General features: G+C 66.5%; 29 protein-coding genes (1 of these 29 running past the window's edge). 26 read left to right on the top strand and 3 right to left on the bottom strand.

All coding sequences use genetic code 11. The features are described 5' to 3' along the window. Positions 1–3: 3 nt before the first annotated feature. The 15 genes from CXQ88_RS04155 (at position 4) to CXQ88_RS04085 (ending at position 26,313) form a co-directional block, all read left to right on the top strand. Positions 4–5,079: an Ig-like domain-containing protein gene (locus CXQ88_RS04155; RefSeq protein ID WP_373637691.1), complete on the top strand. Its 5,076-nt coding sequence runs from the start codon at positions 4–6 to the stop codon at positions 5,077–5,079. Positions 5,080–5,126: 47 nt separating this feature from the next. After that, complete coding sequence (locus CXQ88_RS04150; protein WP_104042900.1) at positions 5,127–6,098, top strand: AAA family ATPase; 972 nt, start codon at positions 5,127–5,129, stop codon at positions 6,096–6,098. A 59-nt stretch (positions 6,099–6,157) separates the two neighbouring features. Next, entirely contained in the window at positions 6,158–7,489 is a 1,332-nt protein-coding gene (locus tag CXQ88_RS04145; RefSeq protein WP_104042899.1) for a DUF58 domain-containing protein, read from the top strand. Continuing rightward, positions 7,486–10,050: a transglutaminase family protein gene (locus CXQ88_RS04140; RefSeq protein WP_104042898.1), complete on the top strand. Its 2,565-nt coding sequence runs from the start codon at positions 7,486–7,488 to the stop codon at positions 10,048–10,050. The genes CXQ88_RS04145 and CXQ88_RS04140 overlap by 4 nt, the downstream gene beginning before the upstream one ends. Then, positions 10,047–11,546 carry an RDD family protein gene (locus CXQ88_RS04135; protein ID WP_219816299.1) on the top strand — a complete coding sequence of 500 codons (1,500 nt, stop codon included), beginning with the start codon at positions 10,047–10,049 and terminating at the stop codon, positions 11,544–11,546. Before CXQ88_RS04140 ends, CXQ88_RS04135 begins: the two co-directional genes overlap by 4 nt. Beyond that, positions 11,543–12,568, top strand: coding sequence for a PP2C family protein-serine/threonine phosphatase (locus tag CXQ88_RS04130; protein ID WP_104042896.1), 1,026 nt, complete (start codon positions 11,543–11,545; stop codon positions 12,566–12,568). Before CXQ88_RS04135 ends, CXQ88_RS04130 begins: the two co-directional genes overlap by 4 nt. After that, positions 12,555–14,426, top strand: a complete 1,872-nt coding sequence (locus CXQ88_RS04125; protein WP_104042895.1) for an FHA domain-containing protein — start codon at positions 12,555–12,557, stop codon at positions 14,424–14,426. Before CXQ88_RS04130 ends, CXQ88_RS04125 begins: the two co-directional genes overlap by 14 nt. After that, positions 14,423–16,138 (top strand): serine/threonine-protein kinase, encoded by a 1,716-nt coding sequence (locus CXQ88_RS04120; protein ID WP_104042894.1) that lies wholly within the window; start codon positions 14,423–14,425, stop codon positions 16,136–16,138. Before CXQ88_RS04125 ends, CXQ88_RS04120 begins: the two co-directional genes overlap by 4 nt. Positions 16,139–16,223: 85 nt before the next feature. Next, positions 16,224–16,928 carry a hypothetical protein gene (locus tag CXQ88_RS04115; RefSeq protein ID WP_104042893.1) on the top strand — a complete coding sequence of 235 codons (705 nt, stop codon included), beginning with the start codon at positions 16,224–16,226 and terminating at the stop codon, positions 16,926–16,928. After that, on the top strand, positions 16,925–21,370 hold the full coding sequence (locus tag CXQ88_RS04110; RefSeq protein WP_104042892.1) for an FtsK/SpoIIIE domain-containing protein: 4,446 nt from the start codon (positions 16,925–16,927) through the stop codon (positions 21,368–21,370). Before CXQ88_RS04115 ends, CXQ88_RS04110 begins: the two co-directional genes overlap by 4 nt. Positions 21,371–21,489: 119 nt before the next feature. Continuing rightward, positions 21,490–22,119, top strand: a complete 630-nt coding sequence (locus tag CXQ88_RS04105) for a hypothetical protein (protein WP_104042891.1) — start codon at positions 21,490–21,492, stop codon at positions 22,117–22,119. Between the two features lie 83 nt (positions 22,120–22,202). Continuing rightward, on the top strand, positions 22,203–24,440 hold the full coding sequence (gene ligA, locus CXQ88_RS04100; RefSeq protein WP_104042890.1) for an NAD-dependent DNA ligase LigA: 2,238 nt from the start codon (positions 22,203–22,205) through the stop codon (positions 24,438–24,440). Continuing rightward, positions 24,437–25,270: an inositol monophosphatase family protein gene (locus CXQ88_RS04095; protein WP_104042889.1), complete on the top strand. Its 834-nt coding sequence runs from the start codon at positions 24,437–24,439 to the stop codon at positions 25,268–25,270. The genes ligA and CXQ88_RS04095 overlap by 4 nt, the downstream gene beginning before the upstream one ends. A gap of 109 nt (positions 25,271–25,379) precedes the next feature. Then, positions 25,380–25,883 carry a GNAT family N-acetyltransferase gene (locus CXQ88_RS04090; RefSeq protein ID WP_104042888.1) on the top strand — a complete coding sequence of 168 codons (504 nt, stop codon included), beginning with the start codon at positions 25,380–25,382 and terminating at the stop codon, positions 25,881–25,883. Positions 25,884–25,929: 46 nt separating this feature from the next. After that, positions 25,930–26,313, top strand: coding sequence for a RidA family protein (locus CXQ88_RS04085; RefSeq protein WP_104042887.1), 384 nt, complete (start codon positions 25,930–25,932; stop codon positions 26,311–26,313). 14 nt (positions 26,314–26,327) lie between these two features. Here CXQ88_RS04085 and CXQ88_RS04080 read toward each other — a convergent pair whose 3' ends face one another. Beyond that, positions 26,328–26,993: a response regulator gene (locus CXQ88_RS04080; RefSeq protein ID WP_104042886.1), complete on the bottom strand. Its 666-nt coding sequence runs from the start codon at positions 26,991–26,993 to the stop codon at positions 26,328–26,330. Beyond that, positions 26,986–28,722, bottom strand: coding sequence for a sensor histidine kinase (locus CXQ88_RS04075; RefSeq protein ID WP_181037406.1), 1,737 nt, complete (start codon positions 28,720–28,722; stop codon positions 26,986–26,988). The genes CXQ88_RS04080 and CXQ88_RS04075 overlap by 8 nt, the downstream gene beginning before the upstream one ends. A gap of 183 nt (positions 28,723–28,905) precedes the next feature. Between CXQ88_RS04075 and CXQ88_RS04070 the strand changes: the two genes are divergently transcribed. The 5 genes from CXQ88_RS04070 (at position 28,906) to CXQ88_RS04050 (ending at position 34,707) form a co-directional block, all read left to right on the top strand. Beyond that, positions 28,906–30,390 (top strand): CitMHS family transporter, encoded by a 1,485-nt coding sequence (locus CXQ88_RS04070; RefSeq protein WP_104042885.1) that lies wholly within the window; start codon positions 28,906–28,908, stop codon positions 30,388–30,390. Positions 30,391–30,537: 147 nt separating this feature from the next. Further along, the gene (gatC, locus tag CXQ88_RS04065) at positions 30,538–30,834 is read left to right on the top strand and encodes an Asp-tRNA(Asn)/Glu-tRNA(Gln) amidotransferase subunit GatC (protein WP_104042884.1); all 297 of its coding nucleotides are present in this window, start codon (positions 30,538–30,540) and stop codon (positions 30,832–30,834) included. Between the two features lie 2 nt (positions 30,835–30,836). Continuing rightward, a complete protein-coding gene (gatA, locus tag CXQ88_RS04060; RefSeq protein ID WP_104042883.1) occupies positions 30,837–32,393 on the top strand; it encodes an Asp-tRNA(Asn)/Glu-tRNA(Gln) amidotransferase subunit GatA in 1,557 nt (518 codons plus the stop codon). Continuing rightward, a complete protein-coding gene (gatB, locus tag CXQ88_RS04055) occupies positions 32,393–33,901 on the top strand; it encodes an Asp-tRNA(Asn)/Glu-tRNA(Gln) amidotransferase subunit GatB (protein ID WP_104042882.1) in 1,509 nt (502 codons plus the stop codon). Before gatA ends, gatB begins: the two co-directional genes overlap by 1 nt. A 209-nt stretch (positions 33,902–34,110) precedes the next feature. Then, positions 34,111–34,707, top strand: coding sequence for a DUF5666 domain-containing protein (locus CXQ88_RS04050; RefSeq protein ID WP_104042881.1), 597 nt, complete (start codon positions 34,111–34,113; stop codon positions 34,705–34,707). A 59-nt stretch (positions 34,708–34,766) separates the two neighbouring features. Here CXQ88_RS04050 and CXQ88_RS04045 read toward each other — a convergent pair whose 3' ends face one another. Continuing rightward, positions 34,767–35,678 carry a LysR family transcriptional regulator gene (locus tag CXQ88_RS04045; RefSeq protein WP_104042880.1) on the bottom strand — a complete coding sequence of 304 codons (912 nt, stop codon included), beginning with the start codon at positions 35,676–35,678 and terminating at the stop codon, positions 34,767–34,769. A 131-nt stretch (positions 35,679–35,809) separates the two neighbouring features. Here CXQ88_RS04045 and tdh point away from each other — a divergent pair, with 131 nt between their 5' ends. From tdh to CXQ88_RS04015, 6 genes are all read left to right on the top strand, one after another. Beyond that, positions 35,810–36,856 (top strand): L-threonine 3-dehydrogenase, encoded by a 1,047-nt coding sequence (gene tdh, locus CXQ88_RS04040; protein ID WP_104042879.1) that lies wholly within the window; start codon positions 35,810–35,812, stop codon positions 36,854–36,856. Between the two features lie 8 nt (positions 36,857–36,864). Further along, positions 36,865–38,061: a glycine C-acetyltransferase gene (locus CXQ88_RS04035; RefSeq protein ID WP_104042878.1), complete on the top strand. Its 1,197-nt coding sequence runs from the start codon at positions 36,865–36,867 to the stop codon at positions 38,059–38,061. Positions 38,062–38,102: 41 nt separating this feature from the next. Beyond that, positions 38,103–39,224 carry an NAD(P)/FAD-dependent oxidoreductase gene (locus CXQ88_RS04030; RefSeq protein WP_104042877.1) on the top strand — a complete coding sequence of 374 codons (1,122 nt, stop codon included), beginning with the start codon at positions 38,103–38,105 and terminating at the stop codon, positions 39,222–39,224. 11 nt (positions 39,225–39,235) lie between these two features. Beyond that, positions 39,236–40,447, top strand: a complete 1,212-nt coding sequence (gene hutI, locus CXQ88_RS04025) for an imidazolonepropionase (RefSeq protein WP_104042876.1) — start codon at positions 39,236–39,238, stop codon at positions 40,445–40,447. A gap of 97 nt (positions 40,448–40,544) precedes the next feature. After that, positions 40,545–41,333, top strand: a complete 789-nt coding sequence (locus tag CXQ88_RS04020) for a DeoR/GlpR family DNA-binding transcription regulator (RefSeq protein WP_104042875.1) — start codon at positions 40,545–40,547, stop codon at positions 41,331–41,333. Positions 41,334–41,412: 79 nt separating this feature from the next. Beyond that, positions 41,413–42,097 carry the 5' portion of a CPBP family intramembrane glutamic endopeptidase gene (locus CXQ88_RS04015; protein ID WP_104042874.1) on the top strand. 95 nt of this gene lie beyond the right edge of the window, so the window shows 685 of its 780 coding nt (coding positions 1–685); it begins with the start codon at positions 41,413–41,415; its stop codon lies off the right edge, out of view.

Here is a 42,097-nt window from a genome sequence, read left to right as displayed (position 1 = left end):
GACGTGAACTCCGGCAACGTGTGGCTGGTCAACCAGAACATGCAGCTCGTGAACAACTGGGACGACGTCATCCCGCCCAAGAACGAATCGGACGAGCAGGACCAGGAATCGGCGGACAACAACACCGTCAACGTCCTCCCGGACCGCACCAAACCCAACCGTCCGCCGGAAACGAAGCCCGACGCCGTCGGCGTACGCCCGGGCCGGACCACCATCCTCAGCGTCCTGGACAACGATTCGGACCCCGACGGCGACGTGCTCACCGCAGCCGTTGCTGCCTCCGGCCCCCAGGCCGGCGCGCTGGAGAATATCTACGGCGGCACCGCCTTCCAGGTCTCCGTCCCGGCGGATGCGAAACCGGGCACCGAGAGGTTCAGCTACAACGCCTCCGACGGCCGCGGCCTCTCCGCCGCCGGCCAGGTCACCCTCAGCGTGGTGGGCCCGGAGGAGAACAAGCCGCCGCAGTTCAAGCGCGGCGAGAACACCACCATGCTGGTGGAACAGGGCAAAACCGTCAGCCAGAACATCCTCACGGACTGGATCGACCCCGACGGAGACGACCTGGTCCTCCTGGACGCCAAAGCCGACAACGACCAGGACCAGGTGAAGGTCCGGCGCGACGGACTGCTGACCTACCAGGACTCCGGCGCGACTGCCGGCAAGAAGAACGTGGAAGTCACTATTTGGGATGGCCGCGACACCGTCACCGGCAAAGTGGTGGTGAACGTCCAGCCGCCGGGTGCCTTGGCGCCGGTGGTCAACGCCGACCATGTCACAGCCGTGGTGGGCCAGGACCTGGTCATCTCCCCGTTGAAGAACGACGTCGATCCCAACGGAGGTGCCCTCCGGCTGGCCCAGGTGGAAGCCTCCGGTCCGGCCGAGCTGGGCCCTGTGACCGACGGCGGAACGTTTACGTTCCGCAGCACGACTCCCGGCCCGGTCTACCTCGCCTACATCGCCAGCAACGGGCCGCAAAGCAGCCAGGGCCTCATCCGGGTGGACGTGGAATCCGGCGACGACACCGGTAACCCGGTGGCGGTCCACGATGTCGCGCTCATGCCCACGGGCGGAAGCGTGCTGCTGGACCCGTTGGCCAACGACTCCGATCCGTCCGGCGGGGTGCTGGTGCTGCAGTCCGTCAAGCTCCCGGAAAACTCCACGGCTTCCGTCAGCGTGATCAACCACAGTGTCCTGCGCATCACCGACATCCTGGGGACCAAGGACCCCGTCCTCTTCGAATACACCATGTCCAACGGGAACAAGTCAGCCACCGGCAGCGTCTCAGTGGTCCCGGTCCCGGCACCCGCCGTGGTGGAGGCACCCCAGCCCAAGCCGGACGAAGTAAACGTCCGTGTGAATGACGTCGTCACCATCCCTGTGCTCGACAACGACACCCACCCGCAGGGCCAGGAACTGGCCGTTGACGCCGTACTGCCGCAGGGCGTGGATCCGCTGGACGGCAAGAGCTTCGTTTCCGAAAACACGCTGCGGTTTATCGCCGGCAGCCAGCCGAAGACAGTCCGGGCCATCTACAACGCCATGGACCCGCAGGGCCAAAAGAGCGCCGCCGCCGTGACCATCCACATCCTGCCGCTGGAAGGCGCCGAGAACTCGCGCCCCCAGCCGCGCAACCTCACCGCCCGTGTGGTGGCTGGCGGTACGGTGCGGATTCCCGTCCCGCTGGATGGCATCGACCCCGACGGCGACTCGGTCCAGCTGACTGGTATCGACAGCACCCCGGCCATGGGCACCGCAACCATAGGCAGCAACTTCATCGACTTCACAGGCGCCGGTGACGGCGCCGGCACCGACACGTTCCGCTACAAGGTGGTGGACCGCCAGGGTGCGGTCAACACGGGCACCGTCACGGTGGGCATTGCGCCGCGCGGTGAGGTCAACCAGAAACCCACCCCTGTGGACGACGAAGTCCGGGTTCGCCCCGGCCGGCAGATCGCCGTCGACGCCACGGGAAATGACACCGATCCGGACGGCGACCTCATCCGTATCATCACGGACGGCATCGAAGCTGAACCGGCACTGCAGGCCACTGTAAGCAAAACGAGCGGCCGGATCATCCTGCTAGCTCCCCGTGAAGCCGGAACTGTCAACGTGCGCTACACCATCGCCGACGACAGGGACGCCTCCGCGCAGGCCGCCATCGGTGTTGTAGTGGACAACGAAGTGCCCCTCAAGTCACCCATCGCGCGGGATGACAGGGTGACGTCGGCCCAGGCCATGGGAAAGGCGGCCGTTGACGTCCCGGTCCTGAAGAATGACGAGGACCCCGACGGGGTGGGCGAGAACCTCAAGATCAGCACCGAAGCCGCCACAGCCCGGCCCGGCGCCGAGGGCAACATGGTGGTGGACCTCACTGAGCAGCCGCAGCTCATCCCGTACACCGTGGAGGACATGGACGGCCAGCAGTCGACGGCGGTCATCTGGGTTCCGGGTCTCGGCCAGCAGGTTCCCACCCTGGCCAGGGACGAGGTCATTGAGGTGGTCGCCGGCCAGTCCGTGGATGTTGACCTCGACGAGTGGGTGAAGGTCCGGGAGGGCCGCTCGCCGCGGCTGACCCAGGCCGACCGGATCAAACTCATCGGTGCTGACGGAAGCGACCCCGTGACCGGTGACGGCACCGGCCTAAAGTACCTCGCCGGGACGGATTATGTAGGTCCCGGCTCACTGACCTTTGAAGTGACAGATGGAACAGGCCCGGATGATCCTGCCGGCCTGAAGTCCACCCTCAGCATCCGCACCAAGGTGCTGCCCGATCCCAACAGGAACAACCCGCCAGAGCTCCTGGGCGCAAGCGTGGAAGTCCCCAAGGGTGACTCTGCCAGCACCGAACTGGGGAAGCTGACCTCGGACCCGGACCGGGACGACGTCGAGAAGATGAAGTACGAACTGGTGGGCGGTTCGCCCGCCGGGTTCAACGCGAGCATCGACGGTAAAACCTTGAAGGTCTCGGCCGCTGACTCGAGCGGCACCGGAACCACGGCCGCCGTCCAGGTCAAGGCCAGGGACCCACGCGGCCTCGAAGCCACCGCGACGTACCAGCTGGCCGTGACCGCATCAAACCGGCCCAAGCCGGTGGCAAACGATGACCTGGAACCGGACGCTGCCGCGGGCAAGCCCGTGACCGTCAACGTCCTGGCCAACGACGCCAACCCGTTCCCGGAGACCGCGCTGAAGATCATTGCGGCCGCAACCGAAACCGGCAGCGGCAACGTGGAGGTCAGCGGAGATTCGGTGACGGTAACACCCGCCTCCAGTTTCACCGGAACCATGGTGGTGTCCTACACGGTGGCCGACAAGACGGAGGACCCGTCCCGGCAGGCCACCGCCCGCGTGCGGCTCACAGTTAAGGACAAGCCGCAGGCCCCGGCCACTGCGCAGGCGCAAAGCGTGGGCGACCGGACGGCGCTTCTCACCTGGACAGCGCCTCCGGACCGCGGTTCACCCATCACCAAGTACACGGTGTACGGCGAGGGTGGGTTCCAGCAGGATTGCCCGGCCAACACCTGCACCCTCAACGGTCTGGTGAACAACACCAAGTACCACTTCCAGGTGACGGCCACCAACGAGTTCGGTGAGTCGGACCGCTCGCCGGCATCTGCGGAGGTGCGTCCGGACGTGAAGCCCGATACCCCGCTGGCGCCGTCGCTGAAGTTCGGCGACAAGGACCTGGCCATCAACTGGACCGCACCGGCCAGCAAGGGATCGCCGGTGAAGTCCTACGACCTGGAGATTTCACCGCCCCCGGCAGGGCAGAACGCCCAGATCCAGAACCTGGCAGCTGTCAGCTACGTTTGGAAGGGCCTGCAGAACGGCGTCTCCTACAAGGTCAGGGTCCTGGCACGCAACGATGCCAAGGAACCGTCGGAGTGGAGCCCGTACTCGGCCGCCGAAGTGCCGGCCGGAGTGCCGGCCACGCCTGCGGCGCCCATGGCGGCCGAGGCCGGGTCCCTGGGCGCGCAGAGCCAGCTGAAGGTGACCTGGACAGCGCCCGACAACAATGGCGACGGCGTCTCGGCCTACACCCTGACCACCCTTCGGGGCGGCGCAGCGGTTTCCAGCCAGCAGGTTACCGGGACCTCGCAGAACGTGACCGTGGACAACTCGGAGACCAACTACACGTTCACGGTTTCGGCCACCAACAAGGCCGGAACCAGCGGGACCAGCGCCGAGTCGGCCGCCATCCGTGCTGTGGGCAAGCCGGGAACGGTGGCGGCACCAAGGGCGGCCCTGGTGGAGACTGACGGCAACGGCGGCAAGATCGACGTTCAATTCACCGTGCTGACGGATGCGCAGCGGAATGGCTCCACCGCCGCGGAAATCACCTACCAATACAGCCTTACCTCAGGGGGCGGGAGCGGCAGCATCCCTGCGGGTGGAGGCATCGTGCCAGCCCAAAATGGAACCAGTACAGGCGTTGTCGTCTGGGCCGTATCGTCCCGCGGCACGGCTGCAGGTGACGCCAGTGCTGCCTCGAACTCCGTCAATCCGTACGGACTGGCCTTTGCTCCGAACGTAACGGGCAGCAAAAGCAGCGGAGTCGGAGACAAAACTGTCTCTTGGACGTGGAACCAACCGGACGGGAACGGTCGGGCGGTAACGGGCTACCAGTACAGCCTTGACGGCGGTGGGTGGCAGGACACCCAGCAACGGTCCTTCTCCACGGGCGTAGGGTTCGGCGAAACCCACAAGCTTGAAGTTCGGGCCGTCAGCGGGGGCCAGCCGGGCCGGATCGGCAGCGACACGTCCCGCAGCGGGGCGGAACCGCCACCGCCGGTCCCGACGTCGTGGAGTGTCAGCGCACCCGTTCGCACGTGCACCGAGCCGCGCTACGGTACCGACAGCTACAGGAACACCAATCCGGACCAGTGCATCCGTCCGGGCATCTGGTTCAATTCGGGCACCACGGAGCAGACCGATTTCTACGTCGTCTGGTACAGGACCTCCAACAATCCGTCGGGAATCTGGTACCACCTGACCACCGGCGGTGCAGCAGGAAACTACGCCAGGTGCGACACAGTTTCACTTGGCTGCAACCCGCCCAATGGCATGCCGTCCCGGTAAGCCACCTCAAGCCTTCCAGCACCACCACACCGAAAAGGATTCACTTCATGACTATGACCACCGAGCAGGCCGAATGGTTTGCAGGCACCTTCGAGAAACTCGTTGCCAACGTGGGGCAAGCTGTGCTGGGCAAGGAGCACGTCATCCGGCTGACCTTCACGGCCATGCTCGCCGAGGGCCACGTGCTGTTCGAAGACGCCCCCGGCACAGGCAAGACCTCCCTCGCCCGTGCCCTGGCTGCCACGGTGCAGGGTTCCAACAACCGCATCCAGTTCACCCCGGACCTGCTGCCCTCGGACGTGACCGGCGTGACGATCTATGACCAAAAGACCCAGAAGTTCGAGTTCCACAAGGGCCCGATCTTCAACAACATCGTCCTCGCCGACGAAATCAACCGCGCCTCGCCGAAAACCCAGTCCGCGTTGCTGGAAGTGATGGAGGAATCCCGGGTGACTGTTGACGGCGTCACCTACTCGGCCGGCCGCCCGTTTATGGTGATGGCCACCCAGAACCCCATCGAACAGGCCGGCACCTACCGGCTGCCGGAGGCACAGCTGGACCGCTTCCTGATCAAAACCTCCATCGGCTACCCGGACCACGCCTCCACCGTCCGGCTCCTGGGCGGGTCCAACCTCAAGGACCGGTCGCAGGAACTCTCCGCCGTCATCACCACCCAGGCCGTAGCGGACATGGCTGACCTGGCTGCTACTGCCCACGTGGACACGGCTGTCCTTGAATACATCTCCAGGCTGTGCGAAGAGACCCGCAGCGCGCCGGAAACCCGGCTCGGAGTCTCTGTGCGCGGCGCCCTGGCCATGGTCCGCGCCGCAAAGGTGTGGGCAGCAGCCCAGGGCCGGAACTTCGTCCTTCCTGACGACGTCAAGGAACTCGCCCCCGTGGTGTGGACGCACCGTTTCGTGATGGACCCCGAAGCGGAGTTCTCGGGCGCCACCCCCGAAGCTGTGCTGACGCGGATACTGGCGGACGTCGCCGCGCCGCAGCAGCGCACCAACGCCTGACCGCCCGGACTTCATCCTCGGCACCACCCACCCAGCGCAACAACAACGAAGGCACACATATGTCCAGCGGCACCCCGTTGACCCGGCTCACGGAGCGTCTGAAGCCCCCTTTTTCCAGGAACGGCCGGCCCACACGCCTGCACCCGTCCGCCCTCTGGGCAGAGGCCAGCAGCACTGCCGGGCTTGCCCTGGCCCCGGCCCGGCGCGCCGCGAAGGAGGCATGGCTGAAGTACGCCTGGCCCGTGCTCTCGGTGGTCAGCGTGCTGGGCTGGTCGGTGCTTGCGGCAGCCGTCCTGCTGTGGACCGCCGGCCAAGCCTACGGCTGGCAGGAAGCAAAGGCAGCAGCGGTGGCGGCCTTTGTAATGTTCGTGGTCGCCGCAGGCTTCATCCTGGGCAGATCCATCTACGGGGTTGTGCTGGACCTTGCCCGGACCCGCGTTGCGGTAGGGGACAGCGCGGTAGGCAGCATCGCCGTCACCAACACGTCCAACCGCCCACTGCTGCCCGCGGCAGTGGAGCTGCCGGTGGGCGGCGTCACGGCTGTCTTCCACCTGCCCCGGATGAAGCCGCAGCAGGTCCACGAGGACCTCTTCACCATTCCCACGGCACGCCGGGCCGTGATCGTCGTCGGCCCCGTCCGGTCGGTCCGCGCCGACCCGTTGCACCTGTTGCGCCGGCAGGTCCTGTGGACCGAGCCCCAGGACCTCTTCGTCCATCCCCGCACCGTAGCAATCGCAGGATCGGCTGCCGGCTTCATCCGGGACCTCGAAGGCATGCCCACCACCGAACTCTCCAGCGCGGACGTGTCGTTCCACGCCCTGCGGGACTATGTCCCGGGGGATGACAGAAGGCACATCCACTGGAAAACTACTGCGCGGACCAACAAGCTGATGGTGCGCCAGTTCGAAGAGACCCGCCGCGCCCACCTCGCCGTGTCGCTATCCATCAACACGGACGAGTATGCGTCGGAGGCGGAGTTCGAGATGGCAATTTCCGCGGCCGCCTCCATTGGCCGGCAGGCCATCCGCGAGCAGCGCGAGCTGGACGTCCTCACACAGAAGGGCCCGCTGCGCTGTGAAACCGGCCGGAACATGCTGGACGACATGACCAGGATCGTGGGGGCACCCATGCGCCGCACCGCCGTCGACCTCGCCCGTACGCTCGCCGACACTGTCCCCAACGCCTCTGTGGTCTTCTTTGTGGTGGGCAGCAACGTGACAGCCACCCAGCTCCGGACCGCCGCCGCCTCCGTTCCGCCCGGGGTCCGCAGCCTCGCCGTGCGCGTGGAGGCCGGCGCAGCGTCCAGCAGGGCGAACATCGCGGACCTGACCGTGCTCACCCTTGGCGACATCGCCGACCTCGGCATCGTTCTCCGGAAGGCGGCAGCATGACCTCCGCACCAGGTATGCGCCCGCGCACCTCATCCGCGCGGCAAGCATTCCGGAACGCCGGCGGGTCGGCCTTCGCCGACGGCCAGCCGCTCTGGCATTTCCTGCTCGACACCGGCGCCCTGACAGTACTCCTGGGGCTGGGCCTGCTTGGCTTCGGGCTCAGCTTCGGCGGCGATCCGTACTACCTCGTGTCCGGCTTCGGCGGGATCGTGTTGGGCCTGGCCATCGGCGTCCTCAACGCGCACCTTCGCCTGGGGCTGCTCATCACCTCTGCCCTGGCACTGGGCGCTTACCTGGTGTTCGGAACGCTGCTTGCGGTGCCGGACTCGGCCATCGCCGGCTTCGTGCCCACCCTGGACTCGCTCCGGATCCTCCTCCTGGGCATCGTGTTCGCCTGGAAAGACATGCTGACCGTCGGCGTCCCGGTGGGAACTGCCGGCGGCGTACTCATCGTCCCGTTCCTGAGCTCCATGGTCGCGGCATTGGTGGCAGCGGTCCTGACCTGGCGGGCCAGGAGCCCCTACCTTCCGCTGATCCCGGTACTGGTCCTCTTTGTCACCGGCATCGCGTTCAGCACCAACGCCGCCTTCCTTACCGTGGAGCGCGGCATCGGCCTGACGGTGCTTGGCATCGCCTGGGCAACCTTCCGCCGGGACGCGCTCAGAAGGAACATCAACCGCAAGATCTCCGTCAACAACCCCCAAACGGATTCCGCCACGGCCCAGCGGGCCAGGCTCCGGAGGCTGGGCATGGCAGCGGGAGTCATTGCCGTCAGCGTGGCCGTCACTGCCCTGACCGCCCCGCTGGTGACGGCCGGAGGCGACCGGAAGGTCCTCCGCAACGTTGTGGTCCCGCCTTTCGATCCCAAGGACTACATCACACCGCTCGCGAGTTTCCGCACGTTCGTCAAGGACAAAAAAGACGACACCCTGTTCGTTGTCAAAGGACTCCCGCGCGACGGGCGGGTGCGGCTGGGTGCACTGGACGCCTTCAACGGCACCAACTACACCATGGATCCCAACGGCTCGGGCAACTTCAGCAAGGTGGGCGACACCACGTCCATCAACACCCTCGCTGACGCGTCCGGAACGGTTCCCACCAACGACTACTCCATCGGCATCACCATCGAGGACTACCAGGGCTTCTTCGTTCCCGGCGGCCGCAAGACCACCGGCATCAGCTTTGACCAGAGCGCCTCCACGGCGGCTTCGGGCCTCTACTTCAACTCCGGCACCGATACCGCAGTCACCACCAACGGACTGTCCAAAGGCGACTCCTACAGCGTCCAGGTGTCCGACCCCGTCAAACTCGAACACGGCCAGCTGACGCAGTACGACTTCGCCCCAGTGTCCCTGCCGGACCCGGTCGAGGTGCCGCCCGTGGTGGGATCGCAGGCAAACGACCTCTCGGCGGATGCGCCAACGGCCATTGACCGGGTGCGCCAGATCGAAGCCCACTTCCAGAAGACGGGGGCCTTCAGCAACGGCCTGGTCAGCGAAGGGCAGCTGCCCAGCGTCTCCGGCCACGGGTCCGCACGCATCAGGAACCTGCTGACGGCAAAGCAGATGCTGGGTGACGACGAACAGTACGCCGTGGCGATGTCCCTCATGCTGCGCCACCTCGGCATCCCGTCCCGCGTGGTGATGGGCTTCTACCCCGAGCCGACGAGCCCGGAAAACGGCGCCGGGGAAGTAAAGATCACCGGCAAGGACGTCCACGCCTGGGTGGAGGTCGCTTTCGAGCGGGTGGGCTGGGTCAGCTTCGACCCCACCCCGCCCAAGGACAACATCCCCATCCCGCCGGATCCCGAGAACAAGTCCAAGCCCAAGCCCCAAGTCCTGCAGCCGCCGCCTCCGCCGCAGGAACCCGCGGACCTGCCGCCGGACTCTTCGCCGGACGCCCTGGACGCGGACCAGAAGAAGAACAACCCCTGGCTGTTCTGGGGAGCGCTGCTGGGCTCCCTGGGCGTCGCCCTGATTCCGCTGTCCATCCTCGCGCTGCCGCTGTTGCTGATTGCGTTGCTGAAATCACGACGACGGAAGTCCCGCCACCGGGACGGCGACCCTGCCCAGCGGGTTGGCGGGGGTTGGAGCGAGGTGGTGAGCCTTGCCACCGACATGGGGGCCGCCGTCGACACCCGCTCCACCCGCCGCGAAAGCGCGGCAGTGCTGGCCGAGGCCTTCCCTGCCAGCGGCGGTACCACCACCATGCTGGCAAGGCGGGCAGACGCGTCGATCTTTGGTGCCGGCCAGCCCAGTGAGGACGAGGTCCGGGAGTACTGGACCATCGTTGACGGCTCGCTGAAGGAGCTGACCTCCACTGTGGGATTCTGGCGCCGGCAGCAGGCGCGGTTCTCGCCACGTTCGCTGCTCGCAGACGCCCGCACCCTCCTCAGCCGCCGCGGCGCCCGGCCGGCACTTCCCGGGCTGCCATCCCCCAAGGGGACCGGCCGCCGTCGTCCTGCCGCGCAGGCAGCGGCTGAAGGCTCAACCGCGCCGCGCTCCGGGACGCCTGAAGCAACAACGCCCGACACAACACAGCAAGGACCCAGTACCCAGTGACAGACGACGCCGGGCGTTGCCCCCACTGCCGGCAGCTGATCCGTGCCGGGGCTGCTTTTTGCACCGCCTGCGGGGCGCCACTGCCCAACCGGTCAGCACGCAGCATCCGCCAGCCGTACCCCGTTGCTGATCCCCGCCCGGGTTCCCCCGCCGCGCACCTGTCCGGGATTCCCGGTACTATCCCGGTAGTAGAAAGGCCCCACGCACTTCCGGCCGGGGGCAACAACGCGGGCACGGGCCGGGGGAGCGCCGGCGGGTCCACCGTGCAGGTGGGTGCCGGTCCAGGGGGAGGAACGGGAATGGCAGTGAATCTTCAGCTTGCTCCGGCCACGGCGGGCAAGAGGCTTGGTGCTGCCGTGATCGACTGGCTGCCGCCCCTGGCAGTACTCGTGGTGACGTTCGCGCTCGGGTTGGCCGGCATCACGCGAACGCGCAGCGGGGGGTTCATCATTTACGACACCGCCTCGTTGGTGCTGTTCGGCGGTATTGGCCTGGGACTGACCCTGGTGTACCTGTTCGTGGTGATGGGATGGGAAGCCAGGACGGGCAAGACCCTTGGCAATGTATTGATGGGGATCCGTAGTGCGGACAATGACGGCTACGCACCCGGTGCCGGGGCGGTCTTCCTGCGCGGCCTGATTGCGGGTGCCGGTGTCCTGCTGATGCTGCTGGCGGCAATCCTCGTAATGGTTTTCCAGTGGTTCGCAGCCGCACTCTTTGTCCTCGCCCCGCTGGCGCTGGCCGGCGCGGCGTGGGCCGTGCTGGTGGTGGTGTCCAACACCTGGGACAAGAACGGCCGGCTCCGGGGCTGGCACGATACTGCCGCGAAAACCCTCGCCTTCGACGTCAAGACAGGCCGCGATCCCATCACCACCGGCGGCATCCAGGGGCCCTACAGCTTCGCACCGATGAACCTGCCCCCGGTGCAGCAGGTGTTGTCCCCGGTGGCCGGCGCAGGCGCGCCGAAGGTGATTGATGCGCAGGCTGTCCTGAAGCCTGCGCAGCAGGTGCCGGCCCCGGTCGCCCCCGTCCAGACCGCGCAGTTCCACGCCCCCCAGCAGGCCACCGGCTTTTATGTCCCGGAGCCGAGGGCCCAGCAACAACATCCGGATGACGACGTGGACCGCACCCAGGTGCGCCCCGGGTCGGCCACGGCCACACCCGTCGCGGTCCTGCGGATCAGGCTCGACGACGGCCGCGACTTCCAGCTGGATCGCAGCGTGCTGGTCGGGCGCAACCCGGTGGGGCAGGCCGGCGAACAGCATGCCCAACTGCTCGCCGTCGACGACCCCGGCCGCTCCATCTCCAAGACCCATCTCCACCTGCTCACTGATGGGGCCGGCATCTGGGTTACGGACCGGAATTCAACCAACGGCAGCGCCGTGACCACCCCTGACGGCCGCCGTACGCCACTCCAGCCCGGAGTGCCCGCATTTGTCACCCCGGGATCCAGTGTCCACTTTGGAGACCGCACTTTTTACCTAGGACAGGCATGAATCAACAGCCCGCAAGCGTTCCGTCCAGCCTCGAACCGGGGTCAGGGCTCAGCCTCAGCGTCGGCTATGGGACAGACCGGGGACTCCGCAGGGAGCTGAACGAGGATTCCTACATCGCCGCTGATCCGGTATTCGCCGTAGCGGACGGGATGGGCGGCCACGAAGCCGGTGAAGTAGCCAGCGGAATGTGCGTTCGTGCCCTCGCCGCGATACCCCAGCTCACCACGGGGGAACGGAGCGTCACGGCTGCCGTCCTCCAGCAGTACCTGGTCCGGGCGGACAACTCCATCCGCGAGGCCACCGGTGCCCGTGCCGGCACCACGCTGGCGGGGGCGGTAATTGTTGAACAGATGGGCATGCCCTATTGGCTGGTCATGAATATTGGGGACTCCCGGACCTACCGTCTCAGCCATGGAAAGTTCGAACAGATCAGCGTTGACCACTCCGAGGTCCAGGAACTGGTTGACGCCGGAGAAATTACCGCTGAGCAGGCCACCATCCATCCGCGGCGGCACGTGGTCACGCGTGCACTGGGAACTGGCGACGAGACGGAGGCGGACTACTGGCTGCTGCCCGTGGAAGAAGGGGACCGCATCCTCATCTGCTCTGACGGTCTGACAGGCGAGTTGACGGATGATCACATCTTCCGGGTCCTCAGCACCGTGGGCCACCCGCAGGACGCCGTGGACGCCCTGATCCAGGCCTCGCTCCGCAGCGGCGGCCGGGACAACGTAACGGTGATCGTGGTTGACGCGCGGAACGTGCTGAACGACGCCGGTGCAGCCACCACAGCCCCGCGCCCGGAGGCAGCCGAGGACGAAGTGACGCTGCCCCGCTCCCGGCCGGGCCAGCAGGCAGACCAAGCACCAGCGGCCCCGGCGCCGTCAGCCACAGCAGCAGCGCCGGCCTCAGATTCCGCCTCTGCACACGAAGGCTCTGCACACGAAGGCACCGCACACGAAGACTCTGCACACGAAGACTCTGCACCCGAAAGCGGGGAGCCGGACGATGGCCGCCACTAGTTACAGCCCCGGGACCTGGTTTGGAATTGTCCGCTCCCGCACGGCTGTCCTCCTGGGACCGGCTACAGATCCCGCCCTGGTAGCCGCACTTTGGGACCTGCTGGAAGGCCGGCCGGAAGTACACGAGGTTCTCCACGCGGTGACCAGCAGCTCCGGGGGATCGCTGGCCAACATCCCTTCCTTCGGCATCCTCGACTTCGCGGGATCCCTTCGGGTCTTTCTGAGGGGGGACCTGGACGTTACGGTCGAATCACCCGAGGGCCCAGTGGAGCTGAACGGCCGGGACGTGACCACCTGGAACGAGCGGCGGCTCGCCCTGCCCGGACTGTGCCGGCTCACCATTCCCGCTGCTGCGGGCATCGCTTCAAACCACGGCCTGCCGGAGTTGCCGGTGGGGGAAGGCGTGGTGCTGCTGCAGTCCCTCGTGCTCGCACCTGAAGGTTCCATCCTGACTCAACAGGAACCCCATGCTCAACAGGAAGCCCTGCCTCAGCATGAAGTCCAGCCTGCCCCTGAGGCAGCGGTTCAAGCGGAAGCGGTAAATCTTCCCGAGATAACCGTCGCTCCCGAGCACGGGGCCTCCGCCGAAACCGTTTATGCGGTGATCGACGAGGACTTCGAAGTTGATCCCGGCGTCGACGTCGATGAAGACTCACTGCAGAAGCTGGAGCCCTTGGCCGACATCGACCCGGAGGGTGCGGGCCAATCAGTGACCAGCGCCCAGCCGGATGTCATCGGTGCCGCTGCGGGTGCATCCAACGCCGCGGCGGCAGGAGTGACCGGCTCGTCGGATCGGTCCGAGCAGGTCCCGGCAAGTGAGATGACGAGCTCCTACGACCACCTGTGGGAGCGGACCGTCGTCCGAAGGATCGAAGACGCTGCGGTGCGCGAAGACCCGGAGGCAGCCAGCCCGGACGCCGGCAGCCAGGAAGCACCAGACCAGGAAGCAACACACCAGGAAGCAGTCGACCAGCGGGAGGCAGTAGCTGCACCCGCGACGCCCGGCAGCCCGGGACACTCCCCGGCAGCGGCAGCGGCAGCGGCTGCGCCGGCGGACGGTGATGTGCTTGCGGCGGACGTACCGCCCGCCGTCGTACTGGGCGTGCCTCCCACCGGTGCGCCGGGGCCGGCACCCGTCCGGCCCGCAACCGGCAGCCTCATTGACTCCGTGCCCTGGCGGACAGCGGACGCGGGCAAAGAGCCGGGCCCGCCCCCTGCGGTGCTTTCACCCATGCTGTCGGCCGTACCCTCCGCACCCTCCGACGCTCCGCTTACGCCCGCACCTGAAACGGGTCACGCGGAATACGACGGCGACCACGACGGTCAGACAGTCATGAAGAGCAACCTGGGAAAGACGGCCATACACCCCGCCCCGGCAAAAAACGACGTTTCCGCAGCAGGACCGCTGGTGCTGGCCCGGCTCTGCCCCCAGGACCACGCCAACCCGCCCACCAGCGCCACCTGTGCAACCTGCGGCGCCGGACTGCTCCCGGACGCCGTCCAGGTTGCCCGTCCCCGCCTCGGCCGGATGCGCATCTCCACCGGTGAACTGGTGGACCTCGATGAGTCATTGATACTCGGACGGCAACCTTCGGTCTCCCGGGTCCAGGGCGGCGTGATGCCCCGGCTGGTCCAGGTGGCAAGCCCCGGGGGAGACATCTCCCGCTCCCACGTCGAAGTCCGGCTGGAGGGCTGGCACGTGATGCTCTGCGACCTCAAAGCCACCAACGGCACTGTCCTGGTGCGTGAGGGCCAGGCCCCGCGCCGCCTGGCCCAAAACGAGATGGCGATCCTGCTTGACGGTGACATCGCCGAACTGGGCGACAACATCTCGCTGCGTTTTGAGGAGATTCCTTGAGTTCCAAACGGCCGCCTGCGCCGCCGCCCTACATTCCGGGGTTCACTTACATCAGCCTGCTCGGATCCGGCGGGTTCTCGGACGTATACCTCTACGAACAGGACCGGCCCCGCCGCAAAGTGGCTGTCAAAGTGTTGCTCTCGGACCTGAAAACCGAAGGCGCCCGCCGCCGGTTCGAGTCCGAGGCCAACCTGATGGCCCAGCTGTCCTCCCACCCCTACATCGTCACCATCTTCGAGGCCGAGGTCACCGACGCCGGGCATTCCTACCTGGCCATGGAGTACTGCTCCCGGCCCAGCCTCGATGTCAGGTACCGGCGGCAGCGGTTCAGCGTGGACGAGGTCCTGGCCGTCGGCATCCAGGTGGCATCTGCCGTCGAGACAGCCCACCGCGCCGGCATCGCCCACCGCGACATCAAACCTGCCAACATCCTGGTCACGGATTACAACCGCCCGGCCCTAACGGATTTCGGCATCTCTGGAACCCTCGCGGGGGACGCCGACGAGGACTCCGGGATGTCCATCCCGTGGTCCCCGCCGGAACAGTTCACCGACGGCAGCGTGGACGGCGTGATGGTGGACGTGTGGGCGCTTGGTGCAACGCTCTACACGCTGCTGGCCGGCCGGTCGCCCTTTGTGATGCCGGGCGCCCACAACTCCCAGCGCGAGCTGATCAACCGGATCAGCAACATGCCGGTGCCGCGGCTCGGCCGCGCCGATGTCCCGGGATCCCTGGAACTGGCCCTGTCCACGGCCATGGCGAAGTCCCCGGAGTCCCGGTACTCCTCCGCCCACGCCTTCGCCCTTGCCCTGCAGCGGATCCAGGCTGAACTCAACCTGTCCGTCACGCCCTTCGAAGTCCTTGAGGAGCCACACCAGGAGGACAGCCCTCCGGATGACGGGGCCGAGGAAACCCGCGTGCGGAGCATTGCGGCCATTGACCCTGAGCGGACCGGCAGCGCGCCCACTTTCCCGGCACGCACCCGGCCTCAGGGCCCTGGGAAGGAGGCCCCGCCGTCGGGCTTTACCCCGCCGGCCGCCATGACTCCGGTGGCTCCCTTTACGCCGTCGGCGGCGGCGCCGCCGGGGCAGCCCCGGGAGTGGGCGCACGCCACGGTGCTGCGCGGCGCTGCCGGCAGCACCCCGGCAGCCCAAGATGACAGCGACGGCGCCAGGCTCCCGGCCGCCGGCACTTCCGACCGCGGCGACGCCGCGGACACCACCGTCCACCGGTCCGCCAGGGTAGAGGAACCCGCCGCTGCCACCACTTCCGGCGCCGACCATGGAAAACGCAACCTCTGGCTTGCCATCTCCGGCGGCACCCTTCTGGCCCTCGCGGGGGTGGTAGGCATTGTGATGGCCAATGCCGCGCCGGTCGCGCCCAAGGCGGTGCAGAGCCAGGAAGCCAGCAGGCCGCCTGCCGATGCCCTCGACAACGGCACGGTACCTGACGTCGAAGGCCTCACCGGGGCGATAACGGGCGACGGCGACGCCTCCTTTACCTGGGTGAATCCGCAGCCCAAAGACGGCGACACATACAAGTGGCGGGTTTACACCATCCGGGGCGGCGGGGAATACCAGTCCATCGGCCAGGCTCCCGTGCGGGTGAAGTCCAATCCGGCGGGGGAGACGTGCATCCAGGTGATGATCGTGCGCTCCGACGGCGCGTTCTCCCCCATGGAGGAAGGCTCCATCGGTTGCACCGGTCGATGAGCCACGGGCCTTCGGCGGCAACAGCACAACAAGCACCAGCATGACGACGTTACACAAAGTTTTGCCCGACGAGGAGGCACAGAAAATGGGGGATCTAGCAATAGATTTCTGTGGTGAGTGGTACGAGCCATCGGACGATGACATCTTCAACATCGGGCGTGAAGGCGACCTCGAAGTGGACGACAACCCTTACCTGCACCGGCAGTTCCTGCAGGTGGCCCGCTACGACGGGATCTGGTGGCTCAGCAACGTGGGCACCATGCTTTCGGCCACGGTCGCGGACGGTTCCGGCGGTATGCAGGCCTGGCTCTCGCCCGGCGCCCGGATCCCGCTGGTCTTCAGCCATACCAACATCATCTTCACGGCAGGACCCACCACCTACGAATTCGCCGTGCACCTGAAAACGCCGTCATTCCGGCAGGAGGCCCGCGAAGAGGACAGCAACGGCGACACCACCATCGGACCGGTGGTGTTCACCGACTCGCAGAAAGCACTCATCGTGGCCCTCGCCGAACCAATGCTCCGGCGCGAAGGGACCGGTTTCAGCGCCATCCCATCGTCCGCCGCTGCCGCCAGGACACTCGGCTGGGCGCTGACCCGCTTCAACCGGAAGCTGGACAATGTGTGCGACAAGCTGGACCGGGTGGGTGTTGTTGGCCTGCGCGGGGGCGTCGGAAAACTGGCCACCAACCGCCGCGCCCGGCTGGTGGAACACGCGGTGACCTCGCACCTTGTCACGGCCGATGACCTTTACCTGCTCGAGAAGATGAGGGGTGTGGACGAAGGATGAGGATCCGGCTGACGCTCCGCCGGGATCCCGCCGAGGCGAAGGATCTCGCCGTTACCGTGGACGGCCTGGCCACGGTGGCCGATGTGGCAACAGTGCTGTGGTCTGCGGACCCTGCCCGCAAGGGCACGCCGCCGCCGGAAAGCCTCTCGCTGCGGATCGAGGAGGCGTTCGTGGGCGGCGGTATGAGCGGCAACGTCCTTGCCCGGGAGGAGAACCTTCTGGAGTCCGGGCTGCGGCCCGGCTCCGTGGTGTCGCTGGCACAGGTCAGTCAGCAGTTCGGCACCCCCGGTGCCAGCCGTGGACCGGCCGCCGCCACCCTCCGCGTGCTGTCAGGGCCCGACGTCGGCCGCGAGTTTTCGCTGCCGTCCGGCACCAGCTACATCGGCCGGGACCGGGACGTTGACATCCGGCTCTCGGACCCGCTCACGTCCAAACGCCATGCCCGCATCACCGTGGCGGAGGGCGTGGAAATCGTGGACACCAACTCGGCCAACGGCCTCCTGATGGACGGCCTCCCGGTCACCCGGGCCACCCTCAACTCCTCGGACACCGTCACGCTGGGCGACACCACCATCACAGTGGTTCCGCTGGGCCATAACCAGGCGGCAGCGCCGACGTCGCCCCTGGTGGACTTCAACAGGTCACCGCGGGTTGTTCCCCGGTTCGAGGAGCCGAAGCGGGTCCTGCCCGCCGGGCCGAAGCGTCCCGAGGACAACCCGTTCCCGTTCATCATGCTGATTACTCCGCTGCTCATGGGCGCCGTGATCTTCGCGGTCACCAGCAACCCGCTCTCGATGCTGTTTATGTTGATGATGCCGCTGCTCGTTGTGGGGCACTACGTGGACCAGAAGATGCGGTCCAGGCGCCAGCAGAAGGAGCAGCTCAAGCACTTCCGTGCGTCCATGACAGCCTTCCGGGAGGACATCACCGAACTCCAGCAAGTGGAACGCGCTGTCCGGCTGCAGGAGGCGCCCTCGGTGAGCGACACGGTTGACGCCATCTACAAGCTGGGGCCGCTGCTCTGGACCCACCGGCCGGAACACAACGGTTTCCTGGGCCTGCGGTTCGGCCTGGGCACTGCACCGTCGCGGGTCCGTATGGAGGAACCGCCGAACAACGACACCGAGGTGGAGTACGCCCGCGAAATCCAGGACTGCCTCAAGCAGTTCCGGGACATCGAGGGCGTTCCCGTCGTGTCCCAGTTCCGGACGGCGGGGTCGCTGGGCATTGCCGGTGCCCGCGGGCTGGTGGACGACGTGGCACGCGGAATGGTGCTTCAGCTCGTGGGCCTTCACTCGCCGGCCGAAGTTGTCCTGACGGCCATCACCTCAGCCCAGTCCAGGGAACGGTGGAACTGGTTGCAGTGGCTCCCGCACGTCGGTTCCGGACACAGCCCGCTTTCCGGTGACCACCTTGCCGCCGGTTCTGCCGGCGGCGCGTCCCTGGTTGCCCGGCTCGAGGACCTGGTGGAGGCCAGGGAAGCAGCTGCGAAGCGTTCCGGCCCGGACCTTCGTGCCGGCGTGGATCCGGCCAAGCACGAAATTGAGGAACCCGTGGTTCCTTCGGTGCTTGTCATCGTGGAGGACGACGCGCCAGTGGACCGCGGCCGGCTCACCCGCCTCGCGGAACGCGGGCCCGACGCCGGCGTCCACGTATTGTGGGTGGCCATAGACGTCCAGGCGCTCCCAGCCGCCTGCCGTGACTTTATGGTGGTGGACGGCGAGCACGGCACCACCACCGGGCAGGTCCGCCTGGGCCGCCACACCTACCCCGTCAGCTGTGAAAGCGTAGACGCCGGGCTGGCTGCCCAGCTCGCCCGGATGCTCACCTCCGTGGTGGACGTGGGCAAACCCGTCACCGACGACTCCGACCTCCCGCGCGCCGTCTCCTATGCCGCCCTGATCGGCAACGACTTCCTGGACAACCCCCAGGCTGTGGCCGAACGCTGGACGGAAAACAACTCGGTGCATGCCAGCGCTGTGGCCAACCGCAAGGACAACGGCACCCTGCGCGCCCTCGTGGGCTCCAAGGGCATCGAACCCCTGTACCTGGACCTGAAGAACGAGGGACCGCACGCGCTGGTGGGCGGAACCACCGGTGCCGGCAAGTCCGAGTTCCTGCAGTCCTGGGTGATGGGCATGGCCGCGGCCTACAGCCCGGACAGGGTCAGTTTCCTGTTTGTTGACTACAAGGGCGGGGCCGCGTTCGCGGACTGCATCAACCTGCCCCACACCGTTGGCCTGGTGACGGACCTTTCACCGCACCTGGTCCGTCGCGCCCTCACGTCGCTCCGTGCCGAGCTCCATCACCGCGAGCAGCTGCTGAACCGCAAGAAGGCCAAGGATCTGCTGGCACTGCAGCGCGAGGCAGACCCGGAGGCTCCGCCGTACCTGATCATCATTGTGGACGAATTCGCGGCGCTCGCCAGTGAGGTCCCGGAGTTCGTTGACGGCGTGGTTGACGTTGCAGCCCGCGGCCGGTCCCTGGGCCTGCACCTCATCCTTGCCACCCAGCGCCCGGCAGGCGTGATCAAGGACAGCCTGCGGGCCAACACCAACCTTCGGGTGGCACTTCGCATGGCGGATGAGGACGACGCCACCGACATCCTCGGTGTCCCCGATGCCGCCTACTTCGACCCCTCAATCCCGGGCCGGGGGGCAGCGAAGACAGGACCTGGCAGGGTCCAGGGCTTCCAGACCGGCTACGCCGGCGGCTGGACCACGGAGAAACCCCAGCGGCCGCAGATCGACATCGTGGAAATGGCGTTCGGCTCCGGGCCCAGCTGGGAAGCGCCCGCCCCGGAAAAACCGGAAGTGGAGGCGCCGGCCGGGCCCAACGACATCGCCAGGATGACCGCCACCATAGTCCGCGCCGCAGGCTCGCTTGCCATCCGGCCGCCCCGGAAACCCTGGCTGGACGAGCTGGCCAAAACCTACGACTTCTCCAAGCTGCCCAATCCCCGGACGGACGAGCAACTGCTTCTCGGCGTGGCCGATGACCCCGTCCGCCAGGACCAGCCCACCGTCTTTTACGAACCGGACAAAGACGGCAACATGGCCATTTACGGGACGGGCGGATCAGGAAAATCGGCCGCCCTCCGCGGCATTGCGATTGCCGCCGCGGTAACCCCCCGGGGCGGGCCCGTCCACGTCTACGGGATCGACTGCGGCTCCTCCGGACTGCGGATGCTCGAGGAACTTCCCCACGTCGGGGAGATCATCAGTGGCGACGACGTCGAACGTGTCGGGCGGCTGCTGCGGCTGCTGCAGGACATCGCTGAGCAGCGGTCCGCGGCCTTCGCCGAAGTGCGCGCGTCCACCATCGTGGAGTACCGGAAGCTCGCCAACAAGCCCGGCGAGAAGCGGATCTTTGTCCTGGTGGATGGCATGTCCGCCTTCCGTGAAGCGTACGAACACAGCAAATTGTCCGCACTCTGGGACATCTTCCTCCAGCTGGCCACTGACGGCCGGGCCCTCGGCATTCACCTCGTGGTCACGGGGGACAGGCCCAACGCGGTGCCGGCCTCCCTGCTCGCCTCCATCCAGCGGCGCCTGGTGCTGCGCCTTTCCTCCGAGGATGACTACATATCAATGGACGTCCCCCGGGACGTGCTGGGTGCCACCTCCCCGCCAGGGCGAGGATTGCTGGACGGTCTGGAAGTCCAGCTCGCCGTCCTGGGCGGGAACTCCAACCTGGCACTGCAGGCCCGCGAGGTGCACAAGCTTCATGAGGCGATGCAGCGCCAGGGCCTCGATGCCGCACCAGGCATCGAGAGGCTGCCGGACCAGGTGGACCTGGATGTCCTTCCCGCCGGCGGTCCCCACCTGCCCGTCATCGGCGTCGACGACGAAACGCTTCAGCCCGCCGAGATCATGGCAAGGGGCCCGCTCCTTCTCGCCGGTCCTCCCGGCGCAGGCCGGACCGTCGCGCTGGTAACCCTTGCCTATGCCCTCCGCCGGTCCAACCCGGACACCGAGCTCATCTACATCGGGGCGCGGCGGTCCGCAGTCGCCTCCCTGCCCGTTTGGAACCGTTCGGTGGTGGGGGCCGACGACCTGGCCGAGATGGTGGAAGACCTGGTGGAGCATTCCTCCGGGAACCCGGGATCGCTGGGGATCTTTATCGAGGGGCTGACGGAATTCACTGACACCTTGGCTGAGCCGGGCGTCGGCCAACTGGTGACTGCCTCGATCAAGGCCGACCAGTGGGTCATCGGGGAATCCGAAACCTCCACCTGGTCCTCGGCCTGGTCCCTGGCACAGCCCTTCAAATCCGGCCGCCGCGGCCTGCTGCTCAACCCCGGCGACATCGAGGGCGACAGCCTGCTGAACACGTCACTGGGCCGGGTCAGCCCGGATTTCATCCCCGGAAGGGGTTACTTGGTGGGGCGTGGAAAGGCTCGCAAAATCCAGGTGGCGCTGCCCCCCGAGAACAGGGATTGACGCGCTTTCAATGGCAGGGCCGCGAATCCAGAAGATTTGCGGCCCTGCCGCGCGTTGTAGAAGACTACCCGGGACACCAGAAAGCCGCGGTGGGGGACTGCGCGCATCGAAAGGTAGCAATGACCCCGTCCTCACCGGTTCTCCGCGTTGTCTCGACGACGGCATCAGCAGCGGTCCTGGCACTCTCCGCAGGCCCTTTCTTTCCGGGCGGACAAGCGGCCGCCGATTCGCCCGAACCAACACCCGCCACAGCCTCCGCCTCGCAGGCTGCTGACAAGTGTCTGCTCCTATGCCTGCCTGTCCTGGGGGAAGATTCGGCGCCCACAGAGACAGTGCGGCCGTTGAAGGCGAAGGAACCGGCAGCCCCGCCCGCCCAGCCCGCAGCCCCGGCACCCGGGCCGCCGGATCCCTCCGCAGGGCCTGCTGAGCCTCCTGCCCAAACTGCTCCCGCTCCAGCGGCCCCTTCCGGCGCCCCCGAGCCGGAAGAAACGGACCCGGGCCAGGCTGCCCCCGAAGCAACCACACCGGGCGCCAGCCCCACGCCGTCGAACGGTCCCACCAGCACCTCCAACTGGGACACGCCCGTCACCAGGTCCGCCACGGCCACGCAGGTGGCCGCCGTTTCCGGGGCCGGTGATCCGGGCGCCGATGCTCCTGCCCTCCTGCCGATCATGGCCGGCGTCCTGCTGGTCGGGGCGGCAGGCGCCGCCTTCGCGTGGTGGGGCAGGAACCGGATCGGAGCCCACTGACCAGCCCTGACGCTTGGTAAGTGCCGCGCGGCAGGCGGGGCCACCGCCAGCGTCAGCCAGCCGAGGTAGGGCAAGATAGGTCTGTGAGCACAGGACCAGGCCCCGCAGAACAGACCGCCACCCGGACCACCGCCCCCGGTGGGCCGGAAGCGATCCCTTCCGACTCGGTGCGGGAGGAATACGAAAACCTCGTCGACCTCGTCCGGAAGTACAGGTTCGCGTATTACCAGGAAGACACACCCCTGGTCTCCGATGCCGAATTCGACCAACTCTTCCGTCGGCTGGAAGAAATCGAGGCACTCCATCCGGAGCTTGTGTCCAACGACTCGCCCACCCAGGAAGTGGGCGGGGAAGCCTCGGCCGCATTCGCCGCGGTGGAGCACCTGCAGCGGATGTACAGCCTCGAGGACGTGTTCTCCCTCGAGGAACTCGAAGCCTGGCTCACAAAAGCATCAGCGGGCATCGCAAAACTCGGTGACGGGTCGCACCAGCCGGCGTGGCTGACCGAACTGAAAATCGACGGCCTGGCAGTCAACCTGCTGTACCGCGACGGGAAACTCGTGCGCGCAGCCACCCGCGGCGACGGCACCACCGGCGAGGACATCACCCACAACGTCCTCACCATCAGGGAAATCCCGCAGGAGCTAAGCGGCGAAGGGTTTCCGGCAGAAGTTGAAATCCGGGGTGAGGTGTTTATCCCGTCGAAGGCTTTCGCCGAATTCAACGAAGCCCTGATCGAAGCCGGCAAGGCGCCCTTGGCCAACCCACGCAACGCAGCCGCCGGTTCGCTCCGCCAGAAGGACCCGGCGGAAACAGCCAAGCGCCCCCTGAAGATGTTCGTCCACGGCATCGGTGCCCGGGAAGGGCTCCAGGCGCGCAGCCAGTCCGAAACCTATGACCTGCTGAAGGACTGGGGCCTGCCCGTCAGCCCCTACTCCGAGGTGCTGGGGAGCCTGGAAGAGGTCCTGGACTTCATCAAGCGGTACGGGGACCAGCGCCACAAACTGCTCCACGAAATCGACGGCATCGTAGTCAAGGTTGATGACTTCGCCATCCAGCGGGCCCTCGGCTACACCACCCGCGTGCCACGGTGGGCAGTGGCCTACAAATACCCGCCCGAGGAAGTCCACACCAAGCTCCTGGACATCCTCGTCAACGTGGGCCGCACGGGGCGGGTGACACCCTTCGGCATGATGGAGCCGGTCAAGGTGGCCGGCTCTACAGTTGAGATGGCCACCCTGCACAACCAGGACGTGGTCAAGGCCAAAGGCGTGAAAATCGGCGACATTGTGGTGCTGCGCAAGGCGGGGGACGTCATCCCCGAAATCGTGGGACCTGTCCTGGCCCTGCGCGACCAGCAGGATCCGCCGGTCCGCGATTTTGAGATGCCCACCGCATGCCCCTCCTGCGGCACGCCCCTTGCCCCGGCCAAAGAAGGCGACGTGGACATCCGCTGTCCCAACGCAAGGTCCTGCCCGTCCCAGTTGCGTGAGCGGGTGTTCCACCTGGCCGGCCGCGGCGCATTCGACATCGAGGCGTTGGGCTGGGAAGCAGCCATTGCCCTCACCCAGCCGACGGAACCCGAAGTTCCGCCGCTCACCACCGAGGCGGCTTTGTTCGACCTCACGCCTGAGCTGCTGGCCGAGGTCCGGATCCGGCGTGAAAAGCGCTCCAAGGGTGTGGCCACCGGCGAATTTGAACTGGTGCCGTACTTCTACAGCAAGGGCACTGCGAAGGCGCCGTCAAAGCCCACCGCCACCACCGAAAAACTCTTTCGCGAACTCGAGAAGGCCAAAACCCAGCCGCTGTGGCGGGTGCTGGTGGCGCTGTCCATCCGGCACGTAGGACCGCGGGCCTCCCGCGCGCTGGCCACGGCCTTCGGCACCATGGACGCCATCCGGAAGGCCTCGGAGGACGAACTCGCCCACGTGGACGGCGTGGGACCCACCATTGCCGCCGCCCTGAAGGAATGGTTCGCCGAAGACTGGCATGTGGAAATCGTCGACCGGTGGGCTGCTGCGGGGGTCCGGATGGAGGACGAGCGGGATGAATCCATGCCCCGCACCCTGGAAGGGCTGACCGTGGTGGTCACAGGCTCGCTGCCAAACTTCAGCCGGGACGAGGCGAAGGAAGCCATCCTCCTGCGGGGTGGCAAAGCGGCAGGCTCCGTCTCGAAGAACACCAGCTACGTGGTGGCCGGCGAGAACGCCGGAACCAAGCTGGACAAGGCCGAACAGCTTGGAGTTCCCGTGCTGGATGAGGACGGCTTCCGGCAGCTTCTGGCCGAGGGCCCTGCCGCACCGGCGGAGGCAGCGCCGTGAGCGCCGCAGAAGGGGCCGGCCAGGTTCCTCCCGCCGAACTGCTGAAGGTGGCAAAACAGGCTGCCGCAGCCGGAGCCAGGGTCCTCGCCGGCAGGAACGCCGAGGCGCTTCAGGCCAGCAACAAGGGCGACGCCGGCGATTGGGTCACAGCGTTCGACGTCGCCGCGGAGCACGCGGTCCGCGACGTCATATCAGCGGCGCGGCCCAATGACAGCATCACCGGTGAGGAACACGGGACCACCAGGCCGGCGAAGCCCACCGGCTACCGCTGGTCCATTGATCCGCTGGACGGCACCACCAACTTCATCCGCAACATTGTTTACTACGGCACCTCCGTGGCTGTGGCCGGTGCCGACGGCGCGTGGCTTGCCGGCGTCGTCAACGCCCCTGCATTGGGCCGCGTCTACTACGCTGCCCGCGGCCTGGGTGCGTGGCTGGAGGAAAACGGCATCCTGACCCGGCTCGAAGGTCCGGTTCCTGGGCGCAAGGGGCAGATTCTGGCTACCGGGTTCAACTACGACCCCCAGGTCCGCTCCGAGCAGGCCGCCCAGTTTGCCGAACTGCTCAAGGATTTTGCGGATGTCCGAAGGCTTGGATCCGCTGCCCTGGACCTGTGCCTGGTGGCGGACGGCACGCACGACGCCTTTGGCGAGCGGGGGTTGAATGAGCACGACTTCTCGGCCGGTGCACTGATTGCGGAGGAAGCCGGCTGCTGGGTGCGCCGGCCGCGCCTGACCAGCCCGCTCGACGGCGGCCCAACAGACCAGGAAAGGCTGGACGCCTGGACCTGCGCAGCCAGCCTGGAGCTGTCCGGGAAATTCCCGCTCTGACCCCGGTTCCGGCTCTGTGCCACCCGGGTGCCGGGCAACGACTGATAGTTCAGTCACGGAAACCCCGGTTTTGCCCAGTGCTACCGGCTGGTAGCACTACCATTATTGGGTGGAATCGCCAATAACAGTCCGTCCCGCCGTCGAAACCGACTTCGACGCCGTTGCCCGCATCACCAGGGATTCCTACCTGGCGGCCGGGTACTTTGACGACGCGGACCACCCCTACATGCGCAAGGTCCAGGACGTTGCACAGCGGGCCGGCCAGGCCACCGTCTGGGTAGCTGAGCGGGCCGGTGATGTGGTCGGTTCGGTCACGCTGGCCCTCGCCGGTGAGCCCTACGCGGATATCGCCCTGCACGACGAGCTCGAGTTCCGCATGCTGGTGGTGGACCCGGTCGTGCAGCGCAGCGGGGCCGGCAAAGCAATGATGGCGGCGATCCTCGAACACGCCAAGGCCCTCGACGGCGTCAAAGCCGTGTCGCTGACCACCGGGAGCACGTGGGAAAGCGCCCGGGGACTGTACAACAAAACCGGCTTCGCCAGGGTCCCGGAAAGGGACTGGCTCGTGCCCGGAACTGACATAAAACTGCTGGTTTACCGGCTGGACCTGTAGCCGCCCTAAAGTGGTGCGGACTCACTCCAGTTTTGAAAGGCCCACCATGCGCAAAACCTTCGGCACCGGCTCCGTCTGGGAGCAGACCCTCGGCTACTCCCGGGCCGTCCAGGTGGACAACACCCTCTACATTTCCGCCACCGCCGCGAGCGGCGAGGACGGCATCGTAGGGAACGACTTCTACACCCAGACGCAGTTCATCCTCCAAAAGCTTGGCAAAGTCCTCGCGGACGCCGGCTTCAGCTTCGAGGACGTAGTCCAGTCCAAGCTGTACCTGACGGACATCAGCAAATGGGAAGAAGCCGGCCGCGCCCACGGCGAAGTGTTCGGCGAAATCCGGCCCACCCTGTCACTGGTGCACGTCCTGCCCTTCCTGGATCCGGCAATGCTGGTCGAGATCGAGCTCGTGGCCCAGAAGAGCGCCAGCTAAGCTCTCTGGCCGCCTTAGGGGGTAGCCGGCAGGCCGTAGCGGTGCTCCGGCCTGCCGGTGGTTCCGTAGCGCAGCTGGATGTCCACGGCGCCGTCGTCGGCCAAGGAGGACAGGTACCGCTGCGCAGTCGCCCGGGACACGCCTACCCGGCCGGCCACCTCCGCCGCCGAGTACTGCTCGCCCGGAACCAGCGATTCAAGCACGGCTGCTTCCGTTGCCGAGCGGGGCTTTGATGACGGCGTAACGTCGCCGGGGATGAGGGCGCGCTTGGCCCGCTCCACGGCATCCTGGTCCAGCGCGCCCGGCTGGCCCAGCAGTCGCCGATACCGCGCGTAGGACCGAAGCTGCTGCGAAAGCGACTCCGAAGTAAACGGCTTCAGCAGGTAGCCCAAGGCGCCGCGGCGGAAAGCAACACGGATCGAGGCGGCATCCGAGGCGGCACTGAGGATTACGGTGTCCACGTCCAGTTGCTGCAACAGGTCAAGGCCGGACGCATCGGGCAGGTAGACGTCCAGCAACACGAGGTCCGGGCGGAGGCTGTGGATGGCCTGCAGCGCGAGCGACGCCGATCCCACCGGCGCGAGCGCCAGGAACCCCGCCACCGAATCCACGTAGGCGGCGTGCAGCTTCGCGACGTGGAAGTCGTCATCCACAATCAGCACCCGAAAGTCCTCAGGCATTCTTTTCCTTTCCAGCTGCATCGTTCAGCCCTGCGTCCGGCTGCCCAGCATTCCTGATTCCCGCGGTGGTGCCGGGGAGCGTGGCCATAAAGACCGCGCCGGGCCCGCCGCGGGCGCCGAAGTCCAGCAGCTTGACGTCCCCGCCGCGGCGCCGGGCCAGCTGCCGCGCCAGGGCCAGCCCGAAGCCCTGGCCGCCGCCTGCACGGACGGGGCCTGAAGCGGTGGTGAAGCCTTCAGCGAAGACCGCCTCGCCGTCCGTCCCTTCCGCCAGCCCGTCGCCTGAGTCGGCGACGACCACGTGGAGGGTGCCGCCGTCGTCGTCCGGATCGTCCATCACTTCCACTTCCACCCAGCGGTCCGGAGCTGAGCCGGCCACTGCGGCGTTGACCGCGTTGTCGATCAGGTTCCCCAGCACTGTGGTGACGTCCTGGGCGTCGGTGACCTGCCCGCGGACCAGGGTTTCCGGCCCGATGCGCAAGGCGACGCCCCGCTCGTCGGCCTCCACGCCCTTGGCCCCCACAAAGGCCTGGAGGTAAGGGTCCTGGAGCAGCTCGGCCTGGTCCACCGGGAACTTCAACGGTCCCGTCGCGGCCAGCCGGGCCAGGTACTCGCGGGCCTGCTGGTGCTGCCCGATGCTCATGAACCCAGCGATGGTGTGCAGCTGGTTGGCGAACTCGTGGCGCTGGGCCCGCAGCGCGGTGGACATGGTGCCCACGGCGTCCAACTGGCGGGTGAGCTGCTGCAATTCCGTGCGGTCGCGGAGCATCACCACCCAGCCCAGGTCCTCACGCCGGTGGAGGGCCTTGCGGGCATTGGCCACCAGCACACGTCCGCCGGCCACCAGCTCAACCGCGGGGGCGGCGCCGGAGCCTGGACGGGTGAGGGACTTCAGCTGGTCGGGGACCGGCGCGTTCTCCCACCGTGCTCCGGCCAGGTCCGTCGAGTCCAGCAGCCGTTGTGCCGCGGCGTTGAAGACGGTGATCCGGCCGTCGGCGGAAACACCGATCACGCCGTCGTCCACGCCCTGCAGGACCGCCACCTGATCGTGGACCAGGGTACTGATTTCCTCCGGTTCCAGGCCCAGGGTGAGGCGCTGGAGGCGGCGCCGCAGCAGGAAGGACCCCAGGACGCCGGCAAGCAGCGCACCCATGGCCGTCAGGGCAACGGGGCCAATGTCGCGGGCCACGCTCTGGCCCACGGTCTCCATTGAATAGCCCACACTGACCTCACCCACCACGGTGGTGCTGCCCGGAGCGTAAACGGGAACCTTCGCGCCGGCGGACGGGCCGAGCGTTCCGGTGTTCCGGGTGGTGACCTCCCGGCCGGACAGGGCCTCGGACGGATCCGTACTCACCCTTTCCCCGAGCCGCTGCGGATCCGGATGCGCCAGCCGAAGTCCTGTTTCGTCGGTGATGACCACAAACAGGGCACCGGTCCGGGTCCGCGCGGCCTCGGCCGACACCATCAGCGGCCCGGCAGCAAGTTCGGCGGCCGGGGGAGTACCGGCCTGTTGGCTGATGGCCAGCACGTCCGCTCGCACCGAGGGGTCGGAGGCCACAGTCCGGGCGAGGGTCAGTGCCTGGTTCTCCGCCTCGCGGCCCACCCTGTCATAGGTCAGCCAGGCGTGAACGGCCGCGCTGAGCAGAACCACCAGAAGTACCACCGCCAGTTGCAGCAGGAGCGTCTGAGTGGAGAACCGCAGCGGCGCGCGCGGACTGGAACGCGGCATGATCCTCCTTGATCCGGGTGGCTGGCGGGAGATCGCGGGAGCGATGAGCAGAATGAGCAAAATGCTCGCAATAAGCAGTATGCCAATCAATTGAGCCAAAGGCACGGCCGTGACGGCCGCCACCCTACAGTCTGTAGCACGCGTCACACCGCTGTGCCGCTGTTCACAAAGAAGGAGCCGGCCGTGCTGGTAATACTTGGATTCGCAATGATCGCGGTATTCATGGTGCTGATCATGACGAAGAAGTTGACGCCAGTGCTGGCGTTGATCATCGTCCCTACAGTTTTTGGTCTTTTTGCCGGTGCCGGCCTCGGCATTGGCGACATGGTCATGGATTCCATGAAGGCCATGACCTCCACAGCAGCCCTGTTGATGTTCGCCATCATCTACTTCGGACTGATGATCGACGTGGGGCTTTTTGACCCCCTGGTCCGGTTCATCCTCCGCAAACTCGGCAACGACCCCGCCAAGGTGGTCCTGGGTACCGCCATCCTCGCAGCCGCAGTGTCCCTTGACGGCGACGGCTCCACCACCTTCATCCTCACCACCGCGGCCATGCTGCCGATCTACCTCCGCCTTAAGATGAGCCCCGTGGTCCTTACCTGCGTGGCCGGCCTGGCCAACGGCACCATGAACATCGTCCCGTGGGGCGGCCCCACCGCCCGCGCCGCCAGCGCCCTCAAGATCGACGTCAACGAGGTCTTTGTTCCTATGCTGCCGTCCCTCCTCGCGGGCATCGCCGTCGTCATGGCCTTCGCCTGGCTGCTCGGCCTGCAGGAGCGCAACCGCCTCCGCGCCACACAACCGGAGATCTGGGGCGTCCCGGATACCGCCGAAGCGTTCGACGGCGGCGCTCCCGCCGGCGGCAACGGCACGTTCCGCGGTGGTTCAGGCCGCGGTACCTCACCTGTTCCCGCAACGGGAGGCCCCGCCGTCGGAAGCCCTGCTCCCATGAGTGGCGTCGCGGTGCTGGAACGCACCGGGACCCTTGTTGATGACAACGACACCGCAATGGCTGACACCGCGCTGGACCCCAACCGCAAGACGCTCCGCCCCAAGCTGCAGTGGTTCAACCTTGGCCTCACCGTCGCCGTGATGGGCATGCTCATCGCAGACCTCGTGCCCCTGCCGTACGTCTTTATGGTGGGTTCAGCCATCGCCCTGCTGGTAAACTTCCCGCACGTCAAGGACCAGGCCGCCCAGATCGTGGCCCACGCGCCTTCGATTGTTGCCGTGGTCAGCATGGTTATGGCCGCCGCCGTCCTGACCGGCGTCCTCACCGGCACGGGCATGGTGGAAGCCATGTCTGCGTGGCTGGTACAGATCATCCCGTCCAGCATGGGCCCGTTTATGGCCGTCATCACCGGCGTCCTCAGCATTCCCATGACGTTCTTTATGAGCAATGACGCCTTCTACTTCGGCGTCCTCCCTGTCCTGAGCGAGACTGCCGGCCACTACGGAATCAGCGCAGCCGAAATGGCCCGCGCCTCCATCACCGGCCAGCCGTTCCACATGCAGAGCCCGCTGGTACCCGCCATCCTGCTCCTGGTGTCCCTGGCCAAGGTGGACCTCGGCGACCACCACAAGAAAGTCCTGTGGCGCAGCGCGGTAGTTTCCCTGGTCATGCTGGGAATTGGCGTGCTGACCGGAGCCATCGGAATCGGTTAGTCTGTAGCTGCCGTGGTCCTGCCTTTATGGGCGGGAGCCCGGTCTGAAGGTGCCCGTCTGACGCCCGCTGGGGGATGTCAGACGGGCATCATCGTTTCCCCACTAGAATGGACCGGAAAATCAATTCAAACTTTGCAGGGGAGATCCATGGCTGCGATCAACCGTGACGACGTCGCGCACCTCGCGCGGCTCGCTCACATTGAGATGAGTGCCCAAGAGCTGGACAGGATGGCCGGAGAACTTGCGGTCATCGTTGATTCGGTCAAGTCCGTGAGCGAAGCTGCCGGTGATGACGTCCCGGCCACGTCCCACCCCATCCCGCTGAACAACGTGTTCCGCGAGGACGTTGTGGGACACACCTTCACCGCGGAGCAGGCGCTCTCCGGCGCACCGGACTCCGACGAGAACCGTTTCAAAGTCCCGGCAATCCTGGATGAGGCATAAGCATGACTGACACCAAAGAACTCATCCGACTCTCCGCCGCCAAGCTGGCCGAAAAGCTGGCCGCCGGCGAGGTCACCTCCATCGAGGTCACCCAGGCGTACCTTGACCGGATTGCGGCAGTAGACGGCGGCGAACGCGGCGTCAACGCCTTCCTGCACGTCAACGCCGAGGAAGCCCTCGCCGTCGCCGCCGAGGTGGACGCCATCCGCGCCGCCGGTGGCGCCGAAGCCGAAGCCCTGCACGTCCTCGCCGGCGTCCCCATCGCCGTGAAGGACCTCATCGTCACGGTGGGCCAGCCCACCACGGCAGGCTCCAAAATCCTCGAAGGCTGGCACAGCCCCTACGACGCCACCGTCGTCGAGCGCCTGCGCGCCGCGAAGATGCCCATCCTGGGCAAGACCAACCTCGACGAGTTCGCCATGGGCTCCTCCACGGAGCACTCCGCCTACGGCCCTACCCGCAATCCGTGGGACCTGGACCGGATCCCGGGTGGCTCCGGCGGCGGGTCCGCTGCCGCCGTCGCTGCTTTCGAGGCGCCCCTTGCCCTCGGAACCGACACCGGTGGGTCCATCCGCCAGCCCGGCGCCGTCACCGGCACCGTGGGCGTTAAGCCCACTTACGGCAGCGTGTCCCGCTACGGTGCCATTGCGATGGCATCCTCGCTGGACCAGATCGGTCCGGTTTCCCGCACGGTCCTGGACTCAGCCCTCCTGCACGAGGTCATCGGCGGGCACGATCCCCGTGACTCCACCTCCCTCGCGGACCCGCTGGCAGACCTCGTGGCCGCCGCCAAAACGGGCAACGTCGAGGGCATGCGGATCGGCATCATCAAGGAGCTGCACGGCGAGGGCTACCAGGCCGGCGTCGAAAACCGCTTCAATGACTCCCTGGAGCTCCTCAAGGAGGCCGGCGCGGAAATCGTTGAGGTCTCCTGCCCCAACTTCCAGTACGCCCTGGGCGCCTATTACCTGATCATGCCTTCCGAGGCGTCCTCCAACCTCGCCAAGTTCGACGGCGTCCGGTACGGCCTGCGGGTCCTCCCCGAGGACGGTCCCATGACCATCGAGCGCGTGATGGGTGCCACCCGCGCCGCCGGCTTCGGCGACGAAGTGAAGCGCCGCATCATCCTGGGCACCTACGCGCTGTCCGCCGGCTACTACGACGCCTACTACGGCTCGGCACAGAAGGTCCGCACGCTGGTTCAGCGCGACTTCGAGGCAGCCTTCACCGTGGCCGACGTCCTGATTTCGCCCACCGCCCCCACCACCGCTTTCCGCCTCGGCGAGAAGCTGGACGATCCGCTGGCCATGTACCTCAACGACGTCGCCACCATCCCCGCCAACCTCGCCGGAGTTCCGGGTCTGTCGCTTCCCGGCGGCCTCGCGGACGAGGACGGGCTGCCCGTAGGCATCCAGCTGCTGGCACCCGCCCGCGAAGATGCCCGCCTGTACCGTGTAGGCGCCGTCCTTGAGTCGCTGCTGGAAGCCAAGTGGGGCGGCCCGCTGCTGGCCCAGGCCCCAGAACTGGGCGAGCTCGTCGAAGCCAAGGAGGCAAAATAATGAACACTGACGCAATCCTGAGCTTCGAAGAGGCCATGGAGAAGTACGATCCCGTCCTGGGGTTCGAGGTCCACGTGGAGCTCAACACCAAGACCAAGATGTTCTCCTCCGCACCCAACGTCTTCGGCGACGAGCCCAACACGAACGTCAACGAGGTGGACCTCGGCATGCCCGGCGTCCTGCCCGTCGTGAACAAGGCCGCCATCGAGTCCTCGATCAAGATCGGCCTCGCGCTCAACTGCAAGATCGCCGAATCCTGCCGCTTCGCCCGGAAGAACTACTTCTACCCGGACACCCCGAAGAACTTCCAGACCTCCCAGTACGACGAGCCCATCGCGTATGACGGCTACCTGGATATTGAACTCTCTGACGGCACCGTGTTCCGCGTGGAGATCGAGCGCGCGCACATGGAAGAGGACGCCGGAAAGCTGACCCACATGGGCGGAGCCACGGGCCGTATCCAGGGCGCCGACTTCTCGCTGGTGGACTATAACCGTGCCGGCGTTCCGCTGGTGGAAATCGTCACCAAGCCGATCGAGGGCGCCGGTTCCCGCGCCCCCGAACTGGCCAAGGCCTACGTGGCCGCCGTGCGGGAGATCGTCAAGAACCTGGGAGTGTCCGACGCGAAGATGGAACGCGGCAATGTGCGCTGCGACGCCAACGTATCGCTCCGCCCGCACGGCCGGGAAAGGTTCGGCATTCGTTCCGAGACGAAGAACGTGAACTCGCTGCGCGCCGTTGAACACGCCGTCCGCTACGAGATCCAGCGCCATGCTGCTGTCCTGGATGCCGGTGAGCCCGTCATCCAGGAAACCCGCCACTGGCACGAGGACACCCGCACCACTACGTCAGGCCGGGCCAAGTCCGACGCTGACGACTACCGTTACTTCCCGGAGCCGGACCTTGTTCCTGTTGTTCCGTCGCGCCAGTGGATCGAGGAGCTCCGTGCCACCCTGCCTGAGCCGCCGGCCGCCCGCCGCAAGCGGCTGCAGGCCGACTGGGGCTACTCGGACCTCGAATTCCGCGACGTGGTGAACGCCGGCGTGATGGACGAGATCGAGGAAACCATCGCAGCCGGTGCTTCGGCTTCCGTGGCCCGCAAGTGGTGGATGGGCGAGATCGTGGGCCGCGCCAAGAACGCGGACGTTGACCCCGGCCAGCTTGGCGTCCAGCCCGCCACCATCGTGGAGCTTTCACGCATGGTGGAAGAGGGCAAGATCAACAACAAGATGGCCTCAGAGGTACTGGACGGCGTGCTCGCCGGCGAAGGCACCCCGGCCGAAATCGTGGAGAAGCGCGGCCTGGCCGTGGTCTCTGACGACGGGCCCCTGCTCGAAGCGATTGACGCCGCACTGGCCGCCCAGCCTGACGTTGCCGAAAAGATCCGCGGCGGCAAGGTCCAGGCCATCGGCGCGATCGTGGGCGGCGTTATGAAGGCCACCCGCGGCCAGGCCGACGCAGGCCGCGTCAAGGAACTGATCCTGGAAAAGCTGGGCGTCACCGTCTAGCTCCGCGCAACCCCAACTGGGTAGCAGTTAATGTCGTTTTGAGTGCTGAAAACGACACCTACTGCTACTCAGTTTTGGTTTAAGTAGTACTCGCGTCCCACAGACAGCGGATTACTCGTGTGCGATGGCGACTGCCCGCCCTACACTGAAGCTCCAGGGCACCACCACGCGGGTAAACAGGCCCTGCCGTTGCCGTGGAAGGAATGGGCATGTCTGTCCGGGAACCGTTGACATTCCGCAAGACCCTGCTCGCCGGGGCGGTGGTACTCGCACTGACGGGGACAGGGGTTGCGTTTGCGTGGGCTGCGAGCGAGGCGGCATCGCCGTCGCCCTCTTCTTCCCAGTCCCAGGTGGCGCCCGGCCAGGAAAACCGCAAAGCCAAGCCGGACAAAGCCCAGCGCCCCCAGCATTTGCACAGTGAGAGCGTGGTCAAGAAGGCGGACGGAACTTTCGAGACCATCCTTGAGCAGCGCGGCACGGTGGACGCCGTCAGCGCTACGTCCATCATCGTCAAGAGTGAGGATGGCTACTCGCAGACGTACACCGTCAATGCCGAAACGACGATTCGGCAGGTGCCGGCGGCAGCTGCGGGCGGCTCTTCCGCAACGCCCAACGGTGCCAAACGGCTCAAGCCGGCACCAGGCACTATCGCGGACATCGCCGCGGGTGACATTGTCCGGATCTCCGGGGTGAAGAACGGGGATCAGGTTACGGCAGCGCGGATTGTTGAGGGGGCCGGTGACGGCCGTGGATTTGGGCTGGGCAGAGGCCACGGACACGGCAAGGGTAAAGGGCACGCAAAGTAGGTAGCGGCAAGTGTCGTTTTCGACGTTGAAAACGACACTTAGCGTTACCCAGTTGGGGGTCAGCCTTGTTCCACGAGCCCGGCCATGATGCCCTGCAGCGCCTCGGAGACAATAATGACGGAGCGCCGCTTCAGGTTCTCGGGCCGTGCCAGCAGGTCGATCCGGCGCCGAGTGCTGATCCCCTCGAGGGGCCGCAGCACGATGTCCGGGTTGAGCACCGGCCCGGCGGTGTACCTTGGCAGCAGCCCCACCACTCCGCCGGCGGCCACCAGCGCCGCCACCGTGGAATAGTCGTTGATCCGGTGCACGATGTTTAGTTCGCGGCTGGAAACGGCGGCGACGGCGGACAACACATCCGCCGGGGAGTAGCCGGTGTGGCTGGTCACCCAGGCCTCCCCGCCGACGTCGCCCGCTGTCACGGCCGCCTTCCCGGCCAGGGGGTGCCCGGCAGGCAGCGCCACGTCGAGGGGTTCGTGGGCGAGGGGAATCACCGTAACCCGCTCCGCCGGCCACCGGGGACTGTGGTCCATACGGTGGGCCAGCACCAGGTCGTAGCGGGCGGTGAGGGCAGGGAAGTCCTGCTGCGCCACGTCCTCGTCCGAAAGTTCGATCCGCGGCTGTCCCGGCGCATCCAGAATCCTCGCGAGCGGGGCAAATACCGCCTGCCCCACACTGTGGAAGCCGGACAGGGTTACCCTGCCGGCCGGGGTGCCGTGATAGCTCCCGATCGCGCCGCGCGCGTCCGCCATGGCGTTTACGACGGCGGCCCCGGCGTCTGCCAGCACCTGGCCGGCCTCTGTGAGCACGAGGTTACGGCCCTCCTTGCGCGTCAGCGGCACCTCCACCGTCCGCTGAAGGAGTGCCAACTGCTGGGACACGGCCGAGGGCGTGACCATCAGCGTGTCCGCTACCGCCTTGACGCTGCCCAGGGCCCCGAGTTCACGCAGGATTTCAAGCTGGTGTATCTCCACCAGTCCAGTCTATGCATTAGCTCCTGCTACATCGTTGATTGAGAAAATAGCGGTTGTGCTAAAGCTTCTTCCTCGCTGTAATGAGGAGGGCAGCACCTGCCGATGACGCAAGACGAAGAGTAAGGAAGCCGATGAAGGCTTTGTACAAGGCAGGCCCGCAGGCCGGCTTCGAGTTGGTGGACCGCCCCGAACCGGTGGCCGGCCCCGCCGACGTCAAGATCCGGGTCATGACCACCGGGATCTGCGGCACGGACCTGCACATCCAGTCCTGGGATTCCTGGGCGCAGGGGATCATTGAAGCTCCCCTCATCCCCGGCCACGAGTTTTACGGCGAAGTGGTGGAAATCGGCGAAGACGTCCGCGACGTCAAAGTGGGTGACCGGGTGTCCGGTGAGGGCCACGTGGTCTGCGGAATCTGCCGGAACTGCCGGGCCGGCCGTCGGCAGATGTGCATTCACACGGTCAGCGTGGGCGTGCAGCGGGACGGCGCGTTCGCAGAGTACGTGGTGATCCCGGAAACCAACGTGTGGGTCCACCACGATCCTTCCGTTACTCCCGAGCTCGGCGCCATCTTCGACCCCTTCGGCAATGCAGTCCACACCGCCCTGAGCTTTCCGCTCGTGGGCGAAGACGTGCTCATTACCGGTGCCGGTCCTATCGGGCTGATGGCCATCGCCGTCGCACGCCATGCCGGCGCCCGCAAGATCGCTATCACCGACGTCTCGAAGCCGCGCCTGGACCTGGCCCGGCAGCTCGGCGCAGACCTTGCCATCGACGTCTCCACCACCCGCGTCCGCGACGCCCAGCGGGAACTGGGGATGCGCGAAGGCTTTGACATCGGGATGGAAATGTCCGGCCACCCCACCGCCCTGCCGGAGATGATTGACAACATGAACCACGGTGGCCGGATCGCCATGCTGGGCCTGCCCAGCCAGGACATCGCCATTGACTGGGGCAAGGTGGTGACCCACATGCTCACGCTCAAAGGCATCTACGGCCGCGAGATGTACGAGACCTGGTACGCCATGAGCGCCATGCTCTCGTCCAACCCCGTGCTGCACGCGGGCATCTCCGCCGTCGTCACTGATACGCTCCCTGCTGTCCAGTGGGAGAAGGGCTTCGACCTTGCCCGCAGCGGCGCAGGCGGAAAAGTTGTCCTCGACTGGACCCAACTCTAAGGAACGCCATGTACACCTCGATCAAGGACCAGCTGAGCACCGAGCTGGAGGACATACGCACCGCGGGACTCTTCAAGACCGAACGCAGCATCAACTCGCCCCAGTCAAGCCACATCACCGCAGGCATCATCGGCCAGCAGGGCGCCAACGTGCTGAACTTCTGCGCCAACAACTACTTGGGCCTCGCTGACCACCCGGACATTATCAATGCGGCCAAGGCAGCCATGGACGAACGCGGCTTCGGCATGGCCAGCGTGCGGTTCATCTGCGGCACCCAGGACCTGCACCTGGAACTCGAGGCCCGCGTCTCCCGGTTCCTGGGGACCGAGGACACTATTTTGTTCTCCAGCTGCTTCGACGCCAACGGCGGGGTCTTCGAGTCCCTTTTCGGTCCTGATGACGCCATCATCTCCGACACCCTGAACCATGCGTCCATCATCGATGGCATCCGGCTGTGCAAAGCGCAGCGGTACCGGTACGCCAACCAGGACATGGCGGACCTGGAGGCGAAGCTCGTTGAAGCGAAGGATGCCCGCCGCAAGATTATCGTTACCGACGGCGTCTTCTCGATGGACGGGTACCTGGCACCGCTGGAAGCCATCTGCGACCTCGCCGAAAAGCACGACGCCCTGGTGATGGTGGACGATTCCCACGCCGTGGGTTTCATGGGCGCAACCGGCGCCGGCACGCCGGAGCATGCAGGGGTATCGCACCGGGTGGACATCTACACCGGCACGTTCGGGAAGGCGCTGGGCGGAGCGTCCGGGGGATACGTCTCCGGCCGCTCGGAAGTGGTGGCGATGCTCCGGCAGAAGGCCCGACCCTACCTTTTCTCGAACTCGTTGGCCCCGGCCATCGTTGCCGCCACCATCAAGGCCCTCGATTTGGTGGAAAATTCTGCGGACCTGCGGCGCACGCTCTTTGAGAACGCCGCGCTGTTCCGCCGGCGGATGACCGAGGAGGGCTTTGACCTCCTGCCGGGTGAGCACGCCATTGTTCCGGTGATGTTCGGCGACGCCGTGCTCGCCGCCAAAGTTGCCGACCGGATGCTGCAGCATGGCGTCTTCGTCACCGCCTTCAGTTTCCCCGTGGTTCCGCGCGGAGCAGCCAGGATCCGTGTGCAGCTTTCCGCCGCGCACTCAGCGGACGACGTCGAAACCTGCGTGCGTGCCTTCGTCACCAGCCGCGCCGAGGTGGCAGCCTGAAGGCAGCCACTGTCCGCGCCTAACTCTGCAAGGATGGTGCCATGGCAGCACATTACGATGTCCTGATTGTTGGCGGCGGCATTGCCGGGCTTTCCCTGGCCTCGGCCCTGGCAGGCAAATGCAGCGTGGCACTGGTGGAGGCTGAGCAGGAGTTGGCGTACCACACGTCCTCCCGCTCGGCCCGCCAACTCATCCCGAGCTACGGTCCGCCCGTGGTCCAGGAACTCACGGTCCGGACCCTCGAGCTGATCGCTGCCCGCGATGCTGAGCTGACCGAACCTGTGCTCACACCCCGTAGCTTTATGCTGATCGGGACCGAGGAAGCAGTGGCCGCGGAAGCCAGCGGCCACATGCGCTCCATCACCCCTACAGAAGCGCTGGAGCTCTGCCCGGCACTGGTCCCGGATTCGTTCGCCGCTGCCGGACTGGATACTGGGTCCTTTGGCTGCAACGCGCCCCTGCTGCTGGCGGACCACCGGCAGCTCGCGCTGTCCGCCGGGGCGGACATCATTACAGGCGCGAGGGTCCATTCCGCGCAGCGCCTTGGCTCCGGCTGGCAGGTGGGCGCCGGCATGGAGGCGTTCGAGGCGGGCGTCCTGGTCAACGCCGCCGGTGCCTGGGCGGACGAACTCGCGGTCATCAGCGGTGTGGAGAAGCTCGGGCTGCAGCCGTACCGGCGCACCGCCGCGATTGCCGCCGTCGAACGACCCTTGCCGGAGCACAGCCCCATGGTGGCGGCCGCGGACAATACGTTCTACTTCCGCCGTGAAGGTAATGACGTGCTGATCTCCCCGTCCGAATCTGTTCCCAGCGGGCCCGAAGACGCCAAGCCCCGGCCCGGGGACGTGGAACGACTGGTGGCCCGGCTGAACCAAGTGACCTCGCTGGGCATTAGCGACGTCCGTCGGGCTTGGACGGGGTTGCGCACAGAAGCTGCCGACGGCGTCCCGGTGGCCGGATTTGATGCCGAAGCTCCCGGCTTTTATTGGCTCGCCGGCCAGGGTGGTTATGGGTTCCAGACGTCGTCGGGGATGGCGGAACTCGCGGCTGCTCAGATCCTTGCCGGCCGCGGATCCGTCAGCAGCGCATGCCAGGCCGACGTCCGTCCGGGATCCCGGACAGCACAGGCGCTGGCGGCAACCCGCTGGTCAGTGCGGCGCTGAAGAATGGTCGTATGAGTACGCTGATCACCAATATTGCCGAGCTGATGACGCAGGACCTGGAGCACAGGGTCCTGAGGGACGCCGCGGTGGTGATCGAGGGGGAGCGGATTTCGTGGATCGGCGCCGCTGCCGATGCTCCTGCTGCGGATGACGCCGTCGACGCGGGCGGCCGCGGCATGCTCCCGGGATGGGTGGATTCCCATACGCACCTGCTCTTCGCCGGCGACAGGACGGCGGAGTTCGAGGCGCGGATGGCGGGGGAGTCCTACTCTGCAGGGGGCATCGCCGTCACCATGAACGCCACCCGCGCAACATCGGACTACGACCTTACCCGACTGGCACTGTCCCGCGTTAACGAAGCTGTTTCGCAGGGAACCACGTATATCGAGACGAAAACCGGTTACGGCCTGGACGTGGAACACGAAACCCGGAGCGCGCGCATCGCTTCGACTGTCGCCGATCAGGTCACCTACCTCGGAGCGCATCTGGTGCCTGCCGGGCAGGATCCGGACGACTACACTGACCTCGTCCTCGGCCCGATGCTGGCAGCCGTCCGGCCCTACGTGCAGTGGGCCGATGTCTTTTGCGAGGAAGGGGCCTTCACTGCCGAACAATCGCGCCGGGTGCTGCTGGCCTGCCGCGACGCGGGCCTGGGGCTTCGCGTGCACGGAAACCAGCTCGGCGAAGGCCCCGGAGTGCAGCTCGCCGTGGAACTTGAAGCCGCGAGCGTGGACCACGCGAATTACCTGGCGGATAAGGATGTGGCCGCGCTGGCCGGAACCTGGGCCGGCTGGGATGCCGCCGCCGGAACCGGGCGGCGTGGCACCGTGGCAACGTGCCTGCCTGCCTGCGATCTCTCAACCCGCCAGCCGCTCGCTCCCGCACGGACCCTGCTTGACGCCGGCGTCCAGGTGGCACTCGCCTCCAACTGCAATCCGGGCACTTCCTACACCAGCTCCATGGCATTTTGTGTCACCACCGCGGTGCTCCAGATGGGCCTGAGCGTCCACGAAGCTGTCCGGGCAGCGACCTACGGGGGCGCCCTCGCACTGCACAAGGACACGGGAAATGACGCCGACGGCGAGCGCGCGGTAGGCTCTATCGCCGTCGGACACCGGGCGGACCTTCACCTGCTCAACGCACCGTCCGCAACGCACCTTGCGTACCGTCCGGGTATGCCCCTGACGTACGCTGTATGGCGGGCAGGGAAAAGGGCCAGGTGACCGGTGCCGGTAAACTGACGTTAGATGATCATTAGCCGTCTGTTATGATCAGAAAGCGTCATCGAAGCTGGTGGCGGGAGTATCTGGAGGCCCTTGCATGACCCGCACCGACCGACTGACGGCAATCCTGGACATCCTTGCCAAGACCGGGCAGGTAGAGGTCGAAGAGATTGTCAGTACCCTCAACGTCTCCCCGGCCACTGCCCGGCGCGACCTGGACAGCCTGGCCAAGCGCCGGCTGCTCACCAGGACCCGCGGCGGAGCCACCACGGGTGCGCTCGCGTACGACCTGCCGGGCCGGTACAACCGGGACGACCACGCCGAGGCCAAGGAGCAGATTGCCCAGGCGGCTTCTGCGCTGATTGCCCCCGGAGCCGTGATCGGCCTTTGCGGCGGCACCACCAGCACTGCACTGGCACAGATCCTGGCCACCCGCGAGGACCTCAACGCGCCTTCCAACCAGTCCACCCTCACGGTGGTGACCAATGCGATCAACATCGCCGGGCAATTGGCGGTCCGGCCAAACATTAAAGTCATGGTCACCGGCGGCATCCTGAATCCGCGATCCTACGAACTCGTAGGGCCCTACACGGACATCATTATGCAGAAGGTGGTGCTGGACATCGCCTTCATCGGTGTCAACGGCATTGACCCGGAGGTCGGGCCAACCAACACGGGGGAGGGGGAGGCCTCGGTGAACGCACTGCTCGCCAGCAGGGCACGCGTCTCCTATGTACTGGCTGACTCCTCCAAGGTAGGGGTGCGCGCCTTCGCCACCATGGACGGCTACAACTTCACCCGCCTGATCACGGATTCAGGAATTTCGGCCGAGGACAAGGCTGCCTTTGAGGCGAACGGCACGGAAGTTATTGTGGCTGCCGGCTGAATCGACAACAAACAGCGGTACACCTGCACTTCGGAGGGCTAATCAGGCCGGATTCAGAAACTGCAGGCAAGATAAGAACATGCTGGTTCCCTCCCGCCGTCGTCTGCGGATCGAAGTCTGGATCGTTTTAGGTCTCTCCCTGGGCCAGTCTGCCGTCTACTCGGTGGTGCAGCTCCTGGACAAGATGACCCGTGCGCCGCTGGCGGAAGGCACTTCAACACTCAACCGGTCGCAGAGCACCCGCGAGTACTTCGACCTGACCTACCAACTGCTGGACATTACCTTCGCGCTGGTGCCCGTGCTCCTGGTGATCTACTTCCTTACCGACCACAGGCAGTCTGTCTCCGGCGACGGCAGCAACGCGGGTTCGGCATTCCGAAAGCTCGGATTCAACTTTGAGCGGCCGGGCCGGGACCTGCTCCAGGGGTTCGGGCTGGCGGCGCTGATCGGCATTCCGTCCCTCGGCCTGTACGCCGCAGGGAGGGCGCTGGGAATCACCACCGCGATCATTCCCAGTGCGCTGGATGCCTACTGGTGGACGGTGCCGGTGCTGATCCTGTCCGCCATGCGCCATGCCGTGGTGGAGGAAGTCATTGTGGTGGGATACCTATTGAACCGCTTCGGAAAGTTCGGCTGGAGCGTTCCGCTGTCCATCATGGTGAGTTCCCTGCTTCGCGGCACCTACCACTTGTACCAGGGCTTTGGGCCGTTTATCGGCAACGTGGTGATGGGCGTCGTCTTCGCTTGGTTGTACACCCGGACGC

The sequence above is a fragment of the Arthrobacter sp. ZGTC412 genome (genome assembly GCF_002929215.1).
Classification (GTDB): domain Bacteria; phylum Actinomycetota; class Actinomycetes; order Actinomycetales; family Micrococcaceae; genus Arthrobacter.
Note: the sequence above shows the minus strand (reverse complement) of the source record. Positions and strands in the feature narration are given on the sequence as shown.

What these genes read in the sequence shown, in the direction of transcription:
- CXQ88_RS04150 (WP_104042900.1), top strand. Translation starts at nt 5,127, where the DNA reads ATGACTATGACCACCGAGCAGGCCGAATGGTTTGCAGGCACCTTCGAG.
- CXQ88_RS04145 (WP_104042899.1), top strand. Translation starts at nt 6,158, where the DNA reads ATGTCCAGCGGCACCCCGTTGACCCGGCTCACGGAGCGTCTGAAGCCC.
- CXQ88_RS04140 (WP_104042898.1), top strand. Translation starts at nt 7,486, where the DNA reads ATGACCTCCGCACCAGGTATGCGCCCGCGCACCTCATCCGCGCGGCAA.
- CXQ88_RS04130 (WP_104042896.1), top strand. Translation starts at nt 11,543, where the DNA reads ATGAATCAACAGCCCGCAAGCGTTCCGTCCAGCCTCGAACCGGGGTCA.
- CXQ88_RS04125 (WP_104042895.1), top strand. Translation starts at nt 12,555, where the DNA reads ATGGCCGCCACTAGTTACAGCCCCGGGACCTGGTTTGGAATTGTCCGC.
- CXQ88_RS04115 (WP_104042893.1), top strand. Translation starts at nt 16,224, where the DNA reads ATGGGGGATCTAGCAATAGATTTCTGTGGTGAGTGGTACGAGCCATCG.
- CXQ88_RS04110 (WP_104042892.1), top strand. Translation starts at nt 16,925, where the DNA reads ATGAGGATCCGGCTGACGCTCCGCCGGGATCCCGCCGAGGCGAAGGAT.
- CXQ88_RS04105 (WP_104042891.1), top strand. Translation starts at nt 21,490, where the DNA reads ATGACCCCGTCCTCACCGGTTCTCCGCGTTGTCTCGACGACGGCATCA.
- CXQ88_RS04085 (WP_104042887.1), top strand. Translation starts at nt 25,930, where the DNA reads ATGCGCAAAACCTTCGGCACCGGCTCCGTCTGGGAGCAGACCCTCGGC.
- CXQ88_RS04080 (WP_104042886.1), bottom strand. Translation starts at nt 26,993, where the DNA reads ATGCCTGAGGACTTTCGGGTGCTGATTGTGGATGACGACTTCCACGTC.
- CXQ88_RS04075 (WP_181037406.1), bottom strand. Translation starts at nt 28,722, where the DNA reads ATGCCGCGTTCCAGTCCGCGCGCGCCGCTGCGGTTCTCCACTCAGACG.
- gatC (WP_104042884.1), top strand. Translation starts at nt 30,538, where the DNA reads ATGGCTGCGATCAACCGTGACGACGTCGCGCACCTCGCGCGGCTCGCT.
- gatA (WP_104042883.1), top strand. Translation starts at nt 30,837, where the DNA reads ATGACTGACACCAAAGAACTCATCCGACTCTCCGCCGCCAAGCTGGCC.
- gatB (WP_104042882.1), top strand. Translation starts at nt 32,393, where the DNA reads ATGAACACTGACGCAATCCTGAGCTTCGAAGAGGCCATGGAGAAGTAC.
- CXQ88_RS04050 (WP_104042881.1), top strand. Translation starts at nt 34,111, where the DNA reads ATGTCTGTCCGGGAACCGTTGACATTCCGCAAGACCCTGCTCGCCGGG.
- tdh (WP_104042879.1), top strand. Translation starts at nt 35,810, where the DNA reads ATGAAGGCTTTGTACAAGGCAGGCCCGCAGGCCGGCTTCGAGTTGGTG.
- CXQ88_RS04035 (WP_104042878.1), top strand. Translation starts at nt 36,865, where the DNA reads ATGTACACCTCGATCAAGGACCAGCTGAGCACCGAGCTGGAGGACATA.
- CXQ88_RS04030 (WP_104042877.1), top strand. Translation starts at nt 38,103, where the DNA reads ATGGCAGCACATTACGATGTCCTGATTGTTGGCGGCGGCATTGCCGGG.
- hutI (WP_104042876.1), top strand. Translation starts at nt 39,236, where the DNA reads ATGAGTACGCTGATCACCAATATTGCCGAGCTGATGACGCAGGACCTG.
- CXQ88_RS04020 (WP_104042875.1), top strand. Translation starts at nt 40,545, where the DNA reads ATGACCCGCACCGACCGACTGACGGCAATCCTGGACATCCTTGCCAAG.